We start from the raw sequence: 56914 nt of genomic DNA, 5'->3' as shown, positions 1-56914 counted from the left end.
ACAGTTTTGCAGAAGATGTTTTATGGCAAGGCAAAGATACATCAATCATCGCTAGTACCCAGCAATATGGCACAACCCCCAATACCAATTTTAGTTTAGTGATGTATTCAGAGCCAAGAAACGTTGGGTCAGCTATTAGTGATGATGATGGTAATATATCTGCTACCATACATATTCCTGACGATATTCCTGCTGGCTTTCACACATTGCATCTTGTTGGCAAAACTATCAATGGTGAGGATATTGATATTCAGAAGATTGTGTATGTGGCAGCGAGCGAAGCAGATATAGATGGCGATGGCGTGCCAAACGACCAAGAGCTATGCCTAATTGGCGAACCGTCAAACACAGATGTAGACCAAGATGGTATAGATGATGCATGTGACGGCTTTATTGATCTGCCACCTACTCCAACACAACCAGCAGAAAAAGAGCTAATACAATCTGAATCTGCGCCGCTATCACAATTTATCAGCAATGAACCCCCTACATCACTATCTGTAGCAACCAGCACGATCCCATTTAACCCTGTAAATAGTGCACCGGTGCAAAACACTCCCACTGCAAACACAGCTACTACACAAGATACCCCACAGCAAACTAACCCTACACCTACACGCTCACAAAACGCCAATACACAGGTTGCAGGCGTAAGTAGTGCCGTTGAAAGCAAACCACTCAGCGAACGTACAGCCACAAGCTGGTGGGTGTATTTGATGGTTGCCACTGCCGTTTTCATAACGTCTGTTACGTTCTACCGGCTCATAGCTGCTAAAAACCGCGTATAATAAAGCATAATGGCAAAAATAGTAATAGATGCGCGTGAATTAAGAACCAGCACTGGCCGCTACGTAGAGCGTCTGCTGCATTATTTGCAAAAAACAGATACCGCCAATAAGTATATTGTGCTGCTAACACCAAAAGATTTTGATACGTGGCAACCAAGTGCCAAAAACTTTTCTAAGCTAAGTTGTAAATACAAAGAATTCACCTTTGGCGAACAATTGGGGTACGCCAGAATGTTATACAAGCTAAAGCCAGATTTAGTGCATTTTGCGATGATTCAACAACCAATATTGTATTTTGGTAGGTCAGTTAGCACGTTTCACGATTTAACAACCGTGCGCTATAAAAACCCCAATAAACCAGCTTGGATATATTGGGCAAAACTACCTGCTTACTGGTTGGTTATACAAATTGCCGCTCGTAAAAATAAATTACTTATAACGCCAACAGAATATGTAAAAAAAGACGTTACGCAGTTTACAAAAATTAGTCCTGATAAAATTATTACTACCCTAGAAGCAGCCGATGAATTTAAAGAACCTGCAAAAGCGCTACCCGCGTTACTTGGTAAATCTTTTATTATGTATGTTGGCCGGCCACAGCCCCACAAAAACCTCAGCCGGCTTATAAAAGCCTTTAGTGCATTAAAAAAGAAGCATCCCAGCTTACGGTTAGTGCTTGCTGGTAAAAAAGATCCTATACACGCTACGTATGTAGACTATGCCCAGCAGTTGGGTGTGGCAGAAGACATTATTTTTACCGGTTTTGTAACCGACGGCGAGCTACGCTGGTTGTACCAAAACTGCCAAGCGTACATCTTTCCTTCTTTAAGTGAAGGGTTTGGCTTACCAGGGTTAGAAGCGATGCTGCATAGTGCACCCGTTGTAAGCAGTAACGCAACCTGCTTACCAGAAGTATATGGTGATGCAGCAGAATATTTTGACCCAACCAATACACTAGAAATGACCAAAAAAATAGATTTAGTAATTAGCGATAGTGCCTTGCGTAAAAAACTTACTACCAAGGGCTATCACCACGCTAAAACATTTAGCTGGAACCGCATGGCTACGCAATCTGTAGCCGTGTACGAAGAAGCCCTGGGGATGTAGCTACTATATTTTGTTGTTTTGTAATTTTTAGGTCATACTATTATATATATGAAAAAAGTTCTATTTAGTTTTGTGCTGTTAGGTGTGCTTACTATAAGTGCGCCTGCTACGGCCGAACAATCTATCAACACCGGCACGCCATCCAGTGATGTACAACAATCGGTAAGTGGTGATTATTTTCAAAAAAATGGCACTAACCAACCTGCCAGCAACATTACTCAAAACGCTGGTGCAGAGGTGCTCCAAAACACCCCAAATCAACGCTTAACTGTTATTGGTGCACCTGCCGATTCTACGGTATCGGCTACGAAATCAGACTTTCGTTGGGTTGCTATGTCGCTGTTGCTATTTGCCGTTTTAATTAGCCCTGCTATTTTGTATGCGCGCTCATCGCAACCTTCTGGTGAAAACCAAGCCAATGCATCTGCTACGAATGCTGAAAACAAAGATGCAAATAAAACTGATACAACCGCAGTGGTTACGAATGACGGTGCAAAAAGCACTTCCAAGAAATTACCAAAAAAGAAAAGTAAAAAAAGTACCAAAAACAATCCAGCGAAGCGTAGGAAAAAAAGCAAGAAATAACCACCTTTTTAGGCGTGATTACTCTTATGTATGTGTACTATTTATGTATAGGCTTGTCGGCCTAGTCGGCAAGTGCTTCTGGGTCTGCACTAGGTTCTTCTGTGCTAGCTGGTGGCCTTATAATAATGTGTCTGTCGCGGCCTTCGCCTTCTGACACCGTTTCTAACGAATATTCAGCGGCTACTTTATGCACAATGCGTCTATCGGCCGCATTCATAGGCTTTAGGCTTAGTGGTTCGTTGGTTTCTTTTACTTGGTTAATCCATTCTAGAGCCGTTTCTGCAATGCGGTCTTGACGATGTTTTTTATAATCTGCAATATCCACATTCACGCGTGTGTAAGCGTACTGCTTGCTCCTAAGCGACATGCTTACCATATACTGCAAGGCACGCATGGTATCGCCCCGCTGGCCTATTAAAAAGCCGTTCATGTGGGTACTAGGGACCGATAGTTCTATAACGTCGTCTTCTGCCGTGGCATGGACTTCTGTATTTAACCCAAAAAAAGACAATAAATCTTCTAGATATTTTTTAGCATATTGTATAGCTTCTTCTATTGAATCGTTCATGGTCACCTCCTCTTTTTTGACTTCGCTTTGCGCTTAGTAGATTTGGTAGATTTTTTTGGTTTAGGAGTTTCTGGTGCTGCTTGTTTAACGTAGGTTTTAACACCGGTTTTTTTATCTACCTTAACGGCTGGTTCTTTAGATATTACTTCTGCTTCTACTTTTTTACCATCTACCGATGCTTCCATTTCGGTTACATCTTGTTGCAAAATACGGCGTTGCTGAACAATCGCCACTAATGCGCCAACAAACCAATACAACGATAACGCCGATGCTAAGTTAATGGCCACAACAAACAAAAAGAACGGAATGATATACAAGGTAAACTTACTGGTAGCTGCCTGAACTTCTGTTTGGTCTACCTCTTTACCGCTGCCACTATCTTTTAGTATTTGGCGGAGCGAACGAGCATTTTTGTCTGTCATCATAAGCTGTTTGCTCTGAATATACTGAGTGATAACACTCGCTACCACAAGTAGCATGGCTGGCCAGTAAATAACTGAATTATCTACCGCCGGACGCGCCAGGTCTATAAAACCCAAGAATACAGTGTGTAATGTTTCTGTACCAGCTGCTAACTGCTGAATATATGGGAGTTTTTCTACCCAAAAATAGCCGTTACTCACAATTGTTTCTGGATTTTGTGTAATTTTAGAAATTGCGTAAAACAATGCCAGCAGTATGGGTAGCTGGGCCAATAAAATACCAATAGACGCCAGCGGCTTAATTTCGCGTTCTTTATACAGCTCTTGCATCAGAGCGTATTCTTTTTGCTTATCGCCCTTAGATTCTTTTTTAATTCGTTTAATCTCTGGCTGTAATTTGCGCATCGCCATAGCATGATGTAGCTGCTTTTTAAGGAGCGGATACAGCGCCAACCGTACAATAATTGTAAAGATAATAATAGCAACACCAAAGTTGTGGCCAGGCAGTAGCGCTATAATAATAATTAATAGATTAAATACTGGCCTTCCAACAAGTGCGTTGAATAAGCTACCAATGAATTGAAACATACTTACCTACCAGTGTATCACGAAGTAGCGCCTACTTGCGCCAAAACTTCAGATAAATGAGCCTTTAGTTCTTGGGGTGGCATCGTAGCAAGCTTATCGCTAAAGACAATAATAACAATATCGTAACCTAAAACTCGGGCACCCATTTCGGTACGCATAAGTTCGTACAAACGCCTTCGTATACGATTTCTTTTTGGTGCAGACTTAGTTACTTTTTTACTTACCACCACAGCAGCCCGATACGACGCTGGCCGCTTATTCGGCACGTAACGCACAGTAAAGAGCGATCCACGCACGGTAGATCCTTTTCTGTTTATATAGCGAATACCGCCTTGGCCGTAAAATCTATGTTTTTTTGCTATCATAAATGGTTCTACTTACTTAATAGTAGATTATACTCTCTTTTACGAGCAGTTAATTGGGTAAATTCTACGCAGAAATTTTAACGCGGCCCTTTAGGCGGCGTCTTTTAAGCGTTAAACGGCCAGCGCGGCTAGACATGCGCTTCATAAAGCCGTGTGCCCGTGCTCGCTTACGAGTTTTTGGTTGATGAGTTCGTTTAGGCATAATCAACTGAATACTATACCACGCACGCATAAATTACTCAAGTACCAACAGATACATAAGCATTACGACGCTTAGTAAAAAATACACGAATAACCTAGTTTGCAGCCTCGTTTGTCCACATATTTATGTAAGTTATCCACTATTTCTTTACTGTTGCATGGCGTTGTGAATAACTATGACCTCTGTTTTTGGTAGTTTCACTATAATTAAGAAAATATTTCAACCAAACTGTGGAAAACTATTAACGCGTCCTGTATAGTTAGTAGTAATCGCACTAATAGACAGCAACATTAACGCAATACAGAGGGGAGCGTCTAGCACATGCAAGACGATACATTATGGCAAGCCATACTTGGAGAGGTTGAACTGTCTGTGTCTAGGGGTAGTTACGTAACGTGGTTTAAAAATACCCGTGTGCTACGCAGCGAAGATAATAAAGTAGTTATTGGGGTTGCGAACATATTTGCAAAACAACAATTAGAAAAAAAGTTTAAACCCCTGCTAGATGAACTTGTGGTTAAATATGCAAACCAAGGTACCGTATTAGAATTTAAAATTCACGCCGGCATTTCGCCACCTACGAGTAAAAAAAGTAATCAAGACGATACGGTGGTAGTAACACAAACAGCCAAGCCACAAACCCAAACAACAATTAGTCAGCAAAATGGCTCAAATTCGGTTACCCATTCGTACCGCCAAGGATTAAATGAACGCTACACTTTTGATAGTTTTATTGTTGGGTCAAATAACGAACTTGCCTATGCAGCCTGCCAAGCGATTTCACACAACCCTGGCACCAAATACAACCCTATGTTTGTGTACGGTGGTGTTGGGCTTGGTAAAACCCACCTTATTCAAGCGGTAGGTAATGGCGTGCTCGCCAATAACCCAAAAGCGCGTGTCGTTTATATAACCAGCGAACAATTTGTGCAAGAATTTTTAGACGCTATTCGCTATAAAAAAATTACCGATTTTGCAGGCCATTACCGCAGTGCCGATGTGCTTATTGTAGACGACATGCAATTTATTGCCGGCAAAGAAAAAACTCAAGAAGAGTTCTTTCACACTTTTAACGCACTGCACCAAGCAAACAAGCAAATTATTATAAGTAGCGATAAGCCACCAAAATCTATACCTACCCTAGAAGAGCGCCTACGGAGCCGTTTTGAGTGGGGCATGATTGTAGATATTGGCACGCCAGATTTTGAAACCCGCTGCGCTATATTACAAAACAAAGCCGTACAGCACGAAGTTGAACTTCCCCAAGACGTCGTGGAATTTTTAGCGAATCACTTTCAGAGTAACGTGCGCGAACTAGAAGGCGCCCTAAACCAACTGCTTGCCTTTTGTGAAATGCGCAGTCTCATACCAGATGTGCAAATAGCGGCTGGTTTATTTGGCAGTATAAAGTCACGGCCAAAACACGTTTCTGCTAAACAAATTGTAGAACGGACCGCCAAACAGTTCCAAATAGGCATAGACGAAATACTCAGCCCCAAACGCGATAAAGACATCGTGGTGCCACGGCAAGTAGCGATGTACCTTCTTCGTAGCGAGCTGCATCTTAGTTTTCCTAAAATTGCTCATGAACTTGGTAGAAAAGATCACACCACAGCAATACATTCGGTAGAAAAGATCCAAAAAGAATTACATTTTGACAGCGTACTAAAAGACCAAGTAAACGAAATTAAGGAACGGTTATATGCGTAATATAGGTTGTGGATTAATGGTGCAAAGATATGTGTATAAAAAGAGGATAAGTCTGGCTCGTTTTACACAGTATACACAGGCCAAACAAACGGGCTATAATTTCGCAAACTTATACCCTATTATGTACTCAGCCATTTCACAGTATATGCACAATAAATGTATGCAAATCACCCCAGTTTATGGTTCGTTTTACACAGTATACACAGGCCCTATAACTACTACTACATATAATATATTTAAGAAAGGAAACTCGTAATATGAAGTTACAAGTTACTCAAGAAAATCTTAGTAAAGCATTATCTAATGTTGCCAAGATTGCCATGGCTAATCGCAACCCCCTACCGATACTTAATAATGTACTTATTAAGACAATTGATGGCCGGCTTAGTCTATCTGCTACCAACCTAGAAATTGCCATAACAGAAAAAATAGGCTCTAAAGTAAAAGAAGAAGGTGCTATAACGGTACCGGCACGCCTCATGCAAGAATATATTTCTAGCTTACCTGGTGGTGTGCTAGATCTAGAGCTTACAGATAATAAATTACATATCAGCACCGATCAATACAGCTCGACTATTAACGGTGTAGTGGCAGATGAGTTTCCGTCGTTTCCAGAACTTGCAGAGTCTGTTAGCTGGAATATCCCTACTAAAGAATGTAAAAAAGGCTTACACCAGGTGGTGTTTGCTGCGAGCAATGACGAATCGCGCCCTGTTTTAACGGGGTTGTATATACACACAGTGAATGGAGCACTGTTTGCAGCCGCAACAGATAGTTACCGATTAGCAGAAAAAAAACTCATTAAAACTAGCCAAGAAATATCACTTCTTGTGCCGGCAGATGCTATGCAAGAACTCTTACGAATTTTGCCAGATACCATAGATAACGTGTCTGTCACAGCAGACGCACAACAAGTATTGTTTAAAGCTGGTGATATAGAACTGGTAACGCGCCTTATAGACGCCACCTACCCAGATTACAAAAAACTTATTCCACGAACCTACAGCACAACCGCTACACTAGCCCGTGATGAACTTGTGTCTATTACAAAAGTATCAAGCCTATTTGCCCGCGAAAGCGCAGGTAGCGTTACCCTAAAGGTAGACGACGAAGAAAAAGTCGTAAGTATTACCTCTATTGCATCACAATTGGGTGAAAACTCATCTAAGGCACCCGCACACGTAGAAGGCGCTGGTGAAGTAACGCTGAATTCTCGTTACCTGCTAGATGCACTCAATACTATAGGAACCAAAGAGGTTACTATAGGCTTTAACGGTAAGTTAGAACCATTTGTTATTACAAGTGCAGAGGCCGCCGGGCAAACCTATCTAGTAATGCCGCTTAAATCGTAGACTAGATATTGAATGTTAGATATTGGATACTAGATAAGTGATAACGTCGTTTACAGATTTAAGGGTCTGGCAAGAGGGTTACGGTGTAGTGCTTTCTATACATGATGCTTGTTCTCGGTTTCCTAAAGAAGAACTTTACGGACTTACTTCACAACTAAAACGAGCAAGTGCATCTATAACATCTAATATTGCAGAAGGATTTAGTAGTTCTAGTGCTAAAGATAATAAACACTTTTGGATAATAACAGATGGTTCATGTTACGAAGTAAAAAACCAACTAATTATAGCCAAAGATCTACAATTTATAACTAAATTAGAATATAAAGAACTATTACACAAAGCAAATAGTACTCATAAACTACTTCATGGGTTACTTAGGCCGCATAATGTCTGATATCTATAATCCATTATCTACTATCAATCATCTAACAAGCCTGCAACTGCAGCACTTTCGGTCGTACGAAGATTTTGCGGTCGAGCTTTCACCTGCTGTGAATATTGTAGTAGGCCCAAATGCGAGTGGTAAAACCAATTTACTAGAAGCAGTCTTGCTCTTGTCTGGTGCCAGCCCATACAGAGCTAGTATGCAAGATGTTATTATGCAAGAAAAACCTTGGGCCCGTATAGAAGCCATGCTTGCAAACAGAAAACGAAGTGTCAGCCTAGAAAGGGTCGGCGACATTGTGAAGCGACGCTACACTGTAAATGAAGTGCACCGCCAGCGGCTTAAATTTGAAGATATTTTACCAGTCGTGCTGTTTGAACCAGAAGATATGCGCCTACTTACAGGCTCACCAGAGCTTCGCCGGGAATTTATAGACGATATTCTCACAACCATAGACCCACAGTTCGCAAGTATAAAGCGGCACTACGTACGGGCGCTTATGCAACGTAATAATTTACTCAAACAACGGGCATCCACCATTAAAGATCAAGTATTTGTGTGGAATATTCGGCTCAGCGAACTCGCGGGCTATATTGTAGCGGCTCGCCACGCACTGATAAGTGGTTTTAACGAACAAATTAGTGACATTTACAGTACAGTTGCCACAAAAAAAACAGTTGTTTTGGTTGAGTATAATACACCGTTTGCTATTTCATCGTACGAATCAGAATTACTTAGTAAACTAGAATCAAATTTAGCACAAGATATAGAACGTGGCTTTACGTCTTATGGCCCACACAGAGAAGATATTAGCTTATATATAGACAATACTGCTGCCAAGGTGGCTGCTAGCCGCGGAGAGACACGCACACTAGTTTTGAGTCTTAAACTGCTAGAAGTTTCCTTACTTAATGAAACGCGCAACACAAAGCCTCTAGTGCTGCTTGATGATGTCTTTAGTGAACTAGACGGTGCACGCCGCAAAGCGCTTACAACATATCTAACCGACCACCAAACAATTATTACCACTACCGATGCTGACGTTGTGGCAAAAGATTTTGCCCAGCACGCCAACACCATCAGTTTATAACAATATTGTATAGACTTGGATCTATACCGGCATCCGACACACTTTGCATGATAAGTTTTGTTGCATAATCTTTTTCACTAGCATCAGTTTTGTATGTTTTAGTATCCTCATTATATTCAGCAATGATATTGGTGTTAATAATGATTGTATTGCCAATAGCTGATACATAATCTACATGATTGTTTTTACTTATAACGCCCAGGCCATGTAATAAATTAACTGTTTCTGATTGCGAAGTATCTAATTGTAATGCATATGTATCATCTGTTAATTCAGAATCCACACATGTCCTAATGGAGTCTAAAGTTACTTGCATGCCACATATATTGGTATCAGAGCTACCCTCATAAGCAATAAAACCACTATTAGTTTCTATGTCATATATAACAACATTATTCATCATGTTTAAAATCACTTTATTTTTATAAGGCAAGTAATCAGAAACTTTGAATAAAGTACGACTACTATTATTTTGAATAATGAACTCACTTTTATCCTTAAGGAATATGCATAACGTATCTTTCTGGCAAACAAATGCGGACGTATACTCATAGTTTGTTATATATGTATTTTTTTCTTTTAATTTATAAACACTGCTAATTGATAGTTTTTGTGGTTTATTATCCGACCCTGAATCTCTAAGCCTATTTTTGTAATAGTATGTTATGTAATCTCCGGCAACAACAATATCAAAACCATAGTCGTCTAGTTTAGGTAATTGTTCAAATGATATTGGTTGCATCGTGGAGTCAAAGCTTTCAAGATAGTATGCAGTCACGGAATCTTTACTATATAGAACATAGCCTTCTTGATAAGGTTTAATATTACCTAACTCGATACTATCAATGCTTCGTGTGTCAATCGGCGATCCAAAGTCACCATTAATATATTTTCTTAATTCAATAAACGGTTCTTGAGACGTTTCGGCATCGTCCACAACTGGGTAAGTTTTTATTATCATCCAAACTTCATTTTTGCTTACTTGCGCCAGACTTAACAGTTTTTGGTTATTTGATAAAAACACAAAATCTTTAGTTTGTATTACCTCGTTAGTGCTGTCAAAATACTGTTTTTTCAGCGAAGTTTCTTGATTGTTTTGACCATCATATTCTGAATTGTCTAAACACCAATGACTATAAACAATATCGTTCATGGTAAATGTACATTGATATGGATTTGTTGCGATGACGCTGGATTTAACTGACGGTGTTAATTGAGCATTAACGTTAGTGTGTTGAAAAAACCCTTTGGTATTAACGCTGCTAATATATGATTTATTAGCACTATGTACCAAAAGCGTGTAGTCGTTTTTCTTTATGAGCATTTTATTGCCATCAGTATAATTTCCTACATCTTTTTGACTAAATTGATTAACTAAAGACAGGGATACTTTTGTGTTATTTGAAGTTACACTTAAATAACCCCTAGTGCTTATGAAAAACAATATAATTAAAACTACTGATAATACTATTATTGAAACAACAATTTTAATAATTAACGATAGAGTATGGTTTTTTGGATTACTATTAGTACTGCTTATATAGATATTGTTATCCATGCCACTCACTCCATCCATAGAACGTATGTCCCCACTTTTTTTCTATTTCATCCGCTGATACTATTGAGTATTTCCCAGATTCTTCTATATCGTTGGATGCAATTAAACCATTCCCAATGTAAGTGTAGGCATGGCCGTCTCCTTCGTTACCCTTTTCTGCAGACCACATAATAGCGCCGATTGGTATTTCTTTATTTTTGTTGACCCAACCATTGTCTCTGTATCTTTTATAGGCGTCCCAGGCAGTTTCACCACTCACCATACCCTTACCGACTGATTTCCATAAATCAGAAACAATACCCAGGCACTGCCTTGTGCAACCATTGCTGCCGTGAAAGCCGCAATTAGGGTCGTTTTTTGCCCAGCGCTTGGCTTGTTCGGCGACTTGCTTACCTTTTGGTATTGACATAGGGCTGTCGGTGTAAATTTTTGAACCCTCTACGCCGATATCTGAGTTGTCTATTGACTGGTAACAATCGGTATCATCTGAGGAGTATTGCAAATTTTTATCGCCAAATTTATTAAGCCATTTTTTTGCACTACCGCCCCTTTCGGTTCTGACTACACTCTCGGTGTCACCAGAGCTCTCAAAGCCGGGTGTTGGTGTTAATCCCGGGATGTTAAAATTACCAGCACCATGCCATACAAAGGCGGCTTCTATAGGGTCGTCTTTAACTTCTTTTAAACGATCTAGGGTACTTTCATAGCCATTATTAAGTTCATGTTTTATGTAGGACAGTTGAGCGTCAAGAGTACCAGAACTTTTACCTATTTTTTCGGCATGACTTTTTAATCCCTGCTGTCTACCTGAGCTAGTCCATTGCATAATTCCATATCCGGTTGAACCATCCACAATGACCTCATTTGATCTGCCGCCACCTTGGGTAACCTTTGGGTGAAATAACGAGTTTTCTTGCTCGAGGTTACCCAAAGCACCGGCTGCCTGGACTGGCGTTAATTGTAGACCTTCGTCACTTGTTAAATAGGCCCATATTTTTGCAGCACGACCGGTTGTGGTTTTAGTGTTATAGTTCGTGTTCAAGCTAAATGATGAAAGCGGCTGAGTAGCGCTATCTTTAATTTTATTTGTTATGATTTCAGCCAGAGCATTCTTACCTTTTTCATTCGTGTGTACACCATCCTCCAGTAGTGTAATTGATTGCTTGTTTGCGTTAGTTACCTCTTGTGCCCAGTCTATGATAGTAAACCCTTGATCTTTATAAGTGTCATCTAGTACTTTGTTGCTATCCTTTTCTATTTTATCCAAATCATCACGTGTTACACCAATATTAACCCAATATATGCTTGCCTTTTTATTAATATCTTTTATTGTATCAATCAATTTCTTTACATCGTCTTTTTGAATGCCGCCATTTGTACCCAATTCAACAACTACCGTATTGGCATTTTTTATTATATTTTTGTTTTTCTTTAATGCGTCTATGCCGCTCTCCCCATCACTTTGGCCTTTTTTGTTGATAGAGCGAGATACTTCACCGTCAAAGATTATTCTATCGCTTGCGATATTTTGATCGATTAGTTTATTTTTTATTGCATCTTGTGTTCCGACCAAAATTGAATCGCCTACAAACAACACAGATCCAACTTCCTGTGCTTCATCTGCTTCGTCTGGGTCAATGCATGCAACAACCGGGTCATAATAATAAATGCCTTTATTTATCATGTCTTGGGTAGTAGGTTTGTCTTCGGCATAAGCCGTGTTTAATCCTAAACTAAAAACAAAAACCGCCAGCACAATAAATTGAATAATTCTAGATATTTTCATACTGGTTTGAGTGACTTTCATAATTTCTATTTAATAATTTGATGTAGTTGTTCATAGGATATCATTGAATTTCCGGCTTTGCTGAGCACTGTTTATAGTCTTGGTTGTCATTTAAATACCTAAGCGGGTTAATTATCTTCCCTTGACCCATTTGTGCGTACGCAAATACGCTTACATCTTTTGTAAACCCAAAGTGTAGATGCGGAGCACCAGGTGATCCGGTCTGGCCCGATGAGCCAATTTTTTGCCCCGTGTCTACTTTTTGCCCCTTTCTTACATCAATGCTGCTCAAGTGTTCGTATACAGAGTAAAGTTCATCATTGTGTTTGATTTCAACTATGCCGTATGAACCGCCTAATTGGCCGACAACCTCGCCGCTGGCGACTGCAAATACGGGTGTGTTCATGTTTGCATAAAAGTCCAGTCCAGGGTGGGGTCCTTTACTCAGGGGTTGATTAAAGCACGAGTTAATTTTAATGTCGGTTTTGAGCGGCCAAACAAATTTATCTTGTGAGTCTTCCTCGCCGTCGCCAGTGTCTTCGTTGTTGGTGTCGTAGGGTAATAATTCTTTGCATGATTCTTCATCATCAAACTCGAGACAACTAAAGCTTTTTAGTGTTAGGGTGTCAAATGCGAGTAATCTAGTACGAAACAATACTTCATCTGTATCCATGTCTTTACATCTAGATTCATAATCTGGTTGTAGATATAAAGCGGTAGGATTATTTTCGTCTTCGTACGAGTGTGTTATAAAGTCATAATTGGCAGTTATTTCTATTCCGGTGCATTCTTCGAAATGAGCTTTTTTATCAGGATCATTACTTAAGTTATCGTATACATACTCGGCATTTATATAAGGGTTTTCATATGCATCTTTATCTAATCTATCTAGATCAAAACCAACCATAGGGACGCCATAAAATACTTGTGATGGCGGTGGTGCGGCGTTTACTTTTTTAAATAACACACTATTAATATTGGACAATGTTCTTTGAGGAATAGCTGCTACTGTTTCAAGAGAGTCTTGTGCATAAATACTGCTTGCTACTTGTGCTGCCGGACTACGGTAATCTTTAATATCAAACATTTTTGCAATAAAATTGCGCTCGTCATTAATGGCTCTATACTCTCTTACAATCTCGTTTTGTTTAACCTCTTGCGCATCAGTTAATGGTTGCCCACCCATACTCATAGACGATTCATTCGCCATATATCTTCCACCCAAGAATACCGCTTCTGCATAGGGTGCTCCAGCATATTTATCTTCAGTTAAGTCAATTGCAGAACCAGCAATCCAGCCAATTATTGCATTACCCAATTCTTCGAACTTCCCTTTAACGATTTGATAAAGAGGGCTATAACCTCCAACTGTATCTACTACTTTCATTAATATATCGCCAGGCAAATTAACCACACCACAACTTAAATCAGTGGGTTTTATATCGTCCAAAGGTAAAGCGTTATATGCTTGTATAATTTGTCCAAACATAGGTATTGATAGCATTGCTTGATTGTATTGGGTGTCAGCAAATTCAATAATATTGTTTGCCTTCTGAATGAATTTTTTATTATTTGGATCAAGTTCGGGATATCGTTGAAACGTCTGCTCCGTTTCATAGTCATCATTAATAGGAACACCACTGCTTACGCTGTTTGCGTACTTTATTAAAGTAGCGTTATTCCAGTTGCCATCAACCCCATTGTCAGAAGAATTAAAATTTTTGCTGTAATTATTTAAAAACTCTGAATCAATATCATCACCTGCTTTCATTTTACTAGCAACTGAAATAAGTTCGTTTGCAGCATTCATCATTGGCATTACCTTATTAAGAGTTTGTATATTTGCTATTTGGTCAGCAGAATCACGAACAGTGCAACTTAGCTGTACGACCGCTACAACTGCACCAATTATCGTGCCTGCTTCAGTCACAATCTGACCTACCGAAGTCACTGTTTTTGACGCTATTTCCTTAAACAATTTACTACCACTCTTACCATGAAGGTCAACATCCTTAGTTGCACTTGCTAGTCGTGCCCTGCGACTGTCTTGAAACTTCTTATATGTTTCAGCGGCAGACGATTTTACAGCTTCTCTTATTTTGGTATTAGGATTATAAGTCGCGTTCGACCTTTTTATCAATGGTCTCGCAGCCCACGCAGCAGCTCTTTTATCAAAATCAGGCGAAATAGCCAGCATTTTATGTATTATTGTACGATTATTGAACGTACCACCAGCTTTAATTGATATCACATTCCCGGATCTTTCAATTGATTTAATATCTACACCAAACTTTTTGGCAATTTTTGCATTCCTGTCAGCATCAGATTTTACACCTTTTAAATCTTGTTTTAAATCATCAGGCATGTCATCTAAATTAAGTGTAATCCTTTCAAATTTGCCCCCTGGTCTCGAATATTCCATTTTCAGGCCACTTTTTGCTAATTTTTTATCTATTTTCCCAGCTCTATAAGCTTCTATTGTGCCTAATCGAGTATTTTCAAGCTTTCCATCGCCACCTCTAGCTAGCTGTGAATATACGACTAAATTACGGATTCTATGAGACATAGATATCTCTTGGTTACTAAAACTAAGATCTTGGAGCATTTCGGACATATGCAGAAATTTAAGCGGTCCAAGCGAACCTACAACAAATGCCAGTGTTGGAACAGCTATTGCAAAAATAAATAGGAGTGATTTTCTCTTTTTGATTAATGCGAAATAAAACTTACTTTTTTCTTTCATTGATGAACGAATGAATTGTGATTCACTATCGTCTGTCGAGTATAAAGAATTAGAGTTAGCTGATTCTTGTTGGGTTTCTGTTTCTGCAAGAGATGAATCACCTTGTGCAGAACTAGAACTAGAAATGTTTTTATCAGAATCATCTATAGCGGGAGATCGAAACTTATTTTCCCAATAACTATCATCAAATTGACCCTCTTTAGGGTCGCTATTTGTACCTTCTTTGTTGTCTGGATTTGTTAGTGTTTTTGGCATGCGAGTTGTTTACCCAATTTTCTCTTATAGTATACCATAAACACGATGAATGCGCATGGTACAGAATCTGGTTACCATATCTTATCTGACGGGTATTTGGCCTTGGTCTTCGAGTAGTTTTATTTGTTCTGGGTTGGTTGTTATAAGGCTTGTTTCTGATGGGCTGGCAGCAATTTGTATATGCACGTGACTTTGCCCAGCAAAGAAGAGTCCTTGCCCAACCGGGAACTGGCTGAGGCGCTTTTTTTCTTCTGATGTGAGCTTAAAGACATCTGCCAATACGTCTACGGCACTTACAGATTGTTTTAGTAAAATTTGCATAGATGCATTAGCCACAATGGCCCGCCCAAGGCGTGAACTCATAAAGTCTTCTACATCCTGCGAAATAGTGGTGATTCCTAAATTATACTTACGGGCTCTTTTAGCTAAGCTAAACATAAAACTGGCGCTATCTTCGTATTTCATCAGTTGCCAGGCTTCGTCTATTACTAGCATTCGCCTTTTTTGATCTGACTTTGTTTTATTCCAAATGTAATTAAGCACAATATACATTGCCACGGGGCGTAGTTCATCTTCTAGGTCACGAATATTAAACACGACAAACGGGTTGTTAATATCTACGTTACTTTGCTGGCTAAAAATACCAGAAAACGTACCAGTGGTATATTTGCGTAGTCGCTGGGCAAGTTGTGGACCTGTGCCCCCCATATGCAGCAAGGTGTCGTATAAATCGTGGATGGTTGGCGGGGTACTGTTATGGGTTAATGGGTCGTTGGTGATACCCGCTTTAGCGTAGGTTTCTAATAGCGCGGCGTCTAAATCTGCTTCTTCTGTTGGGTTAAGCGCTGGTGCAACCACCGAACCTTGGCTGGCGGCCATTTGGGCTTGTGCACCACCCATCATCAAACGCAACAGTCCATGTAAGGTTATAAGGTTACTGCGCAAGGCATTATCTGCTTCTTCTGTATCTACGACTAGTGGTAAATCAAACGGGTTAATACGGGTTGGCGAATTTAGGCTGAGTTTTACGTATGCCCCACCAACTGCTTCACTCATACGTTCATATTCGTTTTCTGGGTCTACAATAAATATTTCTACACCCAACATAAGGCTACGCAAAGCCTCTAGCTTTACGGCAAAGCTTTTCCCTGCACCAGATTTAGCAAATACAACGCTATTGCCATTTTCTAGGCTAAAGCGGTCAAATATCACCAAGCCACTGTTGTGCATATTTATGCCATATAAAATACCGTGATCGTCACTTAAATCGGCACTGGTAAACGGAAAACTGGTGCCAATAGCGCCGGTGTTCATATTTCTTCTAATTTGCAACTGATCTACAAATTGTGGAATTGTGCTGTTTAGACCTTGTTCTTGCTGGGCGCTGGCAGGTTTACTAAACACCAACTGTTGGCCAAGCATAGATTCTATCTTGTGGCTTACAAAATCGAGTTCATCTAGCGAGTTGCCATACACGGTAAAATACATACCAAACCGAAAGAACTTTTCTTCACCAACCTGTAGTTTATCGCGCAGTTCTTCTGCGTCTAGTATGGCGGCTTGTTTACCTGGGTCGCGTACCCTACCTTTTTCGGCATCTATTTGTAGGCCAGCCTCTAGCTGTGATACTTTTTTACGTAGGTTTTCTAGTACAACTTGGCTTTCTACCGGGTAAATAAATAACGATAAATCGACTACTTCGTCTATATTTACAAAGCTACTTATCCAGCCTGTGTGTATTTGCCTGGGGTAGCCAAAAACGTAGTAAGTCCGTGCAAAACGGGTACCAATCTGAAAATAACTACTACTAAATTCAATACTACTTGGTGCAATAAAGTCACGGAGTGCAGTAACACCTTTTTGGAATGCCGCCTGAACTTCTTGTTGTTCTTGCAAACGTTGTTGTTCGGCAAGCGCCACAGGGTCAAGCTGCTGCTTTTTTTTCTTAAAAAGACCCATTTATTGCATCTCCCTATCTAGGTTTGGCTGGGCAGCATTACCTTGCCCTTTAGTTACCACCGGCGCAGTTAAATCTGCAAAGTTTTTTAGGGGCTGGCGGGTGGCAGTATCTGGGTTGTAGGCGTCATAATAAAGCTCAATTAGTTCTTGGGTATCTAGTGCAGCACCTTGTACACCACATTGCATGAGCCCAGAAAGCACCGTTTGGGCTCGGTTTTTCAGTTCTGTTTTGGCAGCCTCTAAGGTGGCTTCGTCTATCGTTACTACCTGTTCTTTGTGGCCAAATATGGTTGTAAGTACACTTTTGCTGGCTTGGGCAACCTTTCGGGTGTCTAGGCTGCTGTAAAACGGAATAGCAATGTAAAACTTTTTATCCATTATATTGGTTTGGTCGGCGAGCGCTGCTATGTAGTTTATGTAATCTTCCATCAAAACACCTAGGAGCATGTTGTCGTGCTCGGAGCGTATTTTATCTAATTTTTCTAGGTATGGCCGAATGTCTACTTTACTTGACCTAACGAGTATTTGAACTTCAAAATACAGCGAATTTAAAAAGTTTTGGTAGGCGTATTCTACGCCTTCGCGTTCTTCTGGGCTCATAAGGTCAAAATTAATGCTCCGGCACATTAGTACCGACCTAAACGACCCATCATTCATAATGGCCACGCCGTCTCTTATTTCTGCAATTTGTAGCACGTTTTGGGTACTATTTGGGTTGCTTTTGGGCGCAGTGGCGGCTTCGTTGGAAGATGCCGACATCTGCCCTACAACGGGTGCGCCAGGTTGAGGCATCCCGGCAGCCGGCGGTCCATACTGATTTTGTGCAACTGGTTGTTGATTTTGTTGATCTGGGTACATTCTTATGGGCTATAACGAGGGTCCCACCCCTTAATGAAGCTTCACTACAACTTCTGTTGGGTCCTGCTTTTCTTGTGTTTTATGCTTGGCAAGACCAGCAATTGTAGATACCTTCAGGTTAGCATTAGCAAGTTCTATTGTATCAGTCTTTGAAAGGTGTGTCTGCTGGGAGGGCTGGCTTTCTGCTGCCTCTTTGGCTTGTTCTTGGTCTTTAAGTGCTTGCTGTTTTGCTAAATCTGCTTGCTGCTGAGGTGTTAGGACAACTTTATGATGCGATGCATATTGTACTTCAGAGCGTTGGCGTTCGAGTTTAGCGTGTTCGATAATTTTTTGTTCATCTTCTTGGGTAATTTCATGTATGGGCTGATCTGTAGGTATGGTAGCTTGTTGTTGGGGCGGTGGTGTGTCATATGAAGGCGGTGTAGCTGCTGGTGGCGTATAGTTTAGGGCGTCATCATCTGCATCGTTACGAGGCAAGGCTGCACTTGGTTGCTGCGCTGCAGCGCTGTGTATTTTTGCCATTAATTCTTGATGATGGGTCTGTGCTGCCGTTTGCATAAGGTTATCAAAATGCTGGGCGGTATCATTGTTTGCTACATCTAAAATATCGTCAGAAGCACGCACATCTATGTCGCTGACAGTTATTGGCAAGCTAACCGGGTCTATAATTCTATCAGAATTAAATTGGGCGTAGCCAGGCGTGGTATACATATTTACATCTACGTTCTTTACCGCCCAGCCACGGCTATCTAGGGTAGAAGCAAGTGCTTTTAGCCGACTACGCACTTGATTTTGGTTTAAGCCATCGGTGTAAATTTTTTCTATTCTTATAGGTGCAGTAATGTTCACTAAGTTTTTAATACCACTTTGGTCCCATATACGGACCCTCGGCTTGGTGTAAAAACGTATTTGTGCCGCCAACCACATTTCTGTTGGCTGGTCACGCCCAAGAGGTGCCGCCAACACGCCAAAAACTAATATAAATGGCAAAAACGGAATAGCAGTGTATATAACCCCAGTTGCAACCACAATCCTAAAAGCAATAAATATAGAACCTGCCGCAATAGCGGCAAAGATAAGCTGCTTTAGGCTTAGGGGCCCTAGTATCTTATCTTCTGCTTCTACGTCTTGTATTACTTTATATGTCGCCATACATCTATCCTATACCGGGGGTCCATCGTCGTTCCTGGTTCTTTCGATGTTTTCTATTCTTTCAGCGGTTTCTTGCGATATATCTCTTCTATCTTCTTTGGACAAACCTTTGCCGCCTGACTCTCTTACATTATTGGCCAATTCTCTGATTGAAGTCTCGTCTAGGACTACCTTTGCTGGTGCTGCTGGTGGCGTTAGTCCTGTGTAGGCTGTTCCCGGTGTTGGCGGTGGCATTGGTGCTACATATCCGGGTCCTGCTGGTGCCGATTGGCCTGAACCACCGCCTCCGCCAGAACTAGGACCTGAGTTACCACCACCACCAGAACCACCGCCTCCGCCAGAACTAGGACCTGAGTTACCACCACCACCAGAACCACCGCCTCCGCCAGAAAGGCCAAGCTCTCGCTTTGCTGTAGCAGTTGCGCGACCAACTAGGTTCTGATTGATAGCTATACTCTCTTTTGATGCATCAGACATAAACTGAACGTTATGAATTTTATCTGGTTTTGGCTTTCCATCACTATCAAAGTCTTGACTAAAGTAAATGCTATCATGTGAAGCTATAATCTCGTCACCACTCATCTCCTGAATTATTTTTGCCTTGTCAACCTTTCTCGCTTCTCTGACAGCGTCTTTAGTTCCTGCCCTAGTCTTTAGGTCAGTTACGAACTCATCTTGGCTTAGGTTAGTAACACCTTGAGAACGTGCCGCATTATAGTACTTATTTAATAATTGCTTCTTTTCTTCAGTGTCATCAAAGATACTACCGTCTTCTATGGCCAGTGCAGTATCAGATGTTAGTACACTCCTATTTGTTGATTTGATAGCTGAGTATGTATCGCCTACACTTATCATCCTATTCCACTCTTCTTCTCCGTTTCTATCACGCAATCTTTCTAGCTGATCATAGCCCTTTTGCCTAACGAGTATATTGTGAGCAGCTTGTCTGTCATATATGCTTCTGCTTGATCCTGTTTTTTCAAGATAGTCTAAATATGTGTTGTGATCCATAGATCTTTCGGCCTGGCCATGCAGAAACTCAGCTTGCTGCAATCTTTCTTTTTCAAAGTTTACACCGCGGCTAGCTATTGCGCGTGCACCTGATTGGGTGGGTAGTAATTTTCCAGTACCCAATCTAATGGCAGAGTTTCCAATGAACTTTCGTGCTCCCTTTGCACCTGGCCTATATCTCGAGGCTGCTCTATCACCAACCCACTTACTTGACGCTTCGCCGCCTTTACGTGCGTATTTACTTCCAAAGCTTTGCATGCCACTGGTGATTTTTCCAAACACACCACCTGCTGTTTTAAACATACTTGGAATAAAATAGTAGGGGCCAAAATAAGCTATCAGCACCATTAGAATAACTATAGATGCCTGCCCATTCACAGCCAAAACATTCCATACTTGTGGTAGTGCAGCAGCTGTAACTGATTCTGTGCCGGTAGCTATTAAATATGCAGCTACCTTACCCACTGCGAGCAAGCCGATGACTAATGGGTACATAAGGAGTAGTTTAGAAAAGAGCTTCCACCAGCTATCAAACCATTTTTGCGTACCAGGCAGTATCCATGCCACAATTGCAAGGGGCATAATGAGTACGAGTGCTAATATAAATACTTTTCTTAGTACAAGTGTAATAAACGCGACAACCACCGCGCCTATTACAAGTATAATTGGTATGAGCAACCCGAACAATCCAGCCCCACCTATTGCTGCTATACCTGCGCCTACAATTATGCCACCCGCAACCCCAGCTTCTCCACCACCAATACCAGAAATATTGCTAAGTACAAAAGATATCGTTTCGTTTTGATTATAAGCGTCCATTAAATCAGGAAAAGGCGCCAAAATAAGAGCATTTACGCCATCACCAAGCGCATTCACAAACGCAATACCCATTGCTGCAAGATAATACGATGTGAAAATCAAAATGGTAGCGATAACTATTTTGGGTATTATTTTTTTAATAGTATAGGCACTAATAAAATCAAAATTAAATATTTGGGAGGCAATTGCAACAAGCGCCACGAGCACCAATACTGTTGTTGCCACAGTTCGAATACTTGCCCAAGCTTGGTAAACACCACCATCAGCAGCCAAGGGCAGTTCATTTATGTGCAACAAAGTATACAGTTGCTTTTCGAACCACATGGTAAAATCTCCAATTTTCTCGGCAGGTTCGCATATTAACCACCCAAAAGCACCTGCTACATCACCACAAGCACTTGCGTTAGCACTTGCTAGTCGTGGTGTATCAATTTTTTCATTTTTGTCATATACGCCTTTTATAACCGCACCACCGTTTGGGCAGTTATAATTGAGATCTTTTTTATTAGCGTTATTTGGTATATTACCGAATTTAGGGCAGCCGAGCGGTTCGTTACCCCAGTTAATATTTTGGGCTGCCTTTGTAACTGATTCATCTTCATTCTGTAGATCAATTGCACCTTGATGATAGTTTTCGTCCGCACAGTTGTTTCCTCCAGCTTCGTAGAGCACAGCTCTATTTACGAGAGGGTTAAAAATATTTGGATTGATAGCTTTATCTATCTGTATACGTGAAGAACAGTCTATAGTACCCTTGCCGTAAAGGTCGACCTTTTGCTTCCATCCATTATCATTACCAGCCTCTTTGCCAAAGATAACTATATTACCATCTCTGACGGCGAGAAAAACATTTTTGTCAGCATTGTAATAAAATAAGGTGTTGTCACGGTCTACATCTACATAATCACCTGCCGCAAATGCAACAGTAGAAAAATGAGTCATAGCAAAAGCAAAAATTACCAACAATGGTAAAAGTAGTTTAAGAGTCTTCTGGGTTTGTTTTAATAGCATAACTACTATATAAAATTTACCATTTTATTGCATTTTGAGCAAAAGTCTCTACAGGTAAAATGACACCATGCATTAATTGTAATAGATTTATAAAGCTAGTGAATTACAATGCGTAGCACTATATATAAAAGTAGACTGTGTATTACAAGCTAATTTTATGGTTTAATAAGTGGGTAAAGTATATTGATTAAAAATGAAAAAAACATTATTTATTTTAGCAATTGCAGCGGCAAGTTTATGCGGTACTACCATGCCTGCAACACAAGCTGCCTATGCGCAGGGCTTAAAACAGCCTTCACCAACTAATGGTCAAACTACTGCATCTGACATTAAAGATAACCCAATAATTAAATGGATAGAATTTTTTATTAATGTGCTTTCTGTAACAATATTAGCTGGTGGTTCTGTCATGATTGCGTGGGCAGGCATACAGTACATGACAGCAAGAGACAACGCACAAAACGTACAAGCGGCTAAAGAAAAAATATGGAACGTTGTATTTGGTTTAGTGGCCTACTTCTTTTTGTACGCCTTTATACAGTGGTTAATACCGGGGGGCGTGTTTTAATGCAGCTCGTTGCCAAAGTTCTCACAAGCCTAGCACTATTACTCGTACCAAGTATGGGTATTGCTGTGCTAGGTATAGTACCGTCTACGGTGCATGTTGTTGCGCAATCAGATAATCCAGAAAACCCCCGTCAAGCAGATGGAACAGAAGCAAACATACAGGCAGAAGGTAATAAATGCCGGCCAGGTAGCGGAGGTCTGCCTCTTCCAACCTGGTATCAGTACTTGCCGGGGCAAAAAGTAAATGGGCAATGTGAAATTAAAACAGATGGCCTAGGTGGAACAGTCATTATTCTAATACTTATGGGGATATTTGATATCCTTCTATATGTAGCAGGCGTTATTGCTGTAGTGATGATTATTTGGGGCGGTTTTAAATTACTTACGAGCGATGGTGAACCGCAAAAAATTGCCGCTGCCAGAACAACGCTGTTTAATGCCTTGGTAGGTATGGTAATTGCAGTTATCGCGTCGCAAATAGTTGGCTTTATTGCCGGAGGACTCGCCTAAATATGAATATTTTATACACATTTTCAGCAATAATTAGTTCTGATTATTTACCAAAAACAAACACAAATAGTTTTGGCACGATTTTAAATTACGTTCTCGCTATTTTTGGAGCAGTTGCCGTCATTATGGTTGTCTATTCTGGTATACAACTGATTATTTCGCAGGGTAATTCAGAAAAGGTTGCCCAAGCTCGCCGTGCGATTATATATGCCGTAGCGGGGTTGGTTGTAATATTTTTTGCCCAAGTCATTGTTCTGTTTATATTTAATAGGGTGACGTAGCACATACATATGAAAATGTTTTTGACATCTTTATTCGCCACAGCACTACTTTTTTTGACCATAAGTCCTTTAGCGATGGCTGCGAGCGCAACAGAAGATTTAACCGAAGTGTGCAAAAACAACCCAACCAGTTCACTATGTAAAGGCTACGATAAAGGTAGTGACGCCGACCCGGGCGATAACGCAATACTAATTCTTATTAAGAGAATAATTAATATATTATCTTTTGTAGCAGGTGCGCTTGCAGTTTTTATGGTTATATTTGGTGGTTTTAAGTACATTACCAGCGCTGGTGAACCGCAAAAGGCAGCAACTGGGCGGCAGACTATATTGTACTCACTTGTTGGGTTAGTGGTTGTTGTATTAGCAAATCGGTTGATATTATTTGCAATAGCAAAGTTATTAAACTAATAAAGGATATAAAATGAAAAAACTCTTTTTAGTAATCGTAGCAGTGTTTGGACTAAGTGCCGCTGCCCTGCCAGCATTGAGTTTACCCATATACGCTAGCCCAGTAACAGATGGCATCAATGCTACGTGTCCGGATGGTAACTGCCAGCAGTACGACAGCGAGGGCAATAAAATAGGTGTTAAGGCAAAAGCAAACAACCTCGTGCAAGACATCATCAACATCTTTTCATGGATCGTTGGTGTGGTATCGGTCATTATGGTCATATTTGGTGGTTTTCGGTATATCACTAGCGGGGGTGATGCTGGTAAAGTAACCAGTGCCAAAAATACCATTGTCTATGCACTAGTTGGTTTGGTAATCGCGGCACTCGCGCAAGTACTTGTGCTTTTTGTGCTTGGTAATGTAACCTAAAGATAAATAAAGGAGTAAAAAAATGAAAGCGTTTTTAATAGGCCTAGCAGCACTCGCAACATTTGCTTTCGTAGGCCCTGTACTTACAACTACTACGAGCTATGCACAGATAAAAAAAGGTGTCGAAGCTACATGTACCGGTGACCAATGTGCGGGCAGCGCACCAGCAAAAGTTAACACTCTGGTAGAAGACATCATCAACATCTTTTCATGGATCGTTGGTGTGGTATCGGTCATTATGGTCATATTTGGTGGTTTTCGGTATATCACTAGCGGGGGTGATGCTGGTAAAGTAACAAGCGCCAAAAATACCATTGTCTATGCACTGGTTGGTTTGGTAATCGCCGCACTCGCGCAAGTACTTGTGCTTTTTGTGCTTGGTAATGTAACCTAAATAGTGAACGAACGATTATATATTTACAAAAACATTAATATATGGTAAAAAAGTATCATAAGCTAACGTTAAATAAGGAATTTACATGAACAGACTAAAAACATTAATAATAGCGGCATTCACAGCTGTAGGTATGCTCGCTCCATTGACCGTTCCTGCTATAGCAATTGCTCAAAGTGATATTCAAAGTGGCCTGTGTGGTGGCGCAAACTTGCAAGCACCTAACACTGCTGGCGACTGTACAAATATCAATGACGAAGCATCAGAAGGTGTTAATGATACGGTAAACCTCATCATTAATATCTTTTCTTGGGTTGTTGGTGTTGTTTCTGTCATCATGATTATCTATGGCGGTTTCCGCTACATTACCAGCGGTGGTGATGCCGGTAGCGTTACTTCTGCAAAGAACACCATATTGTACGCAATAGTAGGTCTTATCATCGTGGCGCTTGCGCAGGTTATTGTGAAGTTTGTACTTGGCAACGTTGCCAACACAGCATCCTAGATAGCTGCACACCAAACGTTAAGTAATCCCCCTTTTACAAAAGGGGGATTTTTACATATAAAAAGACTTCTAGTTTTACCCAGAAGTCTTTTTTACTTTAGCAACTACTTATAAAACTTGAATTTTCTTAACCGTGTCTTGCTGTACCTTTGTAAAGCTAATGGTTAGAACGCCGTCTTTTAAAACAGCTTCAATTTCATCTTCTTTTACTGGCACAGGTAGTACTAAGCTACGAGAAAATTCGCCCCAGTAGCATTCTTGCAAGTGGTAGTTTTCTACGTCTTCTTCGCCACCCGCAGATAGTGTCCCGCGAATGCTTAAGGTGTTGTCTGCAATACTCACATCTAGATCGTTCTTGTTAACGCCAGCAGTTCGTGCCTTAACAACAAGTTTTTCTTTTGTTTCGTATACATCAACCGCCAATTGTCCTAAGATTGGTTCGTTTTCGTCCCATTCTTCTTCTTCTGCGACTGGTTGCGCTGGTGCGGCAGCTGGAGATACTAGATCTTCATCACCCAAAAACGCAGCCGTTAGCTCTTCTTCCATTAACAGATCATCGTCTGCCGTACGTCGTGCCATGTTACCCTCCACGATTATTTATTTGCAGCTTTTTAAGATTTGATTTTTTATCTTTACATGAGATTATAACTGACATACAGAGTAGATAGCAACTTTAATAGCTATATTCACAACATAATTATTACAACATGAACATTTTAGATACCGCCCTATCACTAGTCGCACCACATCAATGTGTTGTGTGTAATGCTGAGGGCGCAGTTTTGTGTAAGTCATGCGCAGCTACGTTACCTACCCTACCAAGTATTTGTTATGTATGTGGCAAAGCTACAAAACATAACAACCCATGCCAACAGCATAAAAGTTCATCTGCACCAATTGCCGTATACATTGCTACAGATTACCAAGGAGCTATTAAAAAGCTCATCAAGGCGTACAAATTCGACTATAAACGTTCGGCTGCAAAAGATATTGCCTATTTTTTGCAACTCAATATACCCTATCTAGACTCAGATTACGTGCTTACATATGTACCCGCAACAGGTAGCCACATCAGAGAGCGTGGTTTTAACCATATGCAAGCCGTTACAAAAGCACTTGCCAAAATGCAAAAGCGTAAAGTAATAGAAACATTAGTGCGCGTAACATCTGTTACGCAAAAGGGCGCAGACAGGCCCACCAGAAAAAAACAATTGGCGAATGCGTTCCGCCCGATAGCTGGGCACGTTGCAGGTAAAAAACTTCTTATAGTTGATGATGTAGTGACAACTGGGGCTACAATAGACGCTACAGTAAAATTATTATACAAAGCAGGAGCCCAAGAGGTTCGCGTGGCTGTCGTTGCGAGAACACCTTAGAAAATTCTTTTAAAAGGAGCTGCTAACTGCTATAATTTTAAGCTGTCAGCTACCACTAGTAGTGGAGGAGTACCCAAGTGGCTGAAGGGGACGGTTTGCTAAATCGTTAGATCGGGGCAACCTGGTGCGAGGGTTCGAATCCCTCCTCCTCCGCCAAATCAAAGCACCCCCTTTATGGGGGTGTCTTGATTTACTGTAGCAGGGATTTGAACCCGAGCTCGACAGCTTTAGCTGGCGATAGCGAGGGCTTCGGGCGCCAAGCAATCTCACGCAGAAACTCGTTTAGAGTAAGATTGCTGCGCACTGAAAGCATCCCTCCTCCTCCGCCAATATAAAATCCCTGCATTTGCGGGGTTTTTAAATTGCTGTGAAAAGTGCATTCGAAACCGACTACATAAGAATCTTAATATGTGTGGGGTTTTACATTATTGTGGTAAGAAAACATATATAATACTGATATGAAAGGGTCAAAAAACAAACATACGTGGCTCGCTATTAGTGGTGTAATTTTTTTGCTTATAGGGAGCATTATGTTACTTAATATCTGAAGCTCTATTAATAACTTTATGGTAAAACATAATACCCAAAAAACATTTACACGCGAATATAACGCCCTTGGAAAGCCACTCGCCCTACTAGGCTTTGAAAACATAGAATCAACTACTGTATGTAGTGAAGCAAGTAATTATTCTTGTGTCGTTACCAACAAGGCGTATATGCCATTTGATACCCAAGTAAAAAAAGACACTGCTGTAGATGTTGCAGACAAGCTTAGTTCACAGTTACAGTTTCAGGGTTGGACACAGCGCGAAGACCAAGAGCTACAAGTTAAGCAATGGTTTAAAGATGTGCTATCTGGAAAAGATTGGTATCCAGATGCCTATGCTTATAAGCAGGTTGCCAATACGTACTGTACATTAGATTTTTTTGTTGCATACGCTAACCCTTCAACGCCGGCCATACAAGCTGTCTATGAATGCAGCAATCCAGCTACTGCCCCTTTCGGAAAATTCCCACTAAAAATGCGACAAAAGTAAGCTAAAAGGTAGCAACACTCCGTATACTTTCGTTTAGGTATCAAACTAAACATCAAGAAAGGAGTGTCGCTATGACTAAGCGTACACTAACAATCTACGAAACAGCATGGAATATGTACCAAGCTGAATCTACCATCAACCAAATAGCTCAGGTAGTATCCCGCGATAGGGCTACTGTCTACCGTTGGCTAAGAAAGATCAAACAGATCGGCATCCGGTTGTTTCTGAAGCGCAAGACCACCGCCAAGCACCGTCGCCCCAAAGCTCAAATACCAGAAACCACCATCCAAAAGATAGTAGACATTAGAAATGAGTTTGGCTGGTGTGGCGCTAAGATACGTAAAGAACTCAAAGAAAACCATGGCATTAGCCTGGCTTTATCCACTATCTACCGTTATCTTCACAGACGTTTCACCAAGGCGGCTGTTGGCGTACGGCGCTACAAGAAACATAAAGCTCTCGTGGCAGCTTCTGCCCCAAGAGAAGTAATCGAACACGACACAGTAGACCTGGGTGGCGGTGTCTATGCATATACAGCCATAGACATATTCACGAAGGAACCAAGTGTAGTAATTGGTACTAACCTAGAGATGAACACCGGAGCCGGGGCTTTTGCCATCCACAACGCCTTCTACGGGCGTACAGTATTGCACCAGTCGGATAACGGCTCCGAGTTCCAAACAACCTTCCGAGAGGCTGTTGAGGCTGTCAGTGAGCATCGTTATAGCCGTCCGTACAAGAAGAACGAACAAAGCCATATTGAAAACTTCAACAAATCTCTCAGAAGCGAATGCTTCCCAAGGGGCGAATACCAACAAAAAGACATCGCAGAACTACAGGAACGAGCCAACAGATTTACCAAACACTACATTAACCGTAGATGGCATATGGGGTTACCTGACATGATGACCCCAGCTCAATTCAAGCAATATTATAAAGATAATCCGGAGACTGCTACACTGGAACTAGCGAAAGTTACGGAAAAGTCGCATTTGGGGTGAGATTTTACGCTTTTTAGTGTTTGTGTAGTTTTTTGCTATACTATCTTGTTGTACGGAGAGGTGTCCGAGTGGTTGAAGGAAACGGTCTTGAAAACCGTCGTGCCGGCAACGGTACCGAGGGTTCGAATCCCTCCTCCTCCGCCAATTTAAGATCCCCGTATTTGCGGGGTTTTTAAATTGCTGTAATAATTAGGTTAAAACCCGAGCAGAGTGTTTAGAATTCTGTCAAAGCTATCTGATTTGAACAAAACTTTAGTTAGATGTTGGAATAGAAAAGCCAGTCTAGCATCGTGCGTTCATGCCTCTTTCTCTTTCTTATTCTAAAAACAAAAATATCTATAATTGTAAGTTATAAATTATACTAGAATCATGTTTGAAACCAATGAACAAGATGTACTTTCAAAGTTAGAACGCTGGGGCACTCAAAACGATAATGTAAGAGCAATGATATTGACTAGCTCTCGAGTCAGTAAAAGCTCAAAACCAGATAAGCTATCAGATTATGACGTAGAATTAATCGTAAAAGATTTACATTTATTTAACAGCGATGACTGGTTAGACTATTTTGGACAAACATTAGTAAAGTGGCCACTCATGCCAAGAAATGCTGGCTTTGCTCCGGGTAGTCTTACCAGGCTGGTTGTTTTTAAAGACTTTCCTAGGGTTGACTTTCAAATTATTGATAATCAGCACTTTGATAGCACAGACTATAATAACGGATACAAGATAATTATAGATAAAGATAATATAGAATCCAAAATAGTACACCCTACTTTAAAAAAATACATAGTTACCAAACCAACTGAGAGGGAATTTTATGAAACTGTAGATGGCTTTTATTGGGATTTACCCTATATAGCAAAAAGCTTGCGTCGTGGAGAAACGGCCTTTGCTAGGTATATGCTATTAAGCGCTATACGATATGAATCATTCGAGAGAATGCTTTCATGGTATGTGGGTCTTAGTAACAACTGGAGCATTAACTATGGCGTTCACGGCAGAAATTTAGAAAAGCTTATGGATATTGATTTTGCAAATGAGATAAATAGTATTAGCGCAACTAGTGAAAAAAAAGAAATATGGCAAGCAACACTTAGTATGGTTGATATATTCGATAGGATGTCACAAGAAGTTGGTACTCAGCTTGGCTATACAAAAGAACCCGTAAACAAAAAAGCGGTAATTGTTTTATGTGAAGACATGCTTAATCTAAATCTCTAACTAAAACGCAACCTTCTATTGAGCTACTAACCTTGAGCTTACTATGCCTTACTCTAATGCCCACAACTATCGTCAGTAAATACACATATTATGCTTTAGCAACAACATCACATTTGGTATACTTACTACCTGTATGGAGAGATGTCCGAGTGGTTGAAGGAACATGTCTTGAAAACATGCGTGCCGGCAACGGTACCGTGGGTTCGAATCCCACTCTCTCCGCCACAAGCAAACTTTTTTGGAAATTGCCGTCCGCATGGGCGGCTTTTTCTTTGGCTGCGCGGAGCGCCAGCCAGATGTTTTCAGGGGGGAAGTGGGAGCTGGGGCGCGGCTGGAGCCGCGCTTTTTTGGTTGTTAAAAACAGGTTCAATCCGTCAATTTCGCTAAAAGCCTGTTTCATTGCCGCTGGCTCGGCACATTTTGCGATTTCACAGAGAGAAATCGCCGTTTTGAGCCACTGTCGCATAGGTTCAACCCAACTATTGGCGGCAAGCGTCAGCTTGCTGGTTTGTTCTTCCAGCGACTTCTTTTGGCTCATCAACTCGGCTTGCTTGGCACGGTACGCATGTTGGTCAATATCTTGGTCTAGGTAGCTGTCGAGTAGTCGCTGGAGCTTGCTCTGCAAGCTCTGTATCTTGTTTTGTGTGTCAGTGATAAACACCGCAGAACTTTGTTCTGCTTTCTTCTCGTCTTCTGCGAGCATTGTTTCTAGCTCTACCGCCCACGACTTCGGCAGGGCGTAGTCCTGCAAGATGTCGGCAAGCTGTGCGACAAGGTCGGGTTCGGTTATGGTCGGCTCTTTGCAAGCAATCGTTTTATGTTTCCTTGAACAACGGTAGTAAATATACTCATGTACATTGCCGTTTTTCTGGTATTTTATCTTTTTCTCGGCAGTAATCGCCATATTGCACCCGCCGCAAGTCAACAAGCCGCACAAGGCTTGGGGCGCGTTCGCGCCCTTGCGCTTGTGTCCGCGTCGTTCTAGCGTCGCCTGTACATAGTCAAACAGCTTCTTGCTAATAATCGGCGTATGTTTGCCCTCATGTACCTCGCCAGCATACTTAAAATGTCCGTAGTAGATAGGATTGGTCAGTATTTTCTTCACCATATCTTTTGTGAGGTGCTTGCCGCTCCTCGTTTTCACACCCTTATCTGCCAGAAATTTGGCAATATCTTGCAGGCGGCTACCGCCGAGAGCATACAACTCAAAGGCTTGCGCGATGATTGGGGCGCGGCGTTTGTCAGTAATAATCGTATGTATGCGCACGTCGTTGATATACCCAACAGGCGCAAGCCCCGGAAACTCGCCCCGCCGTACTTTCTGGCGCAAACCACGCTTCGTATTCTCCGCGAGGTTGTCGATGTAGTATTTGCTCTGACCAAACGCAATAGACAGCATAAACTTACCCTGACTGGTATTTTCAAACCAAAATGTCGGAAACTTGAGCGATTGCAGGTGCGTTTGGTCGAGCAGATAGACAATCTGTCCGCCGTCTATACTATTTCTTGCCAATCGGTCAGGGTGCCACGAGATAACTCCACTGGCTTCACCAGCTTCAATTCGAGTAAGCATTGCGCCAAACTTGAGGCGTCCCGGCACTTTGGCGGACTTCTTTTCGATAACAGTGTCTACTACTGTTAGTTGGTTATCTTTGGCGTACTTTTTCAACTCCGCTATCTGTGCCTCGATAGACAAAACTTGTTTGTCCTCGACATCGGTACTCTTGCGAGCATAAATGAAATATTTTTCAGCCATCGCTACCCCCTAGAACTTAAATAGCCGCCTCGCTGGACACAAGCTAGGAAATCCCAGATTGTACGAGACGGCTATTAAAGCCTACAAAAAACGGAATTTCCGAAAATTAACTTGTGTCCACTCTTATTTTACCAGAAATCCGCCTATGGCGGACAACCAAAAAAGCGCGGCTCCAGCCGCGCCCCAGCTCCCACTTCCCCCCTGAAAACATCTGGCTGGCGCTCCGCGCAGCCAAAGAAAAAGCCGCCCATGCGGACGGCAATTTCCAAAAAAGTTTGCTTGTGGCGCAGTTTTACAACCGAGCTAGAACCCATTTTGGCGCAAATGCCTGACGCACTGGCCGAAAACCCCAAAAAACTCCTCGCCTGATTTTCTGAAAGATTTCCCCCGCCGAATTTTGGAAATTGAGAGGAGTTTTTGGGGTTTTATCATCGCCGTTAAGCGGCGATATCTTCGTCCCGTTCTTTCCCATGACGTATTCGTGAGTACGAACGGTGCTGTACGAGTTGCTGCTCGGCAGGTGTCAACAATCCATTAACGGAACGCTTTCCAAACTCTTTAATGATTGTTTGCTTACGCCCTCTCTGGAATTCATCATCTTGGTCGGTTATCTCAAAATCTCCTTGGCGGATTCTACGAAGCTGTGTCTTTTCTTTCAGCTGCATTGCTTTAAGAAACCGGTGAACATAATCGGCGCGGGCTTCACGATGTAACTTCATCAATTCATCCGCATTTGTCATGCCCGCCTCTGGATCGTTAACAAGTTTGGCAATAAACTCTTCACCATTTAGCGTAGAAGTTCCATCTTCATGCTGTAACGAACTTCCTTTAATCTGCTCTCCGGCTAACTCACCGTATTTTTCGATAAACTTTCTAATAATCGCGTCTTTATATCTACTGTTGGCAATAGCACCACCGAGCGCATCTTCTGCCTCGCCAACAAATGTATCTTCCCATTCAATCGATTTCGGTTGCTTGCCCTCAAACACCGACTGACCGCTCGTCACTAGAGGCACTGGTGCGACTTGCCAGTTACGGCCACCGCCAGTTTCGGCAAGTATGTCGTGCAACTCCTGCTTATCACCGTTACCACGAGCAATCATGTACGAGAGTGTTCGACTAGTGCGACCGTTGCCATCCATAAATGGGTGTGCATACAGTAAGCCACCAGCAACCGTAAGTGCAGCATAATCCAGTGCATCTTCATCGGGAATTTCGGCATCACTCAAAAACTCTTTTGCTACTGTCCATGTATCGCGCAAAAGTTGCTCTTTTTCCCGCTGGTCGGGCACTTCATGCGTCATTAACCCGACCGTTTCGCCATCAAAATGCTGGTTTTCTACCTTACCAGTTCGTACAAGTCCCGCAGTTTGTTGGACAAGATCAAGGAACTCGTTTTCATCTAGGTGCTCAAAGTAATCACGACGCTGTGTAGAGTCTTTGAGTTGCTCTTGGGAGTTGAAAAACTCTGTAATATCTTCTGCGCGGTTGTCTTTATGGGAAACTATCTCGTTCGACATGGTTTAGCTTTCGATTTTCTTGTATTTTTATTTTATAGTTAGACTGCTTAAGATACTAGCACATTATTGCTCTTATGTCAATGACCGGTTGTCATAGTAGAGCGTCTAAAACCCCAAAAACTCCTCTCAATTTCCAAAATTCGGCGGGGGAAATCTTTCAGAAAATCAGGCGAGGAGTTTTTTGGGGTTTTCGGCCAGTGCGTCAGGCATTTGCGCCAAAATGGGTTCTAGCTCGGTTGTAAAACTGCGCCATAAAATGAGCCCCAGCTTGTCTGGGGTATATTTTATGGCAAAGTGAAGTATGCTCGAACGCCAAAATGTATTCAATTATAGCCATTAGCGTGTAAAATAAGCATTAGATGAACCCTAATGACCCGTCGCAACAACAACCCCCTGCTCAGCAATGGAACTACACATCTGGCAATTTAGTAGAAGATGGTGACCAATCATCCCCAGAATCTTTCCAGCAGTATGACGCTGCTCAAAATGGTTCAATTGTAGCCTGGAGTGCGTCTGAATTTGTACAACACGATAAAAGCGCTAAATGGTACTTTACTTTAGTTGGTGGCGCTCTTGTACTGGCTGCAGTAGTGTTTGTGTTTACACGGCAACTATTATCGGTAGCTGTTGTCTTTGTTATGGCAGCCTTGTTTGGTGTGTACGGAGCCGCTAAGCCAAGAACTTTACAGTACGAAATTACACCAAGTGGCATACAAATTGGCAACAAATTATATTCGTTTAATGCAATAAAGAGTTTTTCTGTTATTAACGAAGAAGGCATACCGTATATACAGCTTTTATTACAAAAGAAATTAAGTGTGCCCCTTACGGTATATGTTTCCCCAGATCAGATTGATCTGGTTGTAGATGCGCTCGGTAAATTTGTACCATACGACCAAAAAAGACGTGATTTTGCTGACAAACTAAGTAGTAGACTGCGCTTTTGATGAGCAGCACCGCCAAAGGGTTACTGTGGATTTTTTCTGGGCCTACGTTACTTGTAGCCATGGCCATGTTACAAGTAATTATTAGATTATTCTTTAGTGCAGAAGATAATGTTATAGCTTCACTTATAAACATTGTAAGTTGGTTGGCAGGCACAGTAGCAGTATTGTTATTTATTGTTGGACCAGTTGTGGGTATTATTATCCTTGCTAAAAAGCAAAATAACCCTGGTAAGTAGCCGTTTAATCTGGTATAGTAACCATTGCTTATAAGCACCCGTAGCTCAGCTGGATAGAGCGTCTGTTTGCGGTACAGGAGGTCGTGCGTTCGAATCGCGCCGGGTGTACCATGTAAAAACCCCTAGTTTGTCTAGGGCTTTTTATATTGCTTCACTTATCTGTTGGTAAAGGGGGATTCGGCCACAATCCTACTGCCAATCAATTGGCAATCGGTTTCGGCCCCGCCTCAACTCTGGCACATTCGTGCGTAGGGTTTCCGGCCTTGCAAACTGCCACTGGCAGTTTTCACCCTATCGGGTTCGAATGCACTTTTCACAGCAATTTGAAAACCCCGCATAAAAGCGGGGCTCACAAATTGGCGGAGAGGGAGGGATTCGAACCCTCGGAACCATTGCTGGCTCACTTGTTTTCGAGACAAGCCAATTCAACCACTCTTGCACCTCTCCTCGGCTGTTTATTATCATCTGTCATGATAATTATTTCAAGCACCAACGCCCCAAAGTGATAAACTGTACATATGAATCAAATATATTGCAGTAACTGTGGCAATTTGGTGCCGGCGAGTGCCAATTATTGCACCCAGTGTGGTGCAGCAACTCATGGCCACGCTTCAGCAGTTTTTAGAGCTCAAGAACCACCCGTAGAGCATCCGCAGCTCGTGCGTCAGCTCCCTAAACAGGCGTTGCGTGAACATGTTGCATATATACCCAAGCAGAACTTACAGGGTGATGGTATATTCTTCTTCTTTGTAAGCTATTTTGGTAAAACTTTTCTAATGTTTATGTTGTTGCTGGTAGGCGCCGCACTACAGCCGTACCCTTTTGTATTTGGTCTTATGGGCTACTTTTTAATACTCTTACTTACGTCTTTATTTGTGTATAATAATTTTTCCTACGAAATTAACGAAGATGGTTTAAAGATAGAATCTGGTGTGATTCATAAACGACAAGTATCTTTGCCGTACGAGCAAATACAAAACGTCAATATAGAACGTACTGTGTTAGACCGTATATTTGGTTTTGCACGTATTAGTATAGAAACTGCCGGTAGCGCAACAGGAGCACCAATTGATACAGGGGTGCTTAAATCAAAATCAGAAGCCTACATACCCGGTCTTCACATAGACCAAGCCAAAAAAGTGCACGATTTATTAATAGATGGCGCAGACGGCAGCGTAGAGGATTAACAATGCAAGACAGTATTTTTACAAAAATTATTAAAGGCGAAATACCCTGCCATAAAGTGTATGAAGATACCAAAACCATAGCTTTTTTAGATATCTATCCTATCCAGCCAGGCCACGTACTCGTAGTACCCAAAATACAAGTAGACCATTTTGATGATTTAAGCCCAGAAGATTACGCCGCGTTATTTAATACCGTACAAAAGGTTGCGAAACAAGTAAAATCGGCACTTTCTGCCACCCGTGCTTGTTTGCGTGTTGAAGGGTTTGATGTACCGCATGCTCATGTCCATGTTATTCCTTGTAATGTAGCCAATGATTTTTATAATGCAAATAGAATGCAACAAGAGCCTGATCATGCTCGTCTTGCTGCAATGGCTCAAAAATTGTATATCAAAGGGGGTGAATAATGGCGTCTTGGGTAGCTGCACTTTTATTTGCCATAGGCGGTAGCGCATGGCTATATAATGTCGTGATGAAGCAAACAGGTAGCAACACAAGAGCTTCTATTGTAGTAACGATACTTGGGTTTGTGTTTATGTTTGTAATATTTTGGTCTGTTTTTGACTTTGTAGCTGGCATGGCAAACTAGATGAAAATTACCATCATCACTATTGGTAAAAAGCATGATACAGCCATAAAAACACTTATAGAAACGTACCAACAGCGCATACAAGCTGCTATGACACTAGAATGGCGTTATGTTTCACCCAGCTCACTTGCAGCCCAAGCTGCCCGCAAGCAAGAATCACAAAAACTGTTACAGATTGTTAAACCGAGTGATATGGTGTGGCTACTGGACGAGCGCGGTGAGCAAATCAGCTCACCTGCCCTTGCAGCCAAGCTAAATGTTATGCAACTACACGCCGTGCGTAACATAGCCATCATTATTGGCGGTGCATATGGTGTTGATGACACCGTGCGCTCACGAGCGAGCTGGGTGTGGTCTTTGTCTTCGTTAGTATTCCCACACCAATTAGTACGTTTATTGCTGGTAGAGCAGCTCTACAGGGCCACACAGATAAACAAAGGCACTGGGTACCATCACGCCTAATACTAGGTTGTGTCTTTGCCCATAATAGATGCAATATCGTGAGCGACCGTTATATATAGTTCGTATTTTCTTCTTGCGTCTAACATTTCTTTGGTGAACCATGCGCCAGCAATGTCAGAATCCCAACTATCATCTCTGAATTTCGCATATTCTCTATCTGCCATGGCTAAGTATTTTGCTACTAAATTATCTACACGGTATTCTGCCCACGCAAGCCTTTTTTCATAACCTTCAGAAGGCACCTCATAAGTTTCGCTCATAGCACCTCCTGTTCAATGGTTCGTAATAGTGGGATGATAAACGGATCTTTCCAGCCGTCTAGTCTGTACGGCGATCGTGCATCTTGGTTGTAGGTTCGGTCAAATACAACGTGCTTCCATTCTGCTCTATGGGCATCTTTAATTTCTGGTCGGTCTTCGATAATTGCTAGCCCGCTACAACTTGCCTTATCTTTGGTAATGATGGCTGTGTCTATAACCCAATGCCCAAATTGTGGAACGAAGTGCTCTTCTAGCCATGCAAGTTTATCTTGCTCGCAGGTTGGGTTTTTTCTGAGTGGTGCGCTGCATATTTGTGGTGTGTAGCCAGCGTCTAGTAGTAATTCCCAGCCTTGATGGGTTCCCTCAATAACACCTAACTGCGTAAAAAAACCAGGCTTTGATATAATTTCACGCACAATTGGTTTGTGTTCTGGCGCCATGTCGTCATCTATATAAAAGCTATTTCTTGGGTGTGGTATTGGCACGTGTGGGTACAAATCTTCGAGATCCTGAAGAACCTTTCCATCAAAATCTGCCATGACACCATCCATGTCTACTAGAACAATACTTTCGGGTGTGCGCATATTTTTAATCTCCTTGATTACAGTGTAATTCTATTACAAGGATAAGAACGAATATAGAAAAATAGTATTGACTCAAATAAAGTTGACAATAATACCATTAATAAACTGTTATTATTATATCAATGCATTATATTCAATTATATATACTTGACAAACTATCACAAGCTAAGACACTTCGTAATAAAGATATGCGCCCACCACGTGTAGAGAGTAATTTATATCAGTATCACTTAAAACAGCTTTTGTTTTTTGGGTATGTTGCAAAAGTAGATGGTTTTTATACACTTGCTAATAAAGGGCTTGCCTATGCCGCAAGACACAGTACAACATTAAAAAAAGAGCGTTCCCAGCCGCAGGTACTTACGATATTGTTTGTAATAAATCAGAATGGGCAGGTACTTATTAGAATTAAACACCGACAGCCGTTTATAGGTATGGGCGGCTTGGTCATCGGTAAAATGCATCGAGACGAAACAGTATTTGCCGCTGCTAAAAGAGAGTTTTTCGAACGGGTGTGTGAGACGGCTGAGTCTATAGAATTTGATTATTTTGGAACCGCACATGTTGTCGTGAGGCAGCATGGCTGTGTCATTTCTGACTACATCGGACTACTTATACGAGTTGCTGTACCAAACGACATCCTCCTGAAATCCAAAGGTGCTTTTTACGATATAAACGCGATAGATAGATGTCGTTTATCGCCTGGTGTTGATGAGCTGCTTGATGCGTATGCTCGGCAGACCACATTTGTAGAAATTGAAACAGAATTTACAACTTAGTGGTTAGCTAACTAAAGTGCCACGGCTCGTGTCGCCCCCTAGCAGCGCTAACACATCTTGTGGGTTAGGTTGGCAAATGCCTATTGTGATTGCCTTGTCGGCAGCAAACGCCATGGCGGCTTTGTCCATTACTGCTATATGTTTATTTGCGAGCACATCACTATAAGCAATACGTTCATATCGCACGGCATCAGAATGGTGCTCTGGGTCTTTGTCGTACACACCATCTACCTTAGTGGTTTTTATAACAATCGGACAATGCAGCTCAAATGCTTGTGCGACCACGCCAGTATCTGTCGTAAAACCTGGCTTGCCCAAGCCACCCGCAATCAAAACAACTCCCCCATTACTTAACAAAACTTCAGCATTCTGGTAGCTAAAGCGTTCACATACAGACTCAACAGGTATATTACTGTAGAGTCGTATATTGTTTAGGCCTTGTTGCTTGAGTGTCTCTGCTAAAAATAACCCATTTTGTACAGTCGCCAGCATTCCCATTTGATCTGCAATAACTTGATTAGTAAAGCCATTGGCGTGTAGCTTACTACCGCGCACAACATTACCCCCACCCATAACACACGCAACCTTATGGCCAGCCTCTTGTAACGCGACGACTACACTGGCTACACGGGTTGCGTAGTTAAGGTCAAACGTGTATTCATCTGACCCTAATTGTTCACCCGAAATTTTTAACATAACTCTTTGCTGCACTATTTCCTCCTCGCTATTAAATAGACACTTTCGTTTGATTGCATACGTACATATACTAAACCAGTAACAACCTTAATAATACACAACCAAAAACACATATATTTAACACGACCGTGTTAAATATATGTGTTTTATGCAAAAGAAGCATTTATTTAAAGTGTTGAGGATGAGTAGTGTGTTTGGCTTGGTAGTGGATGTCAATGCGTGTACCGTTGCTCATACCCAACGGTTATTTCGTTGCAATACAAGCCCGATAATATAGATTAATTTGCAATATTTGTATACTACTAGCCGTATCGTGCTAGAATAATAAGTAATGTCAGAGGTGGGTCCTAACCAAGAATTAATATTAGCGCAGGCAATCGCTGCTGCTAGAAAAGCGGCTGGGTTTACGCAGCAGGAACTTTGTAATACTGCAAATTTGTCGTATAGCACCTTAGCAAAAATTGAACGTGGTGCTATAAAGACACCAAGTGTTTTTACTGTAGCAACAATTGCCGCCGTTACGGGTACCACCGTAGAAGCTTTAACGGGTATTACCACAACACAAGCACCTGCAGCACCCGCAAAACAGTACCAAACTGCCAAAAATGGCGTTCGGTTTGTGTACTTTGACGTCAATGGTACATTGGTACGTTTTTTTCAGCGTGCTTTTACACAAATTTCAGCCGATACTGGTGCGTCTGCAGATGGTATAGAGGCAATGTTTTGGCACTATAACGATGATATCTGCAAGGGCCAAATGCCAACAGAAGAATTTAACTCAATTTTGGCAAAACGCATTGGTGTCCCATCAATAGACTGGGGTAAATACTATCTTGCCAATATAGAACCAATCACCGAACTCAAAGAATGTGTTGCGTGGGTAGCAGATCACTACAAAATAGGGCTTATGACTAACATTATGCCGGGATTGTTACAGCAAATGCTACAAACACATATTTTGCCTGATGTTGCGTACGATGCCATTATAGATTCATCAGAAGCTGGGTACATTAAGCCAGAACCAGAAATATACCAAGCAGCTCAAGATATGGCAGGCTGTGAACCGGCAGAGATATTACTTATAGACGATAGCAGGCCCAACCTGATGGCTGCGGAACGGCTTGGGTGGCACGTACTGTGGTTTGATGATTATCGCCCAGAAGAAGGCGCCAAGCGCATCATAGAAGCCCTTGCCTACGAAGGCTAGACTAAAAAGACTGAATATTATATAATATTTTATGCAGCACAGTGCTATGTTTTTCCACACTAGGAGGAGCAATGCCAGAAACGTGGGTGTTGGTGTATCGCACAAACAGCGAGACCGCCTGCCACCAGATGAACTTTATCTGCGGCATAACGCACTGCAGTTGTGGTGCGAAGATCGCTTACGCGGTCGACTCGTCCAACGGGCAGATGTTGCCCAAAGGCAGCCGATGGAACAATCTGCCGGTTGTCAGTATGGACGAAGCCATTCAATTCACCGGCAAGCAACACATGCTCCATTACAAGGGCATGGTATGACCACTGCCCCCAAACGCCTGCCCCCGAGCGATATCGGGGGCTTTTCTTTAGCTTATTAAAATATGTTAACTTTGGCTGAGTGTTTCAAAAGTAGTAAGCTCGGCTTCTAGTTTTTTTAAGAGTTCTTCTTCGTGCAACATTTGATCTTTAGTTTGTTGCACAACGGCTTTTGGTGCTTTTTGCGTATATGCCTTGTTTTGTAAGCGTTGTTGCAACCGTTCAATGAGTGCACGTTTTTCCTCTTTGGCGACACGTAATTTTGTGACGTACACTTTTGCGGTATGCAAATCTATGTCTAGCCAACAGTTGTGTTTGGTAGTTGTAAGGTGTAGTCCCCTGCCCGACTCTACTTCCCCTACCCTTTCTAGCCGCCCAAATCTGGCGATAATATCAGCGTTATCTTTTAGGAATGAATTATTCGTAAAGTACAAACTTGGGTTTTTAACGTCCAACGCGCTACTTATATACCGTATTTCAGTCACAATATTTTTAATATCGGTAAAATTAGTTGCCGCTTTTTCATCTACTTTTACTACAGTAGGCCAGCTAGCGCGAATTAATAGTTCCTCTTGTTTCCAACTAAGTGTTTGCCAAATAGTTTCTGTCACAAATGGTGCAAACGGATGCGTAATTTTAAGAGCAACTTCTAAAACGTACGCCAACACATTTTTGTTAAGTTGCGCTTTGCTGGCTTCTACGTACCAGTCGGCAAAGTCGTCCCACACAAAGTGGTAAACGCGGTCGTACGCTTCGCTAAAGCGATACGTGTCTAGTAACTTGCTAACGTCTGTAATAACCGTATTTGCCCGGTCAATAATCCAGTTATCTGCAAGCGACGATGCTTTTAGGTTTTCACGTGAAAAATCTGGCCCCAGTACGGTTTCGCAGTACCGTGCTATGTTCCAAAGTTTATTACAAAAGTTTCGGCCGGCAAGCACTTTACTGGGTGCATACGCCGCACTATAGCCAGCCGTTCTACCAGCTATCATACCAACGCGTACGGCATCTGCACCATATGTACTCAGCTCATTGTTAGGGTCAATAACATTCCCCAAACTCTTGCTCATTTTTTTGCCGTCTTGTGCCCGTACCATGCCGTGCAGGTAAACGTCTTTAAATGGTGCCTTACCTGTTACATATAGACCGATACAAATCATGCGGGCCACCCACTGGTATAAAATATCTTGGCCTGTTTCCATAACACTATTGGGGTAAAAATCTTTGTAATCTTGACTGTCTGGATAGCCAAGCGTCACAAATGGCCAATGTCCGCTGCTAAACCAGGTGTCAAATACATCAGGGTCACGTCGATAATGTTGGCCGTTTAACTCTATGACTTCTTGGTCTACCGATGTGTTGAATATCCAATCGTCTGGGTCGTTAATGTTTTGGAATGCAGGAATAGGTATACCCCATGCGATTTGCCGGCTGATGTTCCAATCTTTGACAGATTGTAAATAGGTAATCACTTGCTGCCGTTTACTGGCTGGGTAAAATGTAATTTCTTTATTTTGTAAATTTTTTATGGCGGGTGCAGCTAGTTTTTGCATACTAATAAACCACTGGTCCATTAACATTGGTTCTATAACACTGCCACACTTGTAACAGGTACCAACTCGGTTTTTATAGTGCGTATCTACCTTTACAAGCAAGTCTTTTTCTTTGAGTGCATCAACGACCGCTTTGCGAGCTTCGGCGACGGTTAAGCCTTCAAATCTGCCAGCTCGGTGGTTCATGGTGCCATCATGGTTAATTACGCGTATCGCTTCTAGGTTATGTCGCTGGGCAACTTCCCAGTCGTTAAAGTCGTGTGCTGGTGTAATCTTAACGACCCCAGTACCAAAAGTACGATCCACCATTGCATCTGCAACCACGCGTATTTCAAATGGTCCATTCACGCCTTCTACAGATATTACTTTGCCAACAAGGTCTTTATACCGTTCGTCTTCTGGATGTACAGCTACAGCAGTATCGCCAAACTTTGTTTCTGGGCGAGTTGTAGCGAGTTCAAATGGCCCATATTTAAGGTAATATAGTGGGCTTTCTTTTTCTTGATATTCAACTTCTATATCAGCAAAGCCAGTACGGTGGTGTGTGCAGTAATTTACTAAACGTTCACCCCTGTAAATTAGCCCATCATCCCACATTTTTTTAAACGTGGCATACACAGTTTTGACGACGCTGTCATCTAGTGTAAAGGTGTAACGGCTCCAATCTACGCTCGCCCCGAGTGTACGAAATATCGTTTCAAAAACATCTTTGTTTTGCCCAACAAAATCATATATTTGGTTAAATAGTTCATCGCGCGTAAAGTCAAAACGGCTTTTACCCTCTTTCGCTAAATGCTTTTCATACACCACTTGAGTTTCAAAACCAGCGTGGTCAGCACCTGGTGCCCATAGTACGCGATCCCCTTTCATGCGGTGATACCTTATAAGGGTATCTTGAATAGCAAACATTAAGGTGTGGCCTACATGCAAGCCAGCATTGGCGTTAGGTGGGGGCAGCACAATAGAATATGGTTTCCCCTTGCCTTCTGGCTTAAAGGCACCACTCGATTCCCATAATTCGTATATGGTAGATTCATACTGGCTTGGTTCGTATGCTTTAGACAAGTTCATCTAGCTCCTTTTTAAGGTTTTCACGTGAAATGACCTATGTAATTAACAGAAATAATCAACTAGTATTGTAGCTTAATAATAGGGGTAAATCAAAGAACACGGGCAAGCAAGACGTATATTCGTACTAACATTACATAGATAAATTTGGTTCTATGGCAAGGCTATATGGGTCGGCTGGTGTTTGCCCTAGCATTGCTTTATAGCAGCCAAGCGCGGCAATCATTGCGCCATTATCGGTACAAAGGGCAGGGGGCGCATACGTAATATCTATTGGTAATCGACTTTGTAGCTGTGTGCGTAGTTCTTGATTCGCAGCGACGCCCCCAGCAATAACGACTGTTTTGGGGGCGTACTCTGTATACGCAGCAAGCGTCTTATCGACCACTGTTTCTATGGCTACCCTTTGAAAACTTGCTGCCATATTATGTTTTTGAGCTTCAGAGAGCCGCTCTGGCAGCTCTACGGATGGAGTGCGGTAATCTCCACCTGCAGCAGCCTGTGATGCCCTTAGAACGGCTGTCTTAAGCCCAGAGAAGCTAAAGTTGTAGGCACCCCGTATCTTAGCCTTGGGTAGGGCATAAGCAAATGGGTCACCATCTTTTGCATATTGTGCAATATTTGGCCCACCAGGGTAGGGAAGCCCAAGTATTTTAGCAACCTTATCAAATGCTTCACCAATAGCATCGTCTTGCGTTTGCCCAAGCAGGGTGTAAGTAAAATGATCGTTAAATAATACGAGTTGGCTATGCCCACCACTTACTATTAAAGACAACACAGGGAACTGTGGCTGTGGTGTTACTAAAAAGTTTGCATATACATGGCCTTCAACATGATTAATCGCATATAACGGTTTGTTTTTTGTTATGGCAAGTGTACGGGCAGTTAAAACACCAATGAGTAAGCTACCAGAGAGGCCTGCGCCATAGGTAACCGCAATACCATCTATTGCTTGCCAAGCCTTTGCGGGACTGGATAGGTTATTTTCACGTGAAAATTGCTCTATGGCATTATCTATAGTAGGCAAAATAGCTTCTATGTGGCTACGAGCAGCAATTTCAGGAATAACTCCGCCATACTTGGCATGAATATCTACCGAACTCGCCAAACTTTGCGCAAGCAGTTCGGTGCCATCGCGAACAATAGCAACACCAGTTTCATCACAGCTACTTTCTATACCAAGAATTATCATCGGCTATTAGTATACAGCGAACGGTTGTGTGCTAAAAGCGTTAGCTTGGTCTTTAGGGCAAGAAGCCCGACATCTTTATACCTAGAATCTTTATGTGAACCCTAACATCCACTGTGTATTTACGGTATTATATGTTGTATATGAGTAGTGTAAAAAAATTAGCAAGAAAAATTATACCAAAACAACGGCTTTCTCGTGCCGAAGAAACGTATCGGCTCGGCAAGGCAAAAACAGCATATGCGCTATATGGTAAGGCACCCAAAGCAGCTAAGGTCATCGCCGTTACTGGTACAAATGGCAAAACAACAACCTGTGCATTTATAAACGCCATGTTAAAGCAAAGTGGCTTAAAAACAGCGGTTTACACTACGGCTTTTACAGAGGTGGCAGGTAACTACCAAGATAATACAACACACATGACTGTTGCCAGCCCATGGAGCGTACAAAAGTTTTTCAAAAAGGCTAAAAATGCCAAGGTAGACTGGGTTGTGTTAGAAGTCACTAGTCATGCGCTTGATCAACATAGAATTTATGGAGTAAATGTAGACATAGCAGTCGTTACAAACCTTAGCCAAGATCATCTCGATTACCATAAAACTATGGATAACTACGCAGCGGCAAAGGCACGTTTAATTACCGAATTTCAGCCAAAAGACGTTGTGCTTAATGCCGACGATGAGTGGTTTGAATACTTTGGTAGGAAAGTCAAAAAACATTTGCATAGTGTTGGCCTGCATAATGCCACAGACCAAATTAAAGAGATGCAACTTACTCCAGAAGGAACCTCATTTTCAGTTGTGAGCAAGCTCGGTCGCACTGATGTGTCTATGCCAATGGTAGGGGAATTCAATGTCTACAATGCTGCCATGGCTGTAACCGTAGGGGTAATTATTGGATTAGATAAAAAAGCCATTGCCACCGGTATTGGTAATTTAGCGGTTGTGGCAGGTCGCCTAGAACCTGTAGTCGCTGGCCAAGATTTTGCAGTGTTGGTAGATTACGCCCATACGCCTGATGCATTAAAGAACGTGCTTCAAGCAGTGCGGGGTATTACGCGTGGTAAACTTCGCGTTGTATTTGGAGCGACGGGCGATAGAGACCCCACAAAACGCCCAGATATGGGCAAGGTAGCGATGCAAAATGCTGATATTGTGTATTTAACTGATGATGAAACATATACAGAAGATGGAGACGCTATACGTAGTGCCGTAAAGCAGGGTATAGAAGCCGCAGCGTCAGATGCAGTGTATTTTGAAATTGCAGACCGTAAAGCTGCTATTTTGCAAGCTCTTAAAGACGCCAAAGCAGGCGATGCTGTGGTGCTTGCGGGTATAGGGCACCAAGATTACCGCAATATGGGTGGCAAAAAACAACCGTGGGATGAACGCGTCGTCGCCAAAGAACTCCTTACAGAATTATTAGGGTAATTTAACTTAAACTGTTTTTATCGGCAAGCTCTAGCTCGCATTGGGGTGTAGTGTCTGATGGTTGCCCATGAATAGTTAAGCTAGCAGATCTTAGATCTTCGCCTTGTAGTGCCGCTACACCTGTGGCTATATAGATTATAGGCATCGGTCCAGGGTGTTCGTCAGGTACAGTAAACGGGTCATTTTCTTGCGTTATAAAAATATTATTAACAAATAAATCCGCGTTTTTGAGGCCCGTCTCTCCAAGGGTACGCACGAGAAGTGGTACAGCTTCATTTTGACCTATTTTCTCTAGTATACTCTTAAATAAGTTAGTGTTTCCATTTCCTATTTTGGTAACAATATACACTTCTGGCATTAGTTTATTCTCCTATCAAAGGGTACGTAATGTGTGCCGTCTGTTGTTTCTAATTGTCGATATGGCTTTATTAAGCCGCTATCTTCGTAATATTGCAAGGTTGCAAATATGTCTCTACTGGCGACGATGGCATTGTGGTTCCCCCTAAAGTCAATGGGCGCTAAACCGTCACTACCGGGTGGGTTATTGAATGACAGGTAGGCTGTGCGATGTTCGGTTGAGGCAGCAATATAAAGTTCAAAATCTTGAGCTGTAACTCCATGCGCATCGAAGGTATAATCGTCAGTTATTTCGTAGCCTTTTTTATGAGCATGCCGCAATATTGTTTCTGGCCGAGCCTTAATATCTACAGACACCCACTTTTGTGCATCAAGTAGCTGTAACCATAAGTCTGTACCAGCCAAATCCTCACCTCTGTTTGCTCGTTCTACATTGATGTCGGCAGCTATGAGTAAATTCTCCCATGAATGCTCATGCCAGACACCCGCAAGATCTGCTAGTAGTTGCTCTTCTAGATTTTTGATTGCCTCTCCAGTACAGATATTCTGTTGTTTATTAAAGTCCATACACATACTAAGTACATTATTTTTTGTGATACTTGTTTGGTATGAGCTATCCATTAACGTGCCCATGGCTGTGTGCATTGTTGAGCAAATAGACACATCACCACCGTTACTCGCAACCATACGTGCCAAATTAGGAATTGCTAGTAATAGAGCGGCAGTAGCTTTCGCTAAGTCAGGAATATTCATCTGCGTAATAGTGTCTATAGAACCATAAAATCCCCTTGTAGCTAAGTACGGGTGCGCTTGATTCGCAACCTGTATACCACCCCTCACTTGTTGTCTAAAGAGTGTTTCAGCTTTTGTATTTACTAGTTCTGGTGTACGTATTTGTGTCATTTTTAATATTGTTATTAAGTAGTATTAATATAGCACATTACTAAAATAAAGTCAATTTATTACAGATGCGAAAAGCCCGATAGGCTCTGTTTTTGCACCTGCGTGTTAATATGCGCGGGCTAACAGTTGCTATCGGGCTTATATGATACTACAGAGGGTGGCCAAGAGGGCCACGAGTGTATTGCATCTCGCAGCCCTCTTGCCACAAACCTTGCCCCTAGACTGCGTGCCTGCACGCAGCCACAGTGATGATTGTCCCTTGCAGGTCACTCATCAGCTTCTCGTCACGTTGGTGCCCGTGAGTGGTGATGGTCAGCTCGCCATCGCGTCCCACCCTCGCGTCCACTACCTTCACGTCCATCACCTTGCGGTTCGAGCGCAACGTTGCGGCTAGCTCACGGACGTCTTCCTCGCCAAGACCAAACGCCGTCAGCAACCGAACAGTGTAGCGGTTGCCCTTGACCCACGTGATGTACGTACGTGGGTCAAGCTTGTACAGCTCTGCTTCACGCGAGCATCGAGCGATGACGCGCTCCACCTTCTCCCGGAGCCGATCGACTTGTCCGATCACCGTGCTTGCCGGCTGTACTCGGATCACTCCATTCTTCAGAGTAGGGTTGCCACGCCACCCACCAATTTTTTGCAATCGACTGAGCAGCCTCGTGAGCTCTTCGCTGGTGAGTTGTAGCTCACTAACGTTGAACGACAACTCTCCCTGCTGGACGTTGACTTCTGGTAGTACCTTCAAAGGTATCTACCTCCTTGTATCATTGTAGGTACACTTGCGAGCGGGATTGCTCACAAGCTGTGTACTGTTATACACTATTTTAAATAAATTGACAAATAAAATATATTTTGTTCTAATATGTTTATGACTAGTGGAGCAAATGAAGCGATAACTCAGTTTAATAGCGAACAAGAAAGACAACTCTCTGCCGAAGCGTTTGAGGCACGGAATCGCCTGATTGAAACTGTCTATACTTTCCTAGATATTGCCTTGCAAGAAAATCAAGATCAGTACACCAACATGCAAGCTGCTTTCGCGCGCGGTAAAGCTACCTATACGTTTGACCACTACGTAGTAACGTCAGATCAAGACGAACATTTAGCACAACGGGGTGAAGATTACCGCCCAACCATATTACTACGGTTTAAAAACGTACATAATACAGCGCCGAGTCACCAGGTGAATAGTACAACAGAAATAATTATTGCCATTCCAACACAAGATGAATTTACCGTAGACCGCACCACAGATATTAGTGATATTGACCTTTCCGACAAGTCAATTTATGTGTATTGGAATGTAGGCGATGATTCAGAAAGTTGTCATGAAATATCAGCAGAAGGTGTACGCAAGGCCCAGCTCGATATCAATAACGCACATACTCCAGAAACAACGTTTGACTTTATTTATGCTCCACATTTTGCCCCACTAGACACCGCTGCAGCGCTCGTAGCGCGTTTAAGGCAAGACTTGCGCAACCTAGATCTTGTACCGCACTTTCGCGTTACTGTAGATGCGTCTGGCTCAGAGATTAGTCGCCAAACTTAAAAAGTCTTGACGCTTAAAAACAAACTGAGGTACGATATATTAGCACTTAGGACATTAGAGTGCTAATATATATGTATAACTGATAATTATGGAGGAAACAATGAGCGTACCAATACACCCACTTGCTGACTATGTCGTTGCTCAGCAAGAAGAAGCAGAAAGTAAGACCGCCAGCGGTTTGTACCTGCCAGAAAAAGCAGCAGAAAAGCCTAAAACTGCAAAAGTACTTGCTGTTGGTAAAAAAGTAGATGGCATAAAAGCTGGCGACCGTATTATATACAAAAGTTACAGTTCTACAGATGTAAAAGTAGACGGCGTTGAGTATTTAATTATTGACGAAGAAGACATTTTAGCCACCGTTAAGTAAGCAAGATAAAAAGGTAGTGAGTAGTTTACGTAAACTCATTTACTGACGATTCAATAGTAAATAAACCAAGGAGATTATAAATGGCAAAAAGAGTTTTTTATGATGAAGATGCTCGCCGCAGAGTGCTGGCTGGTGCAGAAGTATTATATAACGCAGTAAAGACCACCATGGGCCCTAAAGGCCGGAATGTGGTTATTAGCAAGAGCTATGGCGCTCCCAGTGTCACGCACGACGGTGTTACTGTTGCCAAAGGTGTAGACTTGCCAGAAGAAGACGACGAGACATTAGGCTACAAGGTTGGTGCAGAACTTATTAAACAAGCTGCGAACAAAATGAATGACATGGCAGGTGATGGTACCACTACTGTAACCGTTCTTACCTACCACATCTTAAGCGAAGCCAACAAGCTCATTGCTGCTGGCCATAACCCAATGCAACTACGTAAAGGTTTAGAATCGGCTGCTCACGAAGTTATTAAAGAACTTTCTGGCGTAGCAGAAGACATTAAAGACGATAAAAAACGTGTTGCAGAAGTAGCTACCATTAGCGCGGGCGATAGTGAAATTGGCGCGCTTATTGCAGACGTGATTGCCAAGGTTGGTAAAGACGGTGTCGTAACTGTAGAACAAGGGCAGGGGCTTGGCCTTGAGAGTGAAGTTGTAGAAGGCTTTACCATAGACCGTGGTTTTGTGAGCCCGTATTTTGTGACTGACCCAAACCGCATGGAAGCTGTATACGAAAAACCAGCTATTGTTGTAACTGATAAAAAGATCACTAGCGTACAAGAATTTCTCCCCATGCTAGAAAAGCTTGCCCAAGCAGGTAAAAAAGATTTAGTGCTTGTTGCAGAGGATGTAGAAGCAGAAGCGTTGGCAACATTGGTACTGAATAAACTAAAAGGTGTATTTAACACTGTTGCAGTTAAGGCGCCAGCTTTTGGTGACCGCCGTAAAGATATATTACAAGATATTGCTATTCTTACTGGTGCAACGGTTATTACAGAAGAACAAGGTCACACCTTTGAAAACGCAGACCTAAGTTTTGTTGGTAGTGCTCGTAAAATCATTGTTACCAAAGACGACACAACAATCATAGAAGGTTCTGGTAACCCAGTAGAGGTTGATGCCCGTATTAAGCAAATTGGTGCTCAAGCAGACGCTGCTACTAGTGAATACGAAAAAGAAAACCTCGATAAGCGCCGTGCTGCCCTTAAAGGAAAAGTAGCTGTTATTAAAGTTGGTGGTGCCACAGAAACCGAGATTGAAGAAAAGAAATACCGCGTAGATGACGCCGTTGCTGCCGTTAAAGCAGCGCTAGATGAAGGTATTGTATCTGGTGGAGGCGTTACATTAGTAAATGCTGCAGCTGTTGTTAAGGTTACTGGTACCGATGCTGAATCTGCTGGCAAGCAGCTACTAAAGAACGCGCTTGAACAACCATTCCGTATTTTACTTACGAACTCTGGCTTAAACGCCGATGAGTGGTTACCACAAGTACGCTTAGCCAAGGCTGGGCAGGGCATTGATGTCAACAAACCAAATAAACTTGTTGATCTAAAAGCTGCTGGTATTATTGACCCAGCACGCGTTACTAAAGAAGCAGTCCAGAATGCGGTATCTATAGCTGGTACCACCATGACAATGGGCGCACTTGTAGTAGAAATACCAGAAAAAGCCGCACCTGCTGCTCCAGATATGGGAGCCATGGGTGGTATGATGTAGCACTTGCTCGGCTAAGAGTTGCTACACAAGAAAGACCCCTCGTACATCACAAGGGGTCTTTTACATAAGCATTTAGTTATGCAACAATTATTTGAAATTGCAACTATAACTAGTGTACAATACCTTACAAGAATAAGGAGAAGCTATGGCCTGGATGAATCGTCAAGACAATAGCGGTGGGCAACAACGAGATTATTTAAATGCACCAGATACCGCACGGCGACCTATGGCGTTGGCGTCAGTACTCTTTACGCTACTTTTCATAGCGGCGATAGCGTTATTGCTGTTCGGCGCCGGCCGTTGGGCGTATAGTAGATTTACTCAACAAGAAACTAGCGTAACCACGACTCAACAATCAGACCAAGCTCAAGAACAACCACCAAAAGACGATGCAGCTACCCAAGACACAAGTAGTGGCACAACAACCGATACCACCCAGACTGATGGTACTTCACAGGACACTACGACAACAGATACGACGAATACCGAATCACCTGAACAAGCTAATGGAACTACCACGGGTGCAGGAAGTAGTGGCGCTACGAACAACCAAACAACGAACGATGCAAGCTCTTCAGCGTTGGCTAACACAGGGCCAGCTACACCAGAAGCCGTACCCAACACTGGGCCAGCATCACTGGTTGGTATTTTTACCGTTAGTGTTGTATTGGCCGGTTTTGCCCACCATAGGTATTTAGTTACGCGTAAGCGATAAAGCTGCTAATTAGCGTCGTACCATTTGCTACTGCGTGGTATAATGTAGGTAAGAAAGCTGTTTTATACGTGTGGCAGTAAGCTCACAATAAATAGCAGTCGATAATACCGTAATCGCCAGCCTGGTTAACGGATAACGATACAAACATTGGGAACATAAAGCTAACAGTATGGAGGTAGCTTAATAATAAGTATCTATTAGCTTTTTGGTACGTTGCCAAATATCCAAACAAACGCGTAAAACCAAATGGTACTAACGTGTATAAGGGGGTAGATATGCAACCACTAAGTAAACAAGAGCTACAGCATGCCATTCAGCAGCTGCGCGACAGCATTTTGGGGCAAGTAGCAACAAAAAACGATATCAATAACGCGGTTGGAGCGATGTCTCAGAAGATGTTTTGCCAAGCTGACATGCATCGCGCGTTAGACGCATCGCGCGATCGGTTTATGGATAAGCTCGGCCAGCCGTTTCGGCAGCAGCAAGCAAGTATGCAACAAATAATGAACCAGCTTGACCAAATTAACCGTCGGTTAAGTGGCTTAGAAGCGCGAATGGGCACTATGCATGGGCAGATCCAAAACGTGCGCACCGATACAGAAGCAGTTGCGCACCGAACAGAGCCAGTAAAGCACACAATGTTAAGCCAGATGTTTTCATAAACAAGTATCGCGCGGGGCTATAAAAATACTACCTACAATGTAGGGAGTATTTTGGTTGGGGGCGTTTAGTACTTTACTGTTGGGTAAAGTAGTTAATTTCATTGATGATATCTAGCAAGGCTTGAGCACGTGCTTTGTCATCTTCTATGGCTTTTGCTGCCTCGAAGGCGGCGGGAACTAGTGATTTATCATCGGCTGCCTGTATCATCATCATCGTAGTCTTAAACTTTTCTTCGGCAGACTGGTCTAGGTGTTCTACGAGTGGTGAAAGATGGTGAAGCGCTTGTTGTTTAATGTCTAGTAGTTTACTATCGCCAGGTTCTGTTGGCTGAGTCGTAGACGCGCTTGCAACATCATCTGATGCAGCCGCTGGCTGTGCAGTGCCAAATGGGTCTGCACTCACTTGCGGTGGAAAAATACTCGCAGCCGTAGATGGCACGGCACTGTCACTAGCATTGTTGGCGCCCGCAACCGTATCTGGCTGTTCTAGGCTGCCGTTTTTCATAATATCGTCGTTTGTTATTGGCGCCCCTGTTGGCACACCCTGTTGTTGGTTATTATCGCTCCCAAACATTACCACCCCCTTATTTATTGTCGTTATGCTTACATAACAGTATAGCTAATTAAGAGCATACGTGTAAATAAATTTGCATAAACAGCCTGTTACTTTGTGGGCCGAAACAGTTAAACATGGTGCATGCGTAAGCTGGTGGGGCTGCTGTTATAGGGTATAATTACTAACAAGAAAGAGGGTAAATATATGTTAGACGATTTAAAGATGATTCACCAAAGGGATGCACAAGACGCTCTTGGTATTGCAGAAAAACAATGGCAGCAGATAGCTCATACTTTTGAAGTATCGCAACCGGTAGATTATTCGGCAGTAACAAATATTGTATTTGCTGGTATGGGCGGGTCGGCCCTTGGTGCATTTTTAAGTTCTACGTGGCCGGGGTATCCTATTCCGTTTGAAATATGCCGTAATTACACGCTGCCAGCATACGTAGGTGCAAACACGCTTGTCGTGGCCTCTAGCTATTCTGGCAACACAGAAGAAACCCTGTCTGCACTCGCCCAAGCCGAAGAAAAAGGAGCTAAGATAGCTGTTATAGCAAGTGGTGGTACATTAGCGCATATTGCCCAAGAAAAAAACTATCTTTTTTTGCAACTTCCGCAAGTAAGTCAGCCCAGGTTTGCAGCGTTGTATGGTTTAAACGCACTCGTTACCCTTTTGGCAAGCGGTGGCATCGTGCCACATACGGCAGTACAGGAACTGCAAGGCAACGCCGAGTGGCTTAAACAACATGTCTTGTCGTGGAGACCAGACGTACCAACACAGGACAACTATGCTAAACAAATAGCTTTAGATGCCATTGGAACATCGCCCGTAATATACAGCAGCACAGAATTGTTTCCGGCTGCGTACAAATGGAAAATTAGCTTTAACGAAAACGCCAAAAATGTAGCATGGTGCAACGCCTATCCAGAATTTAATCATAACGAATTTTTAGGCTGGAGCAGCCATCCGATAGACAAACCATATACCGTTATAGATTTACGGAGCAACCTAGATCACCCAAGGGTGCAAAAGCGGTTTGCATTGTCTGCGAAACTCATAAGCGGTAAACGCCCAGCGCCCATTGTCATCGATGTAGTAGGCGAAACACATCTGCAGCAGCTATTATGGGCGGTAGCGCTTGGCGATTTTGTATCACTGTATACTGGCTTGCTAAATGGCTTAAACCCTACACCTGTAGATCTTATAGAAAAGTTCAAAAAAGAACTCGCCTAAGGCATCAGTGTTGATCCATCAAGTATCATTGTTATTACACGGCTTATTTTAAGTGCAGAACTTGTAATTATAGCTGGCGGAGGGCTTGGATTGGGTCTTTTGTGGCAGCTTTAATGGCTGGGGCAATACCAAACACCACACCAACCATCACAGAAACCCCAAATGCGAGGGCGATAATAGGCAGTGATATAGCCGGTTCTATAGGGGTGTATAATCGTATAAAATACGCTGCAACAAACGAAGCAGCAATTCCAATAATACCTCCAATAACAGACAACACAACTGCTTCTACCAAGAACTGTCCAACGACCTGTCTGTTGGTAGCGCCAACAGCTTTTCTGATGCCTATTTCGCGGGTTCTTTCACTTACACTAACTAGCATAATGTTCATAATACCAACACCACCCACAAACAAAGATATACCAGCTACGGCAGCAACAAACGCAGTCAACAGACCAAATACTTGGCCCGTCGCTTGCAAAAAGTCTTCTTGCTGTATTACGGTAAAATCTTCCTGACCTTTATGCTGTTTAAGCAATGTTTCTTTAATAGCATTGCTAATTTCTGTGGCATTTTTTTCGTTTGCTAGCTTAATTGTAATTTGGTTAATTTGTGGAGTGCCTGATGCGCCAACCAACTTTTCGCCTGTTTTCATAGGCATGTAAATGGTGTCATTAAAATTAAACCCTACATTTATTGGGCTTTCTGGCGCAAGTGCTAGGACACCACGTACTACAAAATCTTCACCACGTATGGTTACTAATCTTCCTATTGGGTCACGTTGGTTAAAAATGTCATTGGCGACATTGCTGCCAAGCACCACAACTTTTTTTTGGGCATCGTTTTCTGTAAAGAATTCACCGTACTCTAGTTTACTTGCAAGCACATCTTTTATATCTGGTGTGGTAGCGATAATTGTTGCACCAGAGTAGTCAGCCCGTTCTGGTGTGGTTGCTACTCCAGAAATATACACTCCAGGACTTACCGATGTTATGCCATCTATTTTTTTAATCGCTTCTATATCTTCGTTTCGTAAAGTGCTCACCCCTTGAATAGCCGATGCATTAAACCCAGTAATATTGCCTTTGCTATCTGTAGAAAACGATTTTCCTGGTATTACCGTCACAACGTCGTTACCAAGTTGTGTAATTTGGCTGAGTACCTGTTGTTTAACGCCTTGCCCAACACTCACAGCAATTAACACGCTACTCACACCTATTACTACTCCAAACATCGTTAAAAAGCTGCGAATTTTGGCTGAGCGTAGGCTAGCGAAGGCCATTTTAAGATGGGCGTTAAACATTGTTACGCACCCTTCTTTTTGTGATTATCTTCTTTTTGTTGAACTTTTTGTAAGTTTTCTAGGTTGGCTTTTTCGCCCTTTTTAAGCGGCTGATCAATCACTATTTTACCGTCTAGCATGTATAACACACGGTTGGCGTACACCGTTATTTCTGGGTTATGGGTCACCATTAATATGGTATTACCGCCTTTATGAATGTCTTTTAGCAGTTCCATAATGACTTTACTGCTTGCACTATCAAGATTACCTGTTGGTTCATCGGCTATGATGATGGCAGGGTTATTTATGAGAGCACGCGCAATAGCAACACGTTGAACTTGCCCACCGCTTAATTGATGTGGGTAATAATACTCTCTAGATTGTAAACCTACTTTGGCAAGCATGACAGAAGACTGGTTTAGTCTTCGTAGGGTACTTTTGCCTTTGTAGGCAAGGGGGAGTGAAACGTTTTCTAGGGCTGTCATGTTAGATAATAGGTTAAAATTTTGGAACACAAACCCAATTTTATCGCGCCGGGTTTTGGCGCGCTTGCCACTTCTAAAGCGCGAAACATTACGGTTATCGAGCTTGTATTGCCCTGTAGATGGCCGGTCTAGTAGCCCAATAATGTGCAGGAGGCTACTTTTGCCAGAGCCACTTGGCCCCATAATGGCTACGAAATCACCTTTTTCTATCTTTAAATCGGTGGCATCAACAGCAATGGTTGTGGCGTCGCCAAACCCGTACACTTTGCTTACTTGTTTTAAATCAATAATTGCCATAAACCGTACTGCTCATTTTACCTCTATAAAACAACTTTATTCAAGAGAAGAATAGAGTATAATTTACTATAGTACGTTTTTTAGCGCTCGGAGGGGTCGCCTAGTGGCCTATGGCGCACGCTTGGAAAGCGTGCTACAGCGCAAGCCCTCGAGGTGAGAAATGCCAGTGGCATTTTGCAAGGCAATTTTCCGATGAAAACTTGTTTTCAATAGTGAAATTGCGGGCCCGCCGAAGGTGGGTCGAAATCCCAGGGATTCAAACCCAGTACACTTAACAATCATGGAGGGGTCGCCTAGTGGCCTATGGCGCACGCTTGGAAAGCGTGTTGGGCGCAAGCCCTCGAGGGTTCGAATCCCTCTCCCTCCGCCATGTACAGAAGCTATTCATTAATCAGTTTGTTTGAAGGTGCTATCATAAAAGCATGACCATATTATCTGTCTATGCGCACCACGAGGCTACGTCACTTACGTCTGCGCTTAAAAACGTTACTATTAGCGTGCTGTCGCACCAAGGACACACAGTTCTGGAATCTGATTTATATGGCAGCGGCTTTGCAGCCAAAGCAGAAAAATATGATTTCACAACAACCAGTGGCCAACACTTTAACTATATGCTGGAACAAAAACATGCCCAGCTAGAAGGTATGTCGTTTGCGCCAGACATCGTGGCAGAAATAGAAAAGCTTGCTCAAGCAGATTTAGTTATTTTTCACACTCCTTTGTGGTGGTTTAGTGTACCGGCAGTATTAAAAGGCTGGTTTGACCGTGTGCTGGCTATGGGTGTTGCGTGGGACGGTGGTAAAATTTACGAAAACGGGCTTCTAAGGGGTAAACGTGCAATGCTATGCGTGACCGCAGGCGGACCAAACGATTATTATCGTATAGACGGTAAACACAAGGCGACCATACCGCAGATTCTCCATCCTATCCAGCATGGTACATTGGCGTTTTGCGGGTTTGACGTGCTAGAACCGT

The 56914-nt window shown here is 42.3% G+C and carries 60 protein-coding genes, 6 tRNA genes and 2 pseudogenes (2 of these 68 only partly in view); 41 read left to right on the top strand and 27 right to left on the bottom strand.

All coding sequences use genetic code 11. The features are described from left to right. The 3 genes in view from H6795_04945 to H6795_04935 are tightly spaced (at most 48 nt apart) and all read left to right on the top strand, a layout consistent with a single transcriptional unit that may run on beyond the window. On the top strand, positions 1-788 hold the 3' portion of the coding sequence (locus H6795_04945; protein MCB9817834.1) for a hypothetical protein. It extends 2038 nt beyond the left edge of the window; only the last 788 of its 2826 coding nucleotides appear in the window; its start codon lies beyond the left edge, outside the window; it ends in the stop codon at positions 786-788. A gap of 9 nt (positions 789-797) precedes the next feature. Continuing rightward, a complete protein-coding gene (locus H6795_04940) occupies positions 798-1895 on the top strand; it encodes a glycosyltransferase family 4 protein (protein MCB9817833.1) in 1098 nt (365 codons plus the stop codon). Positions 1896-1943: 48 nt separating this feature from the next. After that, positions 1944-2480 (top strand): hypothetical protein, encoded by a 537-nt coding sequence (locus H6795_04935; protein MCB9817832.1) that lies wholly within the window; start codon positions 1944-1946, stop codon positions 2478-2480. A 61-nt stretch (positions 2481-2541) separates the two neighbouring features. Here H6795_04935 and H6795_04930 read toward each other — a convergent pair whose 3' ends face one another. The 4 genes from H6795_04930 to rpmH form a co-directional block, all read right to left on the bottom strand. Next, positions 2542-3048, bottom strand: a complete 507-nt coding sequence (locus H6795_04930) for a KH domain-containing protein (protein ID MCB9817831.1) — start codon at positions 3046-3048, stop codon at positions 2542-2544. Positions 3049-3050: 2 nt separating this feature from the next. Then, the gene (locus tag H6795_04925) at positions 3051-4058 is read right to left on the bottom strand and encodes a membrane protein insertase YidC (GenBank protein MCB9817830.1); all 1008 of its coding nucleotides are present in this window, start codon (positions 4056-4058) and stop codon (positions 3051-3053) included. A 17-nt stretch (positions 4059-4075) separates the two neighbouring features. Next, a complete protein-coding gene (gene rnpA, locus H6795_04920) occupies positions 4076-4423 on the bottom strand; it encodes a ribonuclease P protein component (protein ID MCB9817829.1) in 348 nt (115 codons plus the stop codon). A 64-nt stretch (positions 4424-4487) separates the two neighbouring features. Next, on the bottom strand, positions 4488-4625 hold the full coding sequence (rpmH, locus tag H6795_04915) for a 50S ribosomal protein L34 (protein MCB9817828.1): 138 nt from the start codon (positions 4623-4625) through the stop codon (positions 4488-4490). Positions 4626-4946: 321 nt separating this feature from the next. On the opposite strand from rpmH, the gene dnaA reads away from it, so the two are divergent. From dnaA to H6795_04895, 4 genes are all read left to right on the top strand, one after another. Beyond that, the gene (gene dnaA, locus H6795_04910; GenBank protein MCB9817827.1) at positions 4947-6335 is read left to right on the top strand and encodes a chromosomal replication initiator protein DnaA; all 1389 of its coding nucleotides are present in this window, start codon (positions 4947-4949) and stop codon (positions 6333-6335) included. Between the two features lie 257 nt (positions 6336-6592). Beyond that, entirely contained in the window at positions 6593-7687 is a 1095-nt protein-coding gene (dnaN, locus tag H6795_04905; protein MCB9817826.1) for a DNA polymerase III subunit beta, read from the top strand. Positions 7688-7724: 37 nt separating this feature from the next. Beyond that, complete coding sequence (locus H6795_04900; protein ID MCB9817825.1) at positions 7725-8081, top strand: four helix bundle protein; 357 nt, start codon at positions 7725-7727, stop codon at positions 8079-8081. Next, entirely contained in the window at positions 8074-9162 is a 1089-nt protein-coding gene (locus H6795_04895; GenBank protein MCB9817824.1) for a DNA replication/repair protein RecF, read from the top strand. Before H6795_04900 ends, H6795_04895 begins: the two co-directional genes overlap by 8 nt. Here the strand turns inward: H6795_04895 and H6795_04890 are convergent. The 7 genes from H6795_04890 to H6795_04860 all read right to left on the bottom strand — a co-directional run bounded on the left by H6795_04890 (position 9152) and on the right by H6795_04860 (position 22314). Continuing rightward, complete coding sequence (locus tag H6795_04890; GenBank protein MCB9817823.1) at positions 9152-10738, bottom strand: hypothetical protein; 1587 nt, start codon at positions 10736-10738, stop codon at positions 9152-9154. The two genes, H6795_04895 and H6795_04890, sit on opposite strands and share 11 nt — an antisense overlap. Further along, positions 10713-12527 (bottom strand): hypothetical protein, encoded by a 1815-nt coding sequence (locus H6795_04885; protein ID MCB9817822.1) that lies wholly within the window; start codon positions 12525-12527, stop codon positions 10713-10715. The genes H6795_04890 and H6795_04885 overlap by 26 nt, the downstream gene beginning before the upstream one ends. Positions 12528-12567: 40 nt before the next feature. Next, the gene (locus H6795_04880) at positions 12568-15504 is read right to left on the bottom strand and encodes a M23 family metallopeptidase (protein MCB9817821.1); all 2937 of its coding nucleotides are present in this window, start codon (positions 15502-15504) and stop codon (positions 12568-12570) included. Between the two features lie 81 nt (positions 15505-15585). Continuing rightward, complete coding sequence (locus H6795_04875; GenBank protein ID MCB9817820.1) at positions 15586-17463, bottom strand: DUF87 domain-containing protein; 1878 nt, start codon at positions 17461-17463, stop codon at positions 15586-15588. Further along, positions 17464-18321 (bottom strand): hypothetical protein, encoded by an 858-nt coding sequence (locus H6795_04870; protein MCB9817819.1) that lies wholly within the window; start codon positions 18319-18321, stop codon positions 17464-17466. Between the two features lie 30 nt (positions 18322-18351). Further along, complete coding sequence (locus H6795_04865) at positions 18352-19473, bottom strand: PrgI family protein (GenBank protein ID MCB9817818.1); 1122 nt, start codon at positions 19471-19473, stop codon at positions 18352-18354. A 9-nt stretch (positions 19474-19482) separates the two neighbouring features. After that, positions 19483-22314, bottom strand: a complete 2832-nt coding sequence (locus H6795_04860) for a hypothetical protein (protein ID MCB9817817.1) — start codon at positions 22312-22314, stop codon at positions 19483-19485. Between the two features lie 193 nt (positions 22315-22507). On the opposite strand from H6795_04860, the gene H6795_04855 reads away from it, so the two are divergent. The 7 genes from H6795_04855 (at position 22508) to H6795_04825 (ending at position 25394) form a co-directional block, all read left to right on the top strand. Next, positions 22508-22882 carry a hypothetical protein gene (locus H6795_04855; GenBank protein MCB9817816.1) on the top strand — a complete coding sequence of 125 codons (375 nt, stop codon included), beginning with the start codon at positions 22508-22510 and terminating at the stop codon, positions 22880-22882. Continuing rightward, the gene (locus H6795_04850; GenBank protein ID MCB9817815.1) at positions 22882-23391 is read left to right on the top strand and encodes a hypothetical protein; all 510 of its coding nucleotides are present in this window, start codon (positions 22882-22884) and stop codon (positions 23389-23391) included. The genes H6795_04855 and H6795_04850 overlap by 1 nt, the downstream gene beginning before the upstream one ends. 2 nt (positions 23392-23393) lie before the next feature. Then, positions 23394-23672 (top strand): hypothetical protein, encoded by a 279-nt coding sequence (locus H6795_04845; GenBank protein MCB9817814.1) that lies wholly within the window; start codon positions 23394-23396, stop codon positions 23670-23672. Positions 23673-23681: 9 nt separating this feature from the next. Beyond that, a complete protein-coding gene (locus H6795_04840) occupies positions 23682-24083 on the top strand; it encodes a hypothetical protein (GenBank protein ID MCB9817813.1) in 402 nt (133 codons plus the stop codon). Positions 24084-24096: 13 nt separating this feature from the next. Continuing rightward, the gene (locus H6795_04835; protein ID MCB9817812.1) at positions 24097-24495 is read left to right on the top strand and encodes a hypothetical protein; all 399 of its coding nucleotides are present in this window, start codon (positions 24097-24099) and stop codon (positions 24493-24495) included. A 22-nt stretch (positions 24496-24517) separates the two neighbouring features. Next, positions 24518-24889, top strand: a complete 372-nt coding sequence (locus tag H6795_04830) for a hypothetical protein (protein MCB9817811.1) — start codon at positions 24518-24520, stop codon at positions 24887-24889. Positions 24890-24974: 85 nt separating this feature from the next. After that, a complete protein-coding gene (locus tag H6795_04825; protein ID MCB9817810.1) occupies positions 24975-25394 on the top strand; it encodes a hypothetical protein in 420 nt (139 codons plus the stop codon). Positions 25395-25502: 108 nt separating this feature from the next. On the opposite strand, the gene H6795_04820 is transcribed toward H6795_04825, so the two are convergent. Beyond that, positions 25503-25973, bottom strand: coding sequence for an Hsp20/alpha crystallin family protein (locus tag H6795_04820; GenBank protein MCB9817809.1), 471 nt, complete (start codon positions 25971-25973; stop codon positions 25503-25505). 128 nt (positions 25974-26101) lie between these two features. Between H6795_04820 and H6795_04815 the strand changes: the two genes are divergently transcribed. The 7 genes from H6795_04815 to H6795_04785 all read left to right on the top strand — a co-directional run bounded on the left by H6795_04815 (position 26102) and on the right by H6795_04785 (position 30254). Then, positions 26102-26770: a ComF family protein gene (locus tag H6795_04815; GenBank protein MCB9817808.1), complete on the top strand. Its 669-nt coding sequence runs from the start codon at positions 26102-26104 to the stop codon at positions 26768-26770. Positions 26771-26833: 63 nt separating this feature from the next. Continuing rightward, positions 26834-26926, top strand: a tRNA-Ser gene (locus tag H6795_04810). Positions 26927-27336: 410 nt separating this feature from the next. Beyond that, positions 27337-27807, top strand: coding sequence for a hypothetical protein (locus H6795_04805; protein MCB9817807.1), 471 nt, complete (start codon positions 27337-27339; stop codon positions 27805-27807). Between the two features lie 71 nt (positions 27808-27878). Next, the gene (locus H6795_04800; protein ID MCB9817806.1) at positions 27879-28808 is read left to right on the top strand and encodes a helix-turn-helix domain-containing protein; all 930 of its coding nucleotides are present in this window, start codon (positions 27879-27881) and stop codon (positions 28806-28808) included. Positions 28809-28862: 54 nt separating this feature from the next. Then, positions 28863-28952, top strand: a tRNA-Ser gene (locus H6795_04795). A gap of 225 nt (positions 28953-29177) precedes the next feature. Beyond that, entirely contained in the window at positions 29178-30029 is an 852-nt protein-coding gene (locus H6795_04790; GenBank protein MCB9817805.1) for an aminoglycoside 6-adenylyltransferase, read from the top strand. A gap of 135 nt (positions 30030-30164) precedes the next feature. Beyond that, positions 30165-30254: transfer RNA gene (locus tag H6795_04785), tRNA-Ser, on the top strand. Positions 30255-30795: 541 nt separating this feature from the next. On the opposite strand, the pseudogene H6795_04780 reads toward H6795_04785, so the two are convergent. Together H6795_04780 and H6795_04775 are read right to left on the bottom strand one after the other, a co-directional pair. After that, positions 30796-30933, bottom strand: a pseudogene (locus tag H6795_04780) (hypothetical protein). A gap of 399 nt (positions 30934-31332) precedes the next feature. Next, a pseudogene (locus H6795_04775) lies at positions 31333-31785 on the bottom strand (recombinase family protein). Positions 31786-31898: 113 nt separating this feature from the next. Here H6795_04775 and H6795_04770 point away from each other — a divergent pair. Further along, complete coding sequence (locus tag H6795_04770; protein ID MCB9817804.1) at positions 31899-32117, top strand: hypothetical protein; 219 nt, start codon at positions 31899-31901, stop codon at positions 32115-32117. Positions 32118-32222: 105 nt separating this feature from the next. On the opposite strand, the gene H6795_04765 is transcribed toward H6795_04770, so the two are convergent. Then, complete coding sequence (locus H6795_04765) at positions 32223-33305, bottom strand: Fic family protein (protein ID MCB9817803.1); 1083 nt, start codon at positions 33303-33305, stop codon at positions 32223-32225. 359 nt (positions 33306-33664) lie between these two features. Between H6795_04765 and H6795_04760 the strand changes: the two genes are divergently transcribed. The 3 genes from H6795_04760 (at position 33665) to H6795_04750 (ending at position 34599) form a co-directional block, all read left to right on the top strand. After that, positions 33665-34252 carry a hypothetical protein gene (locus H6795_04760; protein MCB9817802.1) on the top strand — a complete coding sequence of 196 codons (588 nt, stop codon included), beginning with the start codon at positions 33665-33667 and terminating at the stop codon, positions 34250-34252. Further along, positions 34252-34488: a hypothetical protein gene (locus tag H6795_04755; GenBank protein MCB9817801.1), complete on the top strand. Its 237-nt coding sequence runs from the start codon at positions 34252-34254 to the stop codon at positions 34486-34488. The genes H6795_04760 and H6795_04755 overlap by 1 nt, the downstream gene beginning before the upstream one ends. 34 nt (positions 34489-34522) lie before the next feature. Continuing rightward, a tRNA-Arg gene (locus tag H6795_04750) sits at positions 34523-34599 on the top strand. A 246-nt stretch (positions 34600-34845) separates the two neighbouring features. On the opposite strand, the gene H6795_04745 is transcribed toward H6795_04750, so the two are convergent. Next, positions 34846-34935, bottom strand: a tRNA-Ser gene (locus tag H6795_04745). Positions 34936-35006: 71 nt separating this feature from the next. Here H6795_04745 and H6795_04740 point away from each other — a divergent pair. Genes H6795_04740 through H6795_04725 form a run of 4 tightly spaced genes read left to right on the top strand, consistent with a single transcriptional unit; the run spans position 35007 to position 36726 of the window. After that, positions 35007-35675 (top strand): PH domain-containing protein, encoded by a 669-nt coding sequence (locus H6795_04740; GenBank protein MCB9817800.1) that lies wholly within the window; start codon positions 35007-35009, stop codon positions 35673-35675. A gap of 2 nt (positions 35676-35677) precedes the next feature. Further along, the gene (locus H6795_04735) at positions 35678-36082 is read left to right on the top strand and encodes an HIT family protein (protein ID MCB9817799.1); all 405 of its coding nucleotides are present in this window, start codon (positions 35678-35680) and stop codon (positions 36080-36082) included. Further along, complete coding sequence (locus H6795_04730; protein MCB9817798.1) at positions 36082-36264, top strand: hypothetical protein; 183 nt, start codon at positions 36082-36084, stop codon at positions 36262-36264. The genes H6795_04735 and H6795_04730 overlap by 1 nt, the downstream gene beginning before the upstream one ends. 6 nt (positions 36265-36270) lie before the next feature. Then, on the top strand, positions 36271-36726 hold the full coding sequence (locus tag H6795_04725) for a 23S rRNA (pseudouridine(1915)-N(3))-methyltransferase RlmH (protein MCB9817797.1): 456 nt from the start codon (positions 36271-36273) through the stop codon (positions 36724-36726). Between the two features lie 2 nt (positions 36727-36728). Here the strand turns inward: H6795_04725 and H6795_04720 are convergent, their stop codons facing one another. Next, entirely contained in the window at positions 36729-36986 is a 258-nt protein-coding gene (locus tag H6795_04720) for a hypothetical protein (protein MCB9817796.1), read from the bottom strand. Beyond that, complete coding sequence (locus H6795_04715) at positions 36983-37570, bottom strand: hypothetical protein (GenBank protein MCB9817795.1); 588 nt, start codon at positions 37568-37570, stop codon at positions 36983-36985. The genes H6795_04720 and H6795_04715 overlap by 4 nt, the downstream gene beginning before the upstream one ends. A 122-nt stretch (positions 37571-37692) precedes the next feature. Between H6795_04715 and H6795_04710 the strand changes: the two genes are divergently transcribed. Further along, complete coding sequence (locus tag H6795_04710) at positions 37693-38349, top strand: hypothetical protein (GenBank protein ID MCB9817794.1); 657 nt, start codon at positions 37693-37695, stop codon at positions 38347-38349. A 3-nt stretch (positions 38350-38352) separates the two neighbouring features. On the opposite strand, the gene H6795_04705 is transcribed toward H6795_04710, so the two are convergent. Next, positions 38353-39060 (bottom strand): UMP kinase, encoded by a 708-nt coding sequence (locus tag H6795_04705; GenBank protein MCB9817793.1) that lies wholly within the window; start codon positions 39058-39060, stop codon positions 38353-38355. Positions 39061-39376: 316 nt separating this feature from the next. Here H6795_04705 and H6795_04700 point away from each other — a divergent pair, with 316 nt between their 5' ends. Both H6795_04700 and H6795_04695 read left to right on the top strand, forming a co-directional pair. Then, positions 39377-40252, top strand: a complete 876-nt coding sequence (locus H6795_04700; GenBank protein MCB9817792.1) for an HAD-IA family hydrolase — start codon at positions 39377-39379, stop codon at positions 40250-40252. 71 nt (positions 40253-40323) lie between these two features. Further along, a complete protein-coding gene (locus H6795_04695; GenBank protein MCB9817791.1) occupies positions 40324-40566 on the top strand; it encodes a hypothetical protein in 243 nt (80 codons plus the stop codon). A 65-nt stretch (positions 40567-40631) separates the two neighbouring features. Here H6795_04695 and H6795_04690 read toward each other — a convergent pair whose 3' ends face one another. After that, the gene (locus tag H6795_04690; GenBank protein ID MCB9817790.1) at positions 40632-43187 is read right to left on the bottom strand and encodes a valine--tRNA ligase; all 2556 of its coding nucleotides are present in this window, start codon (positions 43185-43187) and stop codon (positions 40632-40634) included. 130 nt (positions 43188-43317) lie between these two features. Beyond that, positions 43318-44376, bottom strand: a complete 1059-nt coding sequence (tsaD, locus tag H6795_04685) for a tRNA (adenosine(37)-N6)-threonylcarbamoyltransferase complex transferase subunit TsaD (GenBank protein MCB9817789.1) — start codon at positions 44374-44376, stop codon at positions 43318-43320. 140 nt (positions 44377-44516) lie between these two features. Between tsaD and H6795_04680 the strand changes: the two genes are divergently transcribed. Further along, on the top strand, positions 44517-45803 hold the full coding sequence (locus H6795_04680) for a UDP-N-acetylmuramoyl-L-alanyl-D-glutamate--2,6-diaminopimelate ligase (protein ID MCB9817788.1): 1287 nt from the start codon (positions 44517-44519) through the stop codon (positions 45801-45803). A gap of 1 nt (position 45804) precedes the next feature. Here the strand turns inward: H6795_04680 and H6795_04675 are convergent, their stop codons facing one another. From H6795_04675 to H6795_04665, 3 genes are all read right to left on the bottom strand, one after another. Further along, positions 45805-46161, bottom strand: a complete 357-nt coding sequence (locus H6795_04675) for a hypothetical protein (protein MCB9817787.1) — start codon at positions 46159-46161, stop codon at positions 45805-45807. Further along, positions 46161-47063 carry a hypothetical protein gene (locus H6795_04670; GenBank protein MCB9817786.1) on the bottom strand — a complete coding sequence of 301 codons (903 nt, stop codon included), beginning with the start codon at positions 47061-47063 and terminating at the stop codon, positions 46161-46163. Before H6795_04670 ends, H6795_04675 begins: the two co-directional genes overlap by 1 nt. 217 nt (positions 47064-47280) lie before the next feature. Further along, on the bottom strand, positions 47281-47811 hold the full coding sequence (locus H6795_04665) for a hypothetical protein (protein ID MCB9817785.1): 531 nt from the start codon (positions 47809-47811) through the stop codon (positions 47281-47283). A gap of 117 nt (positions 47812-47928) precedes the next feature. Between H6795_04665 and H6795_04660 the strand changes: the two genes are divergently transcribed. The 5 genes from H6795_04660 to H6795_04640 all read left to right on the top strand — a co-directional run bounded on the left by H6795_04660 (position 47929) and on the right by H6795_04640 (position 52083). Continuing rightward, on the top strand, positions 47929-48618 hold the full coding sequence (locus tag H6795_04660; protein ID MCB9817784.1) for a hypothetical protein: 690 nt from the start codon (positions 47929-47931) through the stop codon (positions 48616-48618). Positions 48619-48718: 100 nt separating this feature from the next. Next, positions 48719-48985 (top strand): co-chaperone GroES, encoded by a 267-nt coding sequence (locus H6795_04655; protein ID MCB9817783.1) that lies wholly within the window; start codon positions 48719-48721, stop codon positions 48983-48985. A gap of 80 nt (positions 48986-49065) precedes the next feature. Next, positions 49066-50706: a chaperonin GroEL gene (gene groL, locus H6795_04650; GenBank protein ID MCB9817782.1), complete on the top strand. Its 1641-nt coding sequence runs from the start codon at positions 49066-49068 to the stop codon at positions 50704-50706. A 145-nt stretch (positions 50707-50851) separates the two neighbouring features. Further along, entirely contained in the window at positions 50852-51421 is a 570-nt protein-coding gene (locus H6795_04645) for a hypothetical protein (protein MCB9817781.1), read from the top strand. Between the two features lie 275 nt (positions 51422-51696). Beyond that, complete coding sequence (locus H6795_04640) at positions 51697-52083, top strand: hypothetical protein (GenBank protein ID MCB9817780.1); 387 nt, start codon at positions 51697-51699, stop codon at positions 52081-52083. A 73-nt stretch (positions 52084-52156) separates the two neighbouring features. Here H6795_04640 and H6795_04635 read toward each other — a convergent pair whose 3' ends face one another. Then, positions 52157-52657, bottom strand: coding sequence for a hypothetical protein (locus H6795_04635; GenBank protein ID MCB9817779.1), 501 nt, complete (start codon positions 52655-52657; stop codon positions 52157-52159). Positions 52658-52843: 186 nt separating this feature from the next. On the opposite strand from H6795_04635, the gene H6795_04630 reads away from it, so the two are divergent. Then, positions 52844-53875, top strand: coding sequence for a bifunctional phosphoglucose/phosphomannose isomerase (locus H6795_04630; GenBank protein MCB9817778.1), 1032 nt, complete (start codon positions 52844-52846; stop codon positions 53873-53875). Between the two features lie 67 nt (positions 53876-53942). Here the strand turns inward: H6795_04630 and H6795_04625 are convergent, their stop codons facing one another. Further along, positions 53943-55178, bottom strand: coding sequence for an ABC transporter permease (locus H6795_04625; protein MCB9817777.1), 1236 nt, complete (start codon positions 55176-55178; stop codon positions 53943-53945). A 2-nt stretch (positions 55179-55180) separates the two neighbouring features. After that, complete coding sequence (locus tag H6795_04620; GenBank protein ID MCB9817776.1) at positions 55181-55939, bottom strand: ABC transporter ATP-binding protein; 759 nt, start codon at positions 55937-55939, stop codon at positions 55181-55183. Between the two features lie 282 nt (positions 55940-56221). On the opposite strand from H6795_04620, the gene H6795_04615 reads away from it, so the two are divergent. Together H6795_04615 and H6795_04610 are read left to right on the top strand one after the other, a co-directional pair. Next, a tRNA-Ser gene (locus tag H6795_04615) sits at positions 56222-56309 on the top strand. Positions 56310-56361: 52 nt separating this feature from the next. Beyond that, positions 56362-56914: the 5' portion of an NAD(P)H-dependent oxidoreductase gene (locus H6795_04610; protein MCB9817775.1), read on the top strand. 119 nt of this gene lie beyond the right edge of the window; only the first 553 of its 672 coding nucleotides appear in the window; its start codon is at positions 56362-56364; its stop codon lies beyond the right edge, outside the window.

Source organism: Candidatus Nomurabacteria bacterium, from assembly GCA_020631975.1.
In the GTDB taxonomy this organism is placed as follows: domain Bacteria; phylum Patescibacteriota; class Saccharimonadia; order Saccharimonadales; family CAIOMD01; genus JACKGO01.
Note: the sequence above shows the minus strand (reverse complement) of the source record. Positions and strands in the feature narration are given on the sequence as shown.

Excerpts from the sequence above, each read along its gene's own strand:
- H6795_04940 (MCB9817833.1), top strand. The coding sequence starts at position 798 with ATGGCAAAAATAGTAATAGATGCGCGTGAATTAAGAACCAGCACTGGC.
- H6795_04935 (MCB9817832.1), top strand. The coding sequence starts at position 1,944 with ATGAAAAAAGTTCTATTTAGTTTTGTGCTGTTAGGTGTGCTTACTATA.
- H6795_04930 (MCB9817831.1), bottom strand. The coding sequence starts at position 3,048 with ATGAACGATTCAATAGAAGAAGCTATACAATATGCTAAAAAATATCTA.
- H6795_04925 (MCB9817830.1), bottom strand. The coding sequence starts at position 4,058 with ATGTTTCAATTCATTGGTAGCTTATTCAACGCACTTGTTGGAAGGCCA.
- rnpA (MCB9817829.1), bottom strand. The coding sequence starts at position 4,423 with ATGATAGCAAAAAAACATAGATTTTACGGCCAAGGCGGTATTCGCTAT.
- rpmH (MCB9817828.1), bottom strand. The coding sequence starts at position 4,625 with ATGCCTAAACGAACTCATCAACCAAAAACTCGTAAGCGAGCACGGGCA.
- dnaA (MCB9817827.1), top strand. The coding sequence starts at position 4,947 with ATGCAAGACGATACATTATGGCAAGCCATACTTGGAGAGGTTGAACTG.
- dnaN (MCB9817826.1), top strand. The coding sequence starts at position 6,593 with ATGAAGTTACAAGTTACTCAAGAAAATCTTAGTAAAGCATTATCTAAT.
- H6795_04895 (MCB9817824.1), top strand. The coding sequence starts at position 8,074 with ATGTCTGATATCTATAATCCATTATCTACTATCAATCATCTAACAAGC.
- H6795_04890 (MCB9817823.1), bottom strand. The coding sequence starts at position 10,738 with ATGGATGGAGTGAGTGGCATGGATAACAATATCTATATAAGCAGTACT.
- H6795_04885 (MCB9817822.1), bottom strand. The coding sequence starts at position 12,527 with ATGAAAGTCACTCAAACCAGTATGAAAATATCTAGAATTATTCAATTT.
- H6795_04880 (MCB9817821.1), bottom strand. The coding sequence starts at position 15,504 with ATGCCAAAAACACTAACAAATCCAGACAACAAAGAAGGTACAAATAGC.
- H6795_04875 (MCB9817820.1), bottom strand. The coding sequence starts at position 17,463 with ATGGGTCTTTTTAAGAAAAAAAAGCAGCAGCTTGACCCTGTGGCGCTT.
- H6795_04870 (MCB9817819.1), bottom strand. The coding sequence starts at position 18,321 with ATGTACCCAGATCAACAAAATCAACAACCAGTTGCACAAAATCAGTAT.
- H6795_04865 (MCB9817818.1), bottom strand. The coding sequence starts at position 19,473 with ATGGCGACATATAAAGTAATACAAGACGTAGAAGCAGAAGATAAGATA.
- H6795_04860 (MCB9817817.1), bottom strand. The coding sequence starts at position 22,314 with ATGCTATTAAAACAAACCCAGAAGACTCTTAAACTACTTTTACCATTG.
- H6795_04855 (MCB9817816.1), top strand. The coding sequence starts at position 22,508 with ATGAAAAAAACATTATTTATTTTAGCAATTGCAGCGGCAAGTTTATGC.
- H6795_04850 (MCB9817815.1), top strand. The coding sequence starts at position 22,882 with ATGCAGCTCGTTGCCAAAGTTCTCACAAGCCTAGCACTATTACTCGTA.
- H6795_04845 (MCB9817814.1), top strand. The coding sequence starts at position 23,394 with ATGAATATTTTATACACATTTTCAGCAATAATTAGTTCTGATTATTTA.
- H6795_04840 (MCB9817813.1), top strand. The coding sequence starts at position 23,682 with ATGAAAATGTTTTTGACATCTTTATTCGCCACAGCACTACTTTTTTTG.
- H6795_04835 (MCB9817812.1), top strand. The coding sequence starts at position 24,097 with ATGAAAAAACTCTTTTTAGTAATCGTAGCAGTGTTTGGACTAAGTGCC.
- H6795_04830 (MCB9817811.1), top strand. The coding sequence starts at position 24,518 with ATGAAAGCGTTTTTAATAGGCCTAGCAGCACTCGCAACATTTGCTTTC.
- H6795_04825 (MCB9817810.1), top strand. The coding sequence starts at position 24,975 with ATGAACAGACTAAAAACATTAATAATAGCGGCATTCACAGCTGTAGGT.
- H6795_04820 (MCB9817809.1), bottom strand. The coding sequence starts at position 25,973 with ATGGCACGACGTACGGCAGACGATGATCTGTTAATGGAAGAAGAGCTA.
- H6795_04815 (MCB9817808.1), top strand. The coding sequence starts at position 26,102 with ATGAACATTTTAGATACCGCCCTATCACTAGTCGCACCACATCAATGT.
- H6795_04805 (MCB9817807.1), top strand. The coding sequence starts at position 27,337 with ATGGTAAAACATAATACCCAAAAAACATTTACACGCGAATATAACGCC.
- H6795_04800 (MCB9817806.1), top strand. The coding sequence starts at position 27,879 with ATGACTAAGCGTACACTAACAATCTACGAAACAGCATGGAATATGTAC.
- H6795_04790 (MCB9817805.1), top strand. The coding sequence starts at position 29,178 with ATGTTTGAAACCAATGAACAAGATGTACTTTCAAAGTTAGAACGCTGG.
- H6795_04765 (MCB9817803.1), bottom strand. The coding sequence starts at position 33,305 with ATGTCGAACGAGATAGTTTCCCATAAAGACAACCGCGCAGAAGATATT.
- H6795_04760 (MCB9817802.1), top strand. The coding sequence starts at position 33,665 with ATGAACCCTAATGACCCGTCGCAACAACAACCCCCTGCTCAGCAATGG.
- H6795_04755 (MCB9817801.1), top strand. The coding sequence starts at position 34,252 with ATGAGCAGCACCGCCAAAGGGTTACTGTGGATTTTTTCTGGGCCTACG.
- H6795_04740 (MCB9817800.1), top strand. The coding sequence starts at position 35,007 with ATGAATCAAATATATTGCAGTAACTGTGGCAATTTGGTGCCGGCGAGT.
- H6795_04735 (MCB9817799.1), top strand. The coding sequence starts at position 35,678 with ATGCAAGACAGTATTTTTACAAAAATTATTAAAGGCGAAATACCCTGC.
- H6795_04730 (MCB9817798.1), top strand. The coding sequence starts at position 36,082 with ATGGCGTCTTGGGTAGCTGCACTTTTATTTGCCATAGGCGGTAGCGCA.
- H6795_04720 (MCB9817796.1), bottom strand. The coding sequence starts at position 36,986 with ATGAGCGAAACTTATGAGGTGCCTTCTGAAGGTTATGAAAAAAGGCTT.
- H6795_04715 (MCB9817795.1), bottom strand. The coding sequence starts at position 37,570 with ATGCGCACACCCGAAAGTATTGTTCTAGTAGACATGGATGGTGTCATG.
- H6795_04710 (MCB9817794.1), top strand. The coding sequence starts at position 37,693 with ATGCATTATATTCAATTATATATACTTGACAAACTATCACAAGCTAAG.
- H6795_04700 (MCB9817792.1), top strand. The coding sequence starts at position 39,377 with ATGTCAGAGGTGGGTCCTAACCAAGAATTAATATTAGCGCAGGCAATC.
- H6795_04695 (MCB9817791.1), top strand. The coding sequence starts at position 40,324 with ATGCCAGAAACGTGGGTGTTGGTGTATCGCACAAACAGCGAGACCGCC.
- H6795_04690 (MCB9817790.1), bottom strand. The coding sequence starts at position 43,187 with ATGAACTTGTCTAAAGCATACGAACCAAGCCAGTATGAATCTACCATA.
- tsaD (MCB9817789.1), bottom strand. The coding sequence starts at position 44,376 with ATGATAATTCTTGGTATAGAAAGTAGCTGTGATGAAACTGGTGTTGCT.
- H6795_04680 (MCB9817788.1), top strand. The coding sequence starts at position 44,517 with ATGAGTAGTGTAAAAAAATTAGCAAGAAAAATTATACCAAAACAACGG.
- H6795_04675 (MCB9817787.1), bottom strand. The coding sequence starts at position 46,161 with ATGCCAGAAGTGTATATTGTTACCAAAATAGGAAATGGAAACACTAAC.
- H6795_04670 (MCB9817786.1), bottom strand. The coding sequence starts at position 47,063 with ATGACACAAATACGTACACCAGAACTAGTAAATACAAAAGCTGAAACA.
- H6795_04660 (MCB9817784.1), top strand. The coding sequence starts at position 47,929 with ATGTTTATGACTAGTGGAGCAAATGAAGCGATAACTCAGTTTAATAGC.
- H6795_04655 (MCB9817783.1), top strand. The coding sequence starts at position 48,719 with ATGAGCGTACCAATACACCCACTTGCTGACTATGTCGTTGCTCAGCAA.
- groL (MCB9817782.1), top strand. The coding sequence starts at position 49,066 with ATGGCAAAAAGAGTTTTTTATGATGAAGATGCTCGCCGCAGAGTGCTG.
- H6795_04645 (MCB9817781.1), top strand. The coding sequence starts at position 50,852 with ATGGCCTGGATGAATCGTCAAGACAATAGCGGTGGGCAACAACGAGAT.
- H6795_04640 (MCB9817780.1), top strand. The coding sequence starts at position 51,697 with ATGCAACCACTAAGTAAACAAGAGCTACAGCATGCCATTCAGCAGCTG.
- H6795_04635 (MCB9817779.1), bottom strand. The coding sequence starts at position 52,657 with ATGTTTGGGAGCGATAATAACCAACAACAGGGTGTGCCAACAGGGGCG.
- H6795_04630 (MCB9817778.1), top strand. The coding sequence starts at position 52,844 with ATGTTAGACGATTTAAAGATGATTCACCAAAGGGATGCACAAGACGCT.
- H6795_04625 (MCB9817777.1), bottom strand. The coding sequence starts at position 55,178 with ATGTTTAACGCCCATCTTAAAATGGCCTTCGCTAGCCTACGCTCAGCC.
- H6795_04620 (MCB9817776.1), bottom strand. The coding sequence starts at position 55,939 with ATGGCAATTATTGATTTAAAACAAGTAAGCAAAGTGTACGGGTTTGGC.